Here is a 55832-nt window from a genome sequence, read left to right as displayed (position 1 = left end):
GGCCGATGCCGGCACCAAGGAGGCGGGCCTGGCCTGTTCGCGCGATGTACCCGATGCCAATCAGGGCTTCCTCGATGATTTGGTCGACGATGCCAGCCCGATGCAGATTGCCGCAGCCACGCGCGGCCACTTCCAGGCAGCGCAGGCGCAGGGTCTGGGCGATCTGCCGCTGGTCGAAATGCACGCACCCGGCAGCGACAAGCTGGTGGTGATGCTGTCCGGCGATGGCGGCTGGCGCGAGCTGGACAAGGGCATTGCCGCGCAATTGCAGCAGCAGGGCGTGTCGGTGGTGGGCTGGAACAGCCTGCGCTACTTCTGGGCCAGCCGCACGCCGCAACAGGTGGGCGCCGATCTTGACCGGGTGATCGCCGCCTATCGGCAACGTTGGCATATCCATCACGTGGCGCTGGTCGGTTACTCGTTCGGCGCCGATGTGCTGCCGTTCGCCTACCCGGAAGTCTCGCCGCAGCAGCGTGCCTCGGTGCAGTTCGTCAGCCTGCTCGGGCTTGCCCATCAGGCAGACTTCAAGGTACGCGTCGGTGGTTGGCTGGGTTGGCATAACGATGCCGAGCGCGATGTCGAACCTGCGATCCAGTCGCTGGATGCGCATCGTCTGCAGTGCATCTACGGCAGCGAGGAAAAAGACACCCTGTGCCCGGAGCTGCGCACGCGCGGGGTAGAGGTCGTGATGCGGCCCGGCGGGCATCACTTCGATCACGATCCGGTGGTGCTGGCCGGATTGCTGATGCAGGGCTGGCAGCATGCGGCGCAGATACCTGCCCACGGCTAGCGCGTGTTCATGCCTTTGCCATGAGTGCAACGCCTCATGGCGGTTTGCGATGTCGCCAGGCGGTTGTGGCCGCGCGGGCAAAGTACCCAACGCAGTGGCGGCGCACACGCGGGCATTGCTGCGAGCCTCCGCTGCTCATCATTGCCGCGACCACGCAGGATGTGGTCGCCAACGCGCTGTCGGTCATGTGGCACAAGTACCCGCATCCGCGCTACGACGAGCAGCCGCTGCACGTCATTCTCGCGACGACACCGCCTGCGGTCTGACAATGCGCCGTCGGTTATCCGGCGCAAGCACCCGCACCTGTGTTGTCGCCGTCAGTCGTCGCTTGGCTCGACCCGCACCGCGAGGCTGCCATCGGCCAGTTGCGCACGCAGGCGCTCGCCTGGCGCCACGTCGGCGGCGCTGCGCACCACGCTGCCGTCGGCGGGCCGGGTGACGATGGCGTAACCGCGCGCCACGGTGGCGAGCGGGCTGACCGCTTCCAGCGAGCGCACCAGGCCGCGCAAACGTAATTGATCGTGCTGCAGCCGCCGTTGCATGGCCGCCTGCGGGTGCAATGCACGCAGCCGCTGCTGCAAATTGACCAGATTGCGTTGCGGGTTGTGCGCCGCAAGGCGGGTCTGCCCGCGTTGCACGCGTGCCTGCAGACGTTCCAGCAGCTGGGTCATGCGCGCACGCAACTGCCGGCCGGCTTCTTCCTGGCGGCGCTGCAGCAGCTGCAATCGTGCCTGCGGGCTGTGCGCCCGCAAGCGCAGTGCCAGCCGGTCGGCGCGCTGCATCGCATTTCCCAGCGCGTGCTGTTGCAGCTGGGCGATGCGCGCGCGCGCGCGCCGCACCCGTGCCACCAGTTCGCGTTGATCGGGCACCAGCAATTCGGCCGCCACCGACGGGGTGGGGGCACGCACGTCGGCGACAAAATCGCTCAGGCTGAAGTCGGTCTCGTGGCCCACCGCCGACACCACCGGTGTCTGCGCAGCGGCAATCGCGCGTGCCAGGCGCTCGTCGTTGAACGCCCACAGATCTTCCAGCGAGCCGCCGCCCCGGGTGATCAGGATGACGTCATAGCGCCCGGACGCATCGGCGCGCTGCAGCAGCGAGGTGACTTGCGCCGCAGCACTGTCGCCTTGCACCAGCGACGGCAACAGGTCCACTTCCAGTAGCGGGAAGCGCCGTGCCAGCACGCTGAGTACGTCGCGCACCGCCGCACCGCTGGGCGAGGTGATCACCGCCAGTCGCCGCACGTGCGCAGGCAACGGCTGCTTGCGCTCGGCATCGAACAGGCCTTCTGCCGCAAGCCGCGCGCGCAGTTCATCGAAAGCCCGCCGCAGCGCGCCTTCGCCGGCTTCTTCCATGTGGTCGAGCACCAGCTGGTAGTCGCCGCGCGCTTCGTACAGGGTCAAGCGGCCGCGTGCGAGCACGCGCAGGCCTTCGCGTGGCTGAAACTTCAGCCAGGTGCTCTTGGGCTTGAACATCGCGCAGCGGATCTGCGCGCGTGCATCCTTGAGCGTGAAATACAGATGGCCGGAAGACGGGCGGGTGACGCTGCTCAGTTCGGCTTCCACCCACACTAGCGGGAAGCTGCCTTCCAGCAGGTCGCGCGCCAATGTGTTGAGCTGGCTGGGAGTGAGGATCTGTTGGTTGCGGTCTGCCATCGCTGCATTATCCCGCAGTGGCGATGCGCATGCGTGAGCGCAGCGGCTGGAAACTCAGATGCCGTGCTGCGCCAGTGCCCAGCCCACGTGTTCGCGGACCAGCTCCGACGCGTCGTGGCGACGGGCTTCCAACGCCGCCAGCACCTCCGGCGTGCCGGGCGCATTGCCCAGGCCGACGGCGATATTGCGCAACCAACGCTGATGGCCGCTGCGGCGGATCGGGCTGCCTTCGGTGCGTTGCAGGAACTCGGGTTCGTCCCAGGCGAACAGCTGCGGCAGCGTTGCCACATCCAACGCGTTGCGTGCGCGGAAGTCGGCCTCATCGGTGCGCTGGGCGAACTTGTTCCAGGGGCAGACCAGCTGGCAGTCGTCGCAGCCGAAGATGCGGTTGCCGATCGGCTTGCGCATTTCTTCGGGAATCGCACCATCGTGCTCGATGGTGAGATAGGCGATGCAGCGGCGCGCATCCAGCCGATACGGCGCAATGATGGCCTGGGTCGGGCAGATGTCGATGCAGCGCGTGCAGCTGCCGCAATGCGCAGTGGCGGGCGTGTCGACCGGCAGCGGCAGATCCAGGTAGATCTCGCCCAGAAAGAACCACGAGCCGCCGTTGCGGTCGATCAGGCAGGTGTGTTTGCCGATCCAGCCCAGCCCGGCGTTGCGGGCCAGCGCGCGCTCCAGCACCGGTGCGGAATCGACGAATACGCGGTAGCCGAGGGCGCCGATCTCGCCCTGGATGCGCTCGGCCAGTTTCTGCAGCCGGTTGCGCATCAGCTTGTGGTAATCGCGGCCCAATGCATAACGCGCCACGTATGCGCGGGTGCCATCGTGCAAGGTCGTCCAGGCCTCGGTGTCGTCCTTGCGGCCGTAATCCATGCCCACCGACAACACCCGCAAGGTGCCCGGTACCAGCTCCTGCGGACGCGAGCGCTTGTCGCCGTGCTGGGCCATCCAGTGCATCGTTCCGTACAGGCCTTCTTCCAGCCAGCTGCGCAGATGCGCCTCGTCTTCGCCCAGCTCGATACCGGTGATGCCGCAGCGTTGAAAGCCCGCTTCGCGCGCAAGCGCATGGATGCGCGCGGCAGCATGGTTGGGGTCGGGGTGGGCGAGGGCGGCAGACATGGCGACAAGTATAGAATTCCCGGCATGTACGCACCGCTCGCTCTTTACGACACCGCTGCCGCGCGCACGCTCGATGCGCAGGCCACCACGCTGCTGGGTGGCGATGGCTATACCTTGATGCAACGTGCCGGGCAGGCCGCCTGGCAATGGTTGCTGGAACGCTGGCCGCAGGCGCGCCGCATCGTGGTGGTGTGCGGCACCGGCAACAACGGCGGCGATGGCTACGTGCTGGCGCGACTGGCGCAGCGCGCCGGACGCCAGGTGTGCGTGGTGCATCTGCCCGAGCACGGCCCGGCCTCGGCGCTGGCCCAGCGCGCCTGCACCGATTACCTGGCGGTTGGAGGTGCGATCGAGTTGTTTCCAACTCCGCTGGCGCAGGCCGATGTCATCGTCGATGCGCTGTTCGGTATCGGCCTGAACCGCGCGCCCGATGCGCAGACCGCCGCCTTGATCGAGGCCATCAACGCGGCAGGTACCCCGGTGCTGGCGCTGGATGTGCCCAGCGGGATCGATGCCGACCACGGCGTCGCTTTCGAGACCGCGGTGCGCGCCGATATCACCTTGCAGTTCATCGTCCCGCATGTCGGCCTGTATACCGGCGACGCACTGGAATATGCAGGCGAACGCGGCATTGCGTCGCTGGACGTGCCGGCCTCCGCATTCGAGGGGCTGCACCCGGCTGCACACAGCTGGAACAGCGATGCCCTGGCGGCGCACTTGCGGCCGCGTCGTCGCAATACGCACAAGGGCGAATCGGGGCGTGTGCTGTGCGTAGGCGGCAATCTCGGCAGCGGAGGCGCGATCCTGCTGACCGCAGAAGCCGCATTGCGCAGCGGTGCCGGGCTGGTGCAGGTCGCCACCCGCGCCGAGCATGTCACCGCGCTGCTGGCCCGTTGCCCCGAAGCGATGGTGCGCGCCGTGCAGGCCGGCGACGACATCGCCGCACTGGCCGATGCCGCCGATGTCGTTGCGCTTGGGCCGGGACTGGGCCAGGACGACTGGGCGCGCGCGTTGTGGCAGGGCGTGCTGGGGTCGGACAGCGCGGTCGTCATCGATGCCGATGGCCTGAATCTGCTGGCGGCCACCGCCGCGCCACCGCGTGGCCCGCGCGTACTGACCCCGCATCCCGGCGAAGCAGGGCGGCTGCTGGGGATCTCCACCGCGCAGGTGCAGCGCGACCGGCTAACCGCCGCTGCCGCGTTGGCCCAGCGCTTCGATGCAGTGGTGGTGCTCAAAGGGGCCGGCACGGTGGTGGCTGCCCCACGTGCGGTGCCGCGCATCATCGACGCCGGCAACCCCGGCATGGCCGTCGGCGGCATGGGCGACCTGCTGACCGGGGTGATCGCCGCCTTGCTGGGGCAGGGCTGGTCGACCTTCGATGCCGCCAGCCTTGGCGCCTTGCTGCATGGCTGCGCCGGCGATGCGGCCGCACGCGATGGCGAGCGCGGCCTGTTGCCCACCGACCTGCTGCCGCAGCTGCGTCGTTTCGCCAATGCCGGAGCCGGCGCATGAATCAGCTCGATGCACATTTGATCGACACAGAAGCCACCGAAACACTTGGTCGCGCCCTGGCCGCGGTGCGACCCGCCACGGCGATGGTCCAGTTGCATGGCGATCTGGGCGCCGGCAAATCCACGCTGGCGCGCGCGCTGCTGCGGGCGCTTGGTGTCACCGGCCCCATCCGCAGCCCCACCTACACCCTGATCGAGCGTTATCCGCTGAGCAGCGGCGACGAAGCCTGGCATCTGGACCTGTACCGCATCGGCAATGCCGGCGAGCTGGATTTCCTCGGTCTGGACGAAGGTAGCGCCAGTTTGTGGCTGGTCGAATGGCCGGAGCGCGGCGCAGGCGCCTTGCCGCCTGTGGATCTGGACGTGGAACTGGCCGTGGAGGGCGACGGGCGCAGCGTACGGTTGCTGGGCCGCAGCCCAGCCGGGCGCGATTGGCTGCATGCGGTGGCCCAACAAGCCGAGTTGCAGCCTCTTTTTGTCAGTGGACAAGAAGAATGAACGCCAGGTTACGGATTATTAAGGGAAATCACCTTGCAATTCACCCGGTTGGATGATTGAATCCAGCGCCATGACACCGGGGATCCGACATTTCTGCGCTTCCGCCCTGACCGCCAGCCTCAGCCTGGCGGTTTTTGCTGCGTGGGCCGGCGAAATCAAGGGTGTTGGTGTCAGCACCGGCGCCACCGGCACGCGTGCAGAAATTCAGTTGGTCGGTAGCGGCGGTTTCAAGACGCTGTCGCTGGCCAATCCCAATCGTTTGGTCGTGGATTTTCCGGATTCGGCAGCCGCGCGTGGCTTGAAATTGCCGCCAGCGAGCGGCCTGGTCACTTCGGTGCGCACCGGGCAACCTGTACCGGGCACGTTCCGGGTGGTGTTCGAGCTGGCAAGTCCGGTCACCGCGCTCAAGCCGCAGATGCAGACGCTGGGCAGTGCCTCCACCCTGGTGATCGAATGGCCGGGCGATCCGGCGCCTGCCGCTGCCACACCCGTTGCGGCCGGCACGCCTGCCGCACTGCCGCCGCCGCGTCCCGTCAACGCGCAGGCCGAAGCCGCACGCGCAACCGCGGCCCTGGCTGCGTCCGCGCAGCGTGCCTCGTCTGTACCGCCAACACCTACGCCGCAGCCGCCCGCGCCGGTCGTCGTGCCTGCTTCGGCGATGCCCACTGTCACGACTGCAGCGGTGCCAACCACCGTTGCCACCGGTGTGCCGACGCCGCGTCCGGGAACGCCGGCCGCCACGCAGACGGCTCCGGTCGGCAATCCGGCGAATCGTGTCGCCGTGAATCCCGCCACTCCTGCGACCGGTGCAACGTCCGCAGGCAGCGCATCCGCTGCCGCAATCTTGAATGGCGGCAGCACGCCGATGGCGGCGGCCGGCGGCTCGGTCGTTTCTGGCACTGCGCCCGGCGCCAGTGCAGACGACGATCTCCCGCCGCGCCCGGTGCTGCCCAGCGAGGCCTCGCGGATCAAGATGGCGCCCGGCATGCGGCCGCTGATCGTCGCCATCGACCCCGGCCACGGCGGCCAGGATCCGGGCGCGATGGGCCCGACCGGCAAGCGCGAAAAAGACGTGACCCTGGCGGTCGGCCGCGAACTGGCGCGCCAGATCAACGCCACGCCCGGCATGAAGGCGTACCTGACCCGCGATAGCGACGTGTTCATTCCGTTGCCGATGCGTGCGCAAAAAGCGCGTGCCGCCAAGGCCGACATTTTCATTTCCATCCATGCCGACGCTGCAGAAAATCGCAGTGCAACTGGCTCGTCGGTGTATGTGCTGTCGACCAAGGGCGCCTCCTCGCAACGCGCGCGCTGGCTGGCCGACAAGGAAAACGCCGCCGATCTGGTCGGTGGCGTGCGTCTGCAACAGACCGAAAGCACGCTGGCCAATGTGCTGCTCGACCTGGCACAGAGCGGCCACATGAAGGCCTCCGAAGATGCCGCCGGGCACGTGTTGGGTGGCCTCAAGCGCATCGGCAACAATCACAAGCCGCAGCTGGAACGCGCCAACTTCGCGGTGCTGCGCACCTCCGACATGCCGGCCATGCTGGTGGAAACCGCCTTCATCTCCAACCCGGACGAAGAGCGCCGGCTGATCGACCCGGCCTACCAGCGCAAGATCGCCGCCGCCGTGCTGGATGGCATCGATACCTTCTTCACCCGTCAGCCGCCTCCGGGCACCTTGTTTGCCGCGCGCGCGCAGGCCGAAGCCGATGCCGTCGGCACCGTGGCCGGCGGCAGTCGCTGACCCGCTCGGCTATCATTCCGCACTGATTCCTTGAGCGACGGCGCCTGCGCGCCGCCGGATTGCCGTGCCGACGTTCGTCTTGCCTGCCACACCCGCGATGCACCCTGTTTTGCGCTGCCAGCGCCAAAGCGCGCGCTGATGGCGATCCGTCAGTTACCCGAGATCCTGATCAATCAGATCGCTGCCGGCGAAGTCGTCGAGCGGCCCGCATCGGTGGTCAAGGAGCTGGTCGAAAACGCCCTCGATGCCGGCGCCACTCGCGTGGATATCGATTTGGAAGAGGGCGGCGTGCGCCTGATCCGCATCCGCGATAACGGCGGCGGCATTCCGCCCGATGAACTGCCGTTGGCGGTGTCGCGGCATGCCACCAGCAAGATCGCCTCGCTGGACGATCTGGAAACCGTCGCCACGCTCGGCTTCCGCGGCGAAGCCTTGCCTTCGATCGCCTCGGTCAGCCGCTTTACGCTGATGTCGCGGCGTCACGATGCCGAACACGGCTCGGCCCTGCAGATCGAAGGCGGGCGGCTTGGCGAAGTAACGCCGCACGCGCATGCGCCCGGCACCACGGTGGAAGTGCGCGAGTTGTTCTTCAACGTGCCGGCGCGGCGCAAGTTTCTGCGTGCCGAACGCACCGAACTCGGGCACATCGAAGAGTGGCTGCGCTCGTTGGCGTTGGCGCGCCCGGATGTGGAATTGCGCGTCTCGCACAACGGCAAACCGTCGCGCCGCTACAAGCCGGGGGATCTGTACTCGGATGCGCGGCTGGGCGAAACCCTGGGCGAGGATTTCGCGCGCCAGGCCTTGCGGGTCGATCACAGCGCTGCCGGCCTGCGCCTGCATGGCTGGGTCGCGCAACCGCATTACTCGCGGGCCAGCACCGACCAGCAGTATCTCTACGTCAACGGCCGCTCGGTACGTGATCGCAGCGTGGCGCACGCGGTCAAGATGGCCTATGGCGATGTGTTGTTCCATGGCCGCCAACCGGCATATGTGCTGTTTCTGGAGCTGGACCCGGCGCGCGTGGACGTTAACGTGCACCCGGCCAAGCACGAGGTGCGCTTCCGCGAAGCGCGGCTGATTCACGACTTTGTCTATCGCACCCTGCAGGATGCGCTGGCGCAGACGCGCGCCGGCGCCACGCCCAACAGCATCGGCAGCGACGGTGCCGGCTACGCGCCTGCTGGTGAAATGAGCAGCACCGTCGGCGGCGGTGCCGCACCGTATGCCGGCGCACCTGGCAATGGTGGCGGCTCAGGTAGCTACGCCAACTGGACGCCCTCGCAGACGCCGTTGGGTCTGCGTGTGGACGAAGCGCGTGCAGCCTATAGCGCGTTGTATGCGCCGCCATCTGGCAGCGCGCAGCAGTCCGCCAGCCTGCTGCAGTTCTCCGGGACCGGCCTGCCAGCCACGGCCGAAGACAGCGGCGTGCCGCCGCTGGGCTACGCCGTGGCGCAATTGCACGGCATCTACATCCTGGCCGAAAACGCCGAAGGCCTGATCGTGGTGGACATGCACGCTGCGCACGAACGCATCGGCTACGAGCGGCTGAAGAACGCGCACGACAGCATCGGTCTGCATGCGCAGCCGTTGCTGGTGCCGATGACCTTGGCAGTGGGCGAGCGCGAAGCAGATACCGCCGAGCGCGAGGCCGAGACGCTGGCGACCCTGGGCTTCGAGATCACCCGCGCCGGCCCGCAATCGCTGCACGTTCGCAGCATTCCCGCCTTGCTGGCCAATGCCGAGCCGGAGGCGTTGCTGCGCGATGTGCTGGGCGACCTGCGCGAGCACGGTCAGAGCCGCCGCATCGCCAGCGCACGCGACGAACTGCTGTCGACCATGGCCTGCCACGGCGCGGTGCGCGCAAATCGACGTCTCACCGTGCCTGAAATGAACGCGCTGCTGCGCGATATGGAAGCCACCGAGCGCTCGGGTCAATGCAACCATGGCCGACCCACCTGGGCTCGGTTTACGCTGAGCGATATCGATCGTTGGTTTCTCAGGGGGCGATGATGGCAGTGCACACGGGGAAGGGCTGGCTGCTCGGCATGCTGGTGGCAGCGGCGCTGGTCGGATGTGGGCGCGATGCGCCGCCGCCTGCCGCGCCGGTGGCGTTGGACAAGACATTCCTGGCCGACAACGCCGCCTGGCGCGAAAGCCGGATCAACGAACTGCGTGCGCCCGATGGCTGGACCAGCCTGGTCGGGCTGCATTGGCTGTCGCTGAAAGCGCATTACATCGGCAGTAGCGCCGATAGCGGCATCCGGCTTGCGGTCGGGCCGCCGAAGATGGGCATGGTGTCCAGCGAGGGTGGGGCGGTGTGGTTCGTGCCCGAACGTGGCGCTGCGCTCAGCGTGGATGGCAAGCCGCTGACCGGCAAGATCCGCTTCCAGTCCGATCGCGATCCGCAGCCCACGTTCATCCACTTCGACGATGGCAAGGGCGTGCTCAGCCTGATTCATCGCGGCGACCGCGACGCGCTGCGGGTCAAGCACGCCGACGCGCCATCGCGCAGCAAATTCGCCGGGCTGGAATACTGGCCGGCAGATCCTTCCTGGCGCATCACCGCACGCTACGTGCCCAACGATGTCGGCAAGACCATCCCGATCGTAGACATCGTCGGCATCAGTAGCGAGCAGCCCAACGCCGGCGCCATCGTCTTCGAGCGCGATGGCAAGACATATCGGCTGGAAACGATCGGCGAACCTGGGCGGCCGGCCTTCGTCGTATTCGCCGACCGCACCAGTGGGCACGGCAGCTATCCGGCCGGGCGCTTCCTGGACGTGGACGTGCCGGATGCGTCCGGTCATGTGGTGGTGGACTTCAATCGCGCCTACAACCCGCCGTGCGCGTTCACTCCCTTCGCAACCTGCCCGTTGCCGCCGCCGGAAAACCGGATCGATCTGGCGGTCTCGGCCGGCGAGAAAACCTACAAGGTGCCGCACTGACGTGATGAGGTGGATACGGTGAACGTTGATGCGATGACGGTGCGCCTGCGTGCGCGCATTGCCGCCTGGTGCAGTGGCGCGCTGATCGGCCTGGCGCTATGGAGCGGGGCGGCCGCACCGGCCTGGGCGCGCGGTGCCAACGACGCACCTGCCGGCCCGCCGGTGCCGCTGTTGTGGAAAGTCGACGGCAAGGGCGGCACGCTCTATCTGCTGGGCTCGTTCCACGTGCTCAAGCCCAGCGATTACCCATTGTCGCCGGATGTGATGCAGGCATTCGCCAAGGCCGACCGTCTGCTGTTCGAGCTGCCGCCGTCGGATGCGCAATCGCCGCAGCTGGCCAGCCGCATGCTGCAAGTGGCACGACGCACCGATGGCCGCACCTTGCAGGACGTGCTGGACGCAAAGACCTGGCAGGCGCTCAGTGCCTACGCGCGCAAGTACGGCATGTCGATCGACGCCCTGCAGTCGCTCAAACCCTGGTTCGTCGCGCTATCGATCAGCCTGGCCGAGATGAGCCGGCAAGGCATGGACGCGAACGCGGGTCTGGATCATTACCTGATGGATCAGGCGCAGGCCAAGGGCAAGCCCACCGACGGCCTGGAGCGCGCCGAAGAACAGATCGCCCTGCTGGATGGCATGTCGCCCACCGAGCAGCATCAGCTGCTGGAAGAGGCGCTGGACGAAGCCGAGACCACCGATCAGCTGCGTCGGCTGCATGCGGCCTGGCGCGACGGCGACGTGCATACGCTATCCACGCAAATGGCCGAAGACATGCGCCGCCAGTACCCGGCGCTGTATCAGGACATCAATGTCGAACGCAATGCGCGTTGGGTGCCGCGGCTGGAAAAACAGCTGGGCAAGGGCAGCGGAACCACCTTGGTCGTGGTAGGCGCCCTGCATCTTTTGGGGGCTGACGGTGTGGTGGAGCGCCTGCGTGCGCGCGGCTACCACGTAGAGCGGATCTGCTCGGCCTGCGCGCAGCAGGCTGGCCACTGACCAGTCGCGCCTCCAGCCGCTCAGGCTGGAAGGCGCGAGCAGTGGCTTCATCCGCGGTTGCGGGCCTTGCCGGTGGTGCTGGTGTGGCTGTTGGACGCACCGTGCGTGCCGGTGCCCATCGGGCCGCTGCCCATGCTGCCGGCGCCAGGCGGGGTCGGCGGTGTGCCAGGGCCACCCGGACGACCGAAACCGGCGCCGAAGTTGCGCTGAAACTCCTGCCACAACTCCAGGTTGCGCTCTGTCAGCTGGTTCATCATCGCCCACGGGGTCTGCCCGAGCAGGTTGCCCATCTGCTGGCGGAACTGCTGCTGCTGGTCCAGGAACACCTGCATGCTGCGCTCCAGGTAGTTACCCATGAAGCCCTGCAGCGAATCTCCGTAGAAACGGATGATCTGGCTCAGCAACTGGGTGGAGAGCATCGGCTCGCCGTCCTGTTCCCGGTCGGCAATGATCTGCAACAAGACGGCACGACTTAAATCTTCGCCACTCTTGGCATCGCGGACTTCGAACTCCTCGCCGTCGATGATCAACTGGCGCACATCTTCGATGGTGATATAGCTGGAAATCTCGGTGTCGTAGAGACGGCGATTGGGATACTTCTTGATGATGCGAAGTCCGGCCATGGAACGTTCACTCACACTGATAGTGCGCGCAGGATGGCGCAGCGCAGCAGCGGTTGCAACAGCCAAAAGGCCTTATTTGCTGAAGCGGACACATTAAAAATGTTGCGCAACATGGTTTTTGGCTCGAATCCATGCTGCACCGCAAAGTTGCAGCAAACGTTACCAGCCCATGTGGTGCCCGCCGTTGATGTCCAGATTGGACCCGGTAATCCAGGCAGCCTCTTCCGCGACCAGAAACGCCACGGCGTAGGCGATCTCTTCCGGGCGTCCCAGCCGGCCCGTCGGGATGTCGGCCACGATCTTGGCGCGGACCTCTTCCGGCACTGCCATCACCATGTCGGTGGCGACGTAACCGGGCGAGACCGTGTTGACCGTGACCCCGAACGCGGCGTTCTCGCGCGCCAGCGAAATGGTGAAGCCATGCATGCCGGCCTTGGCGGCTGCGTAATTGGCCTGGCCGTACTGGCCCTTGAGCCCGTTGATGGAACTGATCTGGATCACCCGGCCCCAACCGCGCTTGCGCATGCCCTCGATCACCGGGCGGGTGACGTTGAACACCGAGTTGAGGTTGGTGTTGATCACGTCGTGCCATTGCTCGGCGGTCATGCGGTGGAAGGTGGTATCGCGGGTGATGCCGGCGTTGTTGACCAGAACCTCGATCGGCCCCAGCGATGCTTCCACTTCCTCGACCAGGGCGCGCGCATGCTCGGACGACGCCACATCGCCACGGAACAAGGCAAATGTGTAGCCCTGCGCCTGCATGCGCTGCTGCCAGTCGCGCGCCTTTTCGTCGTTGCGGAAGTTGCTGGCCACCTTGTGGCCCTGGTCGGCCAGACGCTTGCAGATGGCGGTACCGATACCGCCGGTGCCGCCGGTGACCAATGCGACGCGAGATGTCATGACGACTCCAATAAGCGGGTAAGGCCGGGGTGATCAGGGTGCCGGCGCAGGCGCCGCGCCCGGATGCCGGTGCTGGGTCGCAATTCTAGTCACGCCCGGGCTGCGATGCGCGCCCATCGCTGCCCTGGGTGGCCGTGCGCGTCAGCAGGTCGGGCGAAAAATGCTGCACGGCATGCTGCAGCAGCGTGTCGATGCCCGCATGCCGCGGCAGGGCGGACGCCAGCTGGCCCAGGGCCTGCCAGGCGGCACGCAGCGCCGGCAACGGGTCGGCGTCGTCCAGTGCGGGCGCACCATGCGATTTGGACAACTTGCGGCCATCGGCATCCAGGATCAGCGGCAGATGCAGATAGCGCGGCTGCGGCAGGTTCAGGGCGCGCTGCAGCAGGAGTTGGCGCGGGGTGGAGTCGAGCAGGTCGGCGCCGCGCACGACATCGGTGATGCCTTGCAGTGCATCGTCCACCACCACCGCCAACTGGTACGCCCAATAGCCATCGGCACGGCGCAGCACCACATCGCCAACGTCGGTGTAGACGTCCTGCAGCACATGCCCTTGTAAGGCATCGTCGAAGCCGACCGGCGCCTGTGGCGGCACCCGCAGGCGCACCGCGCGCCGGTCGCCCAGCGCCGCCACGCAGGCGTGGTGGATGCCGCCCATCTGCGCCAGATCGGCGCGGCTGCAGCTGCATTCGAACGCCAGCCCGGTCTCCAGCAGTGCGGTGATGGCGTCGCTGTAGTGCGCATCGCGGTCCGATTGCCGGATCACCGGCAGGTCCGAGACCAGCCCGAACGCGGCCAGGCTGCGCAGCTGGCGTTCGGACGCGCCCGCTTCAGCGCGTGGCGGGTCGATGTCCTCGATACGCACGCACCACTGCCCACCGGCATGACGGGCGAGCAACCAGCTGCCGAACGCCGCCAGCAGGGAGCCGAAGTGCAGGGGGCCGGTCGGGGAGGGCGCGAAGCGTCCGCGGTAGGGAGGCGATGGCATAGGCAGCTGAATCGTCGGTCAGGTGCTTGCTTGATTTCAAGCCGCGACGGCCGCAACTCCGCACCAGTTCACCCCGCATGAGTGGAGCAAGCGCGTCATGTTCAACCGCATTTTCCTGTTCCTGCTGACCAACCTGGCGGTGTTGTTCCTCGCCAGCATTGTGATGTCGGTCCTGGGCGTCAACTCTGCGCAGATGAGCGGCTTGCTGGTGATGGGCGCCATCTTCGGTTTCGGCGGCGCGTTCATTTCCCTGCTGCTGTCCAAATTCATGGCCAAGCGCAGCACCGGTGCGCAGGTGATCACCGAGCCGCGCACCCCGACCGAGCGGTGGTTGCTGGAGACGGTGCGGCGCCAGGCGCAGGCCGCCGGCATCGGCATGCCGGAAGTGGCGATCTACGAGGGCCCGGAAATCAATGCCTTCGCAACCGGCGCCAATCGCAACAATGCCCTGGTCGCGGTCTCCACCGGCCTGCTGCAGAACATGAGCCAGGACGAGGCCGAAGCAGTGCTGGGTCATGAAATCGCCCATGTCGCCAATGGCGACATGGTCACCATGGCGCTGTTGCAGGGCGTGTTGAACACTTTCGTGATCGTGTTGGCGCGTGTAGTCGGCGGCATCATCGACAGCACCTTGTCGGGCAACCGCGAGGGTGGCCGCGGCTTTGCGTACTACATCATCGTGTTCGCGCTGGAGATGGTGCTTGGCATGTTCGCGACCATGATCGCGATGTGGTTCTCGCGCCGTCGCGAGTTCCGTGCCGACGCCGGTGGCGCGCAGCTGGCCGGACGCAACAAGATGATCGCCGCGCTGGAGCGGCTGTCGCTCAACCATGGCCAGAGCACCTTGCCCTCGCAGGTACAGGCGTTCGGCATCTCCGGTGGGGTGGGCGACGGCTTGCGTCGGCTGTTCCTGAGCCACCCGCCGCTGACCGAGCGCATTACGGCGTTGCGTGCGGCCAATGGTGCGGCACTGTAAGCGGCCCCCGAGATCGCAGCGGCGCCGTGTGATGCGCAAGGCGCTGCCGTGATCAGCATCGATCGTTGGTGCAACGGCCACACGAGCGCGCCGCCCATGCTCAACGCAACAGTGCCCGCTGCATCGCCTGGTTGGAAACCGGTCGACTGCGTATCGGCTTGAAAGACAACAAAAAACCCGCGCATTGCGGGTTTTTGTTGTCCTGCGTTGCCGGCTTTCGGTTGGGTCAGCCGAATTCGTAGTTCATCAGCGGGCCGGTCGGTGCGACAAAATCGCCCTGCACATAATCCACTCCCGCACTGAAGAAGCTGCTCATCGACTGCGCATCGGCCACGAATTCGGCCACGGTCAAAATGCCGGCCGGCTGCGCGCGCGAGGTGATTTCGCGGATCTTTTCCTGGCTCTCGCGGGCCGAGGCGACGTCGCCGGTGATGCCTCGGTCCAGCTTGAGGAAGGCCGGCTGGAAATGCGCCAGCAGCTGGAACGAGTCCAGGCCCGAACCGAACTGCTCCAGCCCGACCTTGCAGCCCATCGCCGACACCGCCGCCAGAAATTGCTGCGCATTGCGCAGGTGCGTAAACACCTTCGATTCCGGCGTCTGCAACCACAAGCGCTCGCCGGGCACGCCGTAGACCGCCAACTGTTCGCGGATGGTGTCGATCATCTGCGGGTCGGAGAACGAGTTCGGCCCGATGCGCACCAGCAGGTGCGTCTTGTGCCCCGCACGTTGCCGCTCGCCGAGCTGACGGATGGCGCGCGCCACCACCCAGCGGTCGATTTCGGTGATCAGGTCGTGCTCTTCGGCAATGGCCATGAAGGCATTGGGCGACATCATCTCGCCATTGCGATCCAGGCGCAGGAACGCCTGATACAGCTCCAGCGGCTCGCCCTGCAGATTGAGCACCGGCTGGTAATGCAGCAGGAAGCCATCGCCAACCAGCGCCTCGCGCAGCTGCTCGACCCAGCGCTCGATGCGTTCTTCCTCGGCCCTGTCGGAGGCGGCCGGGTCGTAGATGCTCACCGCGTTGCCGCCGAGTTCGGCGGTGGTGCGCACCGCCTCGGTCCCGCGATTGAGTACCTGGCCGATGCTGGCGATCTTTTCGCCGATCTGCACGCCGCCGATGCTCACCGTGACCGTGGCCGAGCGCGAACCGACGCTGAAAACATGCTGCGCAAACGCATCGCGCACCGTTTCGGCCAGCGCGTGGGTGCGTGCGTAGTTGCCGTCCAGCAGCAAGGCAAAACTGTGCTCGCCGAAGCGTGCAGCCACCACGCTTTCATCGACGATACCGGCCACGTGCGCGGCCATGGCCGCGATCAAGGCGTCGGCCGAGTCCAGGCCGATCTCGGGAAGGATGCGCGCGTAGTGATCCGGCTCGATCAGCAGAAAGCCGGACTGGCCTTCGCTGCGGCCGGCGCGCGCCACCGCCTGTTCCAGCGCCACCATGAAGGTGGGCCGGTTGAGCAGGCCGGTGACCTGATCGCGCTGGCGCAGGTCTTCGACCTCGCGCGCCAGTTCCGGGTCGAATTCCTCGCGGCGGCGGAACACCACCTGGATCTTAGGTATCCCCACGTTTTTAAGGTACCAGGGTCATCTGCTCGCGCACTGCGTCGGGCAGTGAGCGCAAGCGTTCTAGCCAGCGTGAGACAGGTTCCATGGGCCAACGTCGGATCAACGCCTCGCGGCCGACACGCAGTGTCGAGTAGAGCTTGCGCTGACTGTTGCGGGGCGACAGCCAGTGCGCGATGCCGGTGGCTTCGCAGCCCAGTCCTGCCAGCCAGCTGGCGAAGGTGGCCAGCGTATTGAGCAACAACAGGATCTGCAAGCGCTCACCGCGACGGGTCAGGCTGTCTTCCATCGCCTGACCGTAGCGATGCGACTTCAGATCCCGAAATGCCAGCTCGATCTGCATCCTTCGTGCGTACAGGTTGACCAACTGCTTTGCGCTGGGCGCTTGCAGTTGTGGGGAGGCGACGATCAGCCACGGCTCGCGCTCACGCGCTGCTGCTTTCAAACTTGATGATGCGCGCGAGACCTTGGCAGGTGAGCGTCGATTGCGTTGCTGACGTCCCTGCGGTGTCTTGGCATAGAGCACCAGACGGCAATCGAGTGGATCGCTGCGATTGGCCTGCATCGGTGGCAATGCGTGTGCACGGTTGGACGCCAGCCCATGCAAGCGTCGGCTATCGATCCATTGCGCTGCATCATCGGGCACGTCTTGCGGCTTGACCTGCGTGCGTCCGCGCAGACGCCCGACCCAATCCCAGCCCATCGCCGAGACCGCGCGAAACCACGGCGTGCGGAATCCGGCATCCGTGACCAGGATTGGACGCACATCGTCTGGAATCAGTTCCTTGAGGTGTTGCAGAAAACGCTTCTCCGCACCAGGCGAGCCTTGCTGTTTCCCAGCAACCACCATGTCCAGCAACGTGAGCGTGCGCCCACCGATCGGCACGGCTGCGCGCAGCAGACACCATGACTTGTCCGGCTTTAGATCGCTCCAGTCGATGACGATCACCGGCTGCGCGCCGCGCAGCAGCCAATGCGCCATGTCCCGCTCGATCACGGATCGTTCGCCCTGCAACGTGCGATTGCGCAGCAGGCGGTCGCATGCCTTGAGGGGCGCACGTACCCGCCTCGCGCCTGGCCATGCGCGTGCAATGTCGATCAAGGTCAGCCGGCCTCCGTGCAACAGCGCCTCAACCGCGCCAAGCAAGGCGCGTCGACGTAATGCATGCATGCCAGAGAGTGAGTGAGACAGGCACTTCTGCAATACTTCGCTGGCGCGCATGGTCGGCACTCTTCTCTGGCTTAGTCACCTTGAAGCGTGCACCATGCGCGCACCTTCTTCCACATCCTGATCCAGCAAGTACTTGATCTCGCAGGAAGAAATGTGGGGAAACCTCAGCACCTGGATGCACGGCTCGCCTTCGTAAGTGGCGGTGGCAAATTCCATCGTCGCCGGGAAGGTGTCGCCTTCCAGTCGGCGCGCGTCGACCTTGTATTGCGCCGGCGGCGGCTCGCCCTTGGCCATGGCCTTGAGCAATTGCTTGAAGTCGTCGACGTACTGCGCGGCGATCATGTCCAGCAGCGACACGCCTTCGACATCGTCGAACGACTCGAAGCCGAACATTTCCAGATACGCCTCGTTGGCGCGGATATGCATGCCTTCGTGCACATAGGCGATGGGATCGCGCGAGGAGGCGATCAGGGCATCGCAGCGGCGCTCGGTTTCGCGCATCTGCGCTTCGATGCGACGCAGGCCGCGACGCGCCTGCAGGTCGGCCCATTCCGAACGCACCAGGGAGAGCAGGTGTTCGGGGCGGTGGCGCAGCACGATTGCGCGGATGCCGTGCGCAGCGGCCTCGACCAATGCGTTTTCTTCGATGCGCTCGGCCAGCAGGATGATCGGAATGTCCTTGCCGCTGCCGGCGATCTGCTGCTGCAGGGTGATCATCGGAATCTGCAGCGCCTGTCCATGCAGGGCCAGATCGATCTGCCCGGCAAGCATGCTGGCGAGCTCTTCCGGAGATTGCGGGCGCGAAGGCCGCACCGCGATGCCGCCGTTGCGCAGCGCTGTCACGATCGCCTCCGCACGCTCGACACTGTCGTCGACGATCATCAGGCGGAGGGTGAGATCTTTACCTCTTTGCATGCGCAACTCCCTGGCGACGGGCTTTAATACACGAAGGTCATCGACTGCGTCCATGTCTGTGGACAAGACCGCATCCGGTGTGAGACTTGGGCCACGCTTCCACGCGACGAAGAGGCATCAGGCCACGCTGCCGGCGGCATGTCCCGACGCCCAGGCCCATTGAAAGTTGTAGCCACCCAGCCAGCCGGTGACGTCCAGCACTTCGCCGACGAAGTACAGGCCGGCCACCAGCTTCGACTCCATGGTCGCACTGGAGAGTTGATCCGTGTCGATACCACCCAACGTGACTTCAGCCGTGCGGTAGCCCTCGGTGCCGCTGGCGATCAGCGGGAAGGCGGAAAGCAGCTCGGCCGCGCTCTGCAGCTGCGGCGGATCCAGCTGACGCACAGGTTTGTCCGGCAACCACACCTCGCACAGGCGCTGCGCAAAGCGTCGCGGCATCACATCGCCCAGCACATTGCGCAGCTCGGTGGCCCCGCGTTGCTGCTTCTGCTCGCGCAGCCATGCGCCCGCGTCGTGTCCCGGCAGCAGGTCGAGCCGCAAGTCGTCGCCAGGTTGCCAATAGGACGAGATCTGCAGGATCGCCGGCCCGCTGACGCCGCGGTGGGTGAGCAGCATGAAGTTGCGGAAGCTGGTCCCGTTGCAGTGCGCCTCCACCGGCAGGGCGACGCCGGACAACTCCTGCAGACGTTCCTGATGCTTGCCGCTCAGGGTGAGTGGCACCAGTCCGGCGCGCGTCGGCAGCAGCGCATGGCCGAATTGCTTGGCCAGGGTGTAGCCGAAGCCGCTGGCGCCCATGCTGGGAATCGACAGCCCGCCGGTGGCGACGATCAGCGATTGCGCCTGCACGCGTCCCAGGCTGGTGTCGAGCGTGAAGCCGTCGCTGTCGCGGCGGACCGAGCGCACCTCGCATTGGGTGTGGATCTGCACCCCGGCTGCCTCGCACTCGTCCAGCAGCAGCCGCACGATCTGCTTGGACGAGATGTCGCAGAACAACTGGCCCAGCTCTTTCTCGTGATAGGCGATGCCATGGCGCTCGACCAGCTCCACGAAATCGCCCGGGCTGTAGCGCGCCAGCGCGGACTTGCAGAAATGGCGATTGGCGGAAATGAAATTGCCCGGCGTGGTGCCGGTATTGGTGAAATTGCAGCGCCCACCGCCGGACATCAGGATTTTCTTGCCGACCTTGTTGGCGTGGTCCAGCACCAGCACCTGACGGCCGCGTCGGCCGGCGGTGAAGGCGCTCATCAGCCCGGGAGCCCCGGCACCGATGACCAGCACGTCGCAACGCATGTTCATTCGGCTGGCGCGTGCCGCACCATCGGGGTCAGGGTGACGCTGCCGTGGTCGGCCAGCATCTGCACTTCGCCGTCCTGGATGATCACGTCAAAGCGCATGCCGCGCTGGATCAGAGCCCCCAGGGCCTCGGTGGCCTGCGATTCGAGTTCGATCACGCGCAGGTTGCGGTGCCGGCCCATGGCATTGGCATGCTTCTTCCACCAGGTTTCGGTGGCCTGGCCGCCGTAACCGATCACCACCGCTTCGCGCGAACGGTTGCAGGCCTTGCGCACGCGACTCTCGTCGGGCTGGCCGAGGTCGATCCATAGATCCGGGTCGCCGGTGTAGTCGCGCCGCCACAGGTCGGGCTCGTCGTCGTTGCTGAGGCCGCGGCCAAATTCCAGGCGGTCGTCGGCGAACAAGGCGAACGCGAGCAGCCGCACCATCAGGCGCTCGTCGGTTTCGGAAGGATGTTGGGCCAGGGTCAGCGGATGGTTGGCGTAGTAGCCGCGGTCCATGTCGCTGATCTGAAGTTCCGCCCTACGGACGGTGGCGGTGAGAGCCATCAGGATGCCGATTGCAAAGGGCGCTCATGATACGCGCCCGTTCCAGCTGCGGCGCGTTAGGTCGGCGTGCGTGGTTGCGCGGCCAGCCAGCGGTCCAGCTGGGCAGCGAAGGCTTGGCGATCGCGTGCGTGCAGTGCCGGCGGCCCGCCGGTCGCGATGCCTGCACCGCGCAACTCCTCCATGAAGCCACGGACCGATAGGCGCTCCTTGATGGTGTTGCTGGTGAACGCTTCGCCGCGCAGGCCGACCGCCGTAGCACCGGCTTCCAGCGCGCGTGCGGCCAGCGGAATGTCCTGGGTCACCACCAGGTCGCCTGCGGCCACCCGTTCGGCGATCGCGTCGTCTGCCGCGTCCGGGCCGCCAGGCACCTGCAAGGCGCGGACATGGGGCAGGGACGGCGTACTGAGATAGTGATTGGCGACCAGGGTCACGGCAATGCCGGTGCGGGCGGCGGCGCGGAACAGGATGTCGCGGATCACCGCAGGGCAGGCGTCGGCATCGACCCAGATCTGCGCACGTGTGGGAACTTGAGGCGTATTCATCGGGTGATTGTGGATGGGGGTGGGCCTGACAGACAGTCGGATTTGGCCTGACTGCAAAAGATTTGACCCAAGGTGTCGCTTTTTGCCGAAAACACGAGTACTGTGCACGCACTGTGTTTGCAAGGGTCACCGTGAATCGTGGCCTGGTGCAGCCGGATCGTTACAGATCTCGCTTCATCGTTCCGCTTTACCAACGCCTGCAACTCAGTCTCAGCTCCGGCTTTTCGGACGCTGCGATTTATCCATCTATAGTTCAGGAGTTTGTAAATGTCAGATCGTCAGAGCGGTACCGTGAAGTGGTTCAACGATGCCAAGGGCTTCGGCTTCATCACCCCGGAAAGCGGCCCGGACCTGTTCGTGCACTTCCGTGCCATCCAGGGCACCGGCTTCAAGTCGCTGCAGGAAGGCCAGAAGGTCACCTTCGTCGCCGTGCAGGGCCAGAAGGGCATGCAGGCTGACCAGGTGCAGGCGGTCTAATCCGTCTGCAACCTTCGGGTTGCCAAAAACGCCGGTCGCGCAAGCGACTGGCGTTTTTTATTGTCGGCGCTTTTATTGTCCGGTAGTGATTCTGCGCCGGTGTGGTCGTGTGTGTCTCCACCCCACGGCTGGTCTGCATCCAGGTCATGCCTTTCCTGTGTTGGATCTGCCGAGTTTCCCGGTCTCCCTGCCGCTTCCAGTCGTCCAACCACGTGAGGTGGCCAGCCTGCCTCTGCGGCGATTGCTCACCGCGTGCGTTGTGTGGGGCGATACGCAAGAACGACCAAGCGACAGACCGACGATTGCTCGGCGGGCGGCAGTGCTTGCGCGCGGCAATGACGTCAAGGTGGGTAGGATGGCGTTTTCCGTGTGCGGCCGCTTGTCATGATCACTGTTCACCACCTCAACAACTCCCGTTCCCAGCGCGTGCTGTGGCTGCTCGAAGAGTTGGCGCTGCCCTATCAGATCGTGCGCCATGAGCGCGATCCCAAGACCATGTTGGCCCCGGCAGAGTTGCGCGCGATCCACCCGCTGGGCAAGTCGCCGGTCATTGTCGATGGCGGCCTGACCATTGCCGAGTCGGGCGCCATTCTCGAGTATCTGACCGAGCGCTACGACGCCGAATGCGCGCTGTCGCCGCCTGCGCGGCCGATCGACTCCCCGGAGCGTCAGCAGTTCCGTTACTGGATGCACTACGCCGAAGGCTCGGCGATGCCGCCGCTGCTGATGACGTTGATCTTCGCTCGCATCCGCAGCGCGCCGATGCCGTTCTTCGCCAAACCCATTGCGCGTGGCATCGTGGACAAGGCGATGTCCGGCTTTGTTGGCCCGCAGGTGAAGTTGCATCTGGACTGGATGGAGCAGTCGCTGCAGGCCACCGCCTGGTTTGCCGGCGAACGTTTTACCGCTGCCGATATTCAGATGAGTTTTCCGGTGCAGGCTGCGGCCGCACGTGGTGGCGGGCTGGAGAACTACCCGCACTTGCGCGCGTTTCTGCAACGGATCGAGGCGCGCCCCGCATACCAGGCTGCACTGAAGAAAGGCGGCCCCTACGCGCTGATGGGGCGCAACAACAACGACTGACCCCTGGCTTGGCAACGGCGTGTCGCTGGCAGCCATGTCGGTGCTGGATGCGTGGTGGCTTGTCGGGGTGGCAGCTGCTCAGTCAAGCATGACGGCCGCCAGCCCAGCCTCAGGGCGCCTTGCACTGCCGAAGGAACTGCAGGGTGTCGCGGAGTTGCGGCGAATCGGCCGGCGGCTTGCGGAAGGCGAGTACCAGACGCATATGGCCGACACCGGGATAGAACTTGACCTGCACGTTTTCTCCCTTGCTGCGCATGGCTGCGGCCAGCGCAACGCTGTTTTGTGGCTCGACGACGCGGTCGGCGTCGCCGTGCAACAACAGCATCGGCGGCTCATTGCCGTCGACATAGAGAATCGGTTGCGACCTGGCTTGATCGGCTGGCGAGGTGCCGAAGATCTCGACCAGTTCGGGGTCGGTCATCGGAAGAAAGTCATACGGGCCGGCCAGGCCGACAAAGCCGCACAGCTGCTGCGGCTGCAGGCCTTGCGCCTGCAGCCAGTTGCGGTCGGTTGCCAGCAGCCCGGCGATGTGGGCGCCTGCCGAGTGTCCCATCACCGCCAGCCGCTTGGGGTCGCCACCATACTCCTGCGCGTGCCGGTAGCTCCAGGCAGTTGCGCTGGCGGCGTCGGCCATGAAGCCTTGTAGTCCCACCTGCGGGTACTTGCGGTAGTCGGCCACCATCGCGACCACACCTTGACGGGCCAGCGCCTCACCCATCCAGCGATAGTTGGCGCGCTTGCCGCGTTTCCAGGTGCCGCCATAGAAGAACACCACTACTGGCGCATCGACCGCGCCGCGTGGCTGGTAGACATCCAGCGCCAGACCGTGTTCCGGATCGAACACCTGGTTGGGGTGTTCGACGACGCCATCGCGGCTGGAGACCGCATTGATACCGCTATAGAACACGCTGCTGCAGGCCGTCAGTGTGAGCGAGCCGAGCAGCAGGAGGGCGGGACGGATCCAGCGGAAGGTGCGAACAGGCATGGGAGATGTCGGTCAGGAAGGGGCGTGAGTCGGTCGGGTAGGAGCGAGTGGTGCGCGCTGGATCGCATGCACGTCCATCGGCAACGATGTCCGCCAATTGCGCATTGCATCGGCGGCCGTGTGGCGATTAGGACGCGTATTAGCGGTGATCTGTTGTCGCCAGCATGTGCAGGAGTAGCTCGTTTGGTATCGATATGCGAATTGAACCTACGGTGCGTACGCACGCCCGGATGCGGCCCCCCTGCCAAGTTCACCATCGGTGGCCTAGGCTTGGCGCATGACAGACCTGCACTTTGATAATCGCCTGCGCCAACAGTTGCCCGGCGACCCGGAACAGGGGCCGCGCCGTCGCGAGGTCAGCGCGGCCTGGTCGTCGGTGTTGCCGACCCCGGTCGCCGCACCGCGCGTGATCGCCTATTCGCCGGAGATGGCGCAGCTGCTTGGATTCGATGCGGCCGAGATGGCTAGTACGCGCTTTGCCGAGGTCTTTGGCGGGAATGCGCTGTATCCGGGCATGCAGCCATGGGCGGTCAACTACGGCGGCCACCAGTTCGGCCATTGGGCAGGTCAACTGGGCGATGGCCGGGCGATTTCGCTGGGCGAGGCGATCGGTGTGGATGGCGGGCGCTACGAGTTGCAGCTCAAGGGCGCCGGCCCAACGCCGTATTCGCGCGGCGCCGATGGCCGCGCCGTGTTGCGTTCGTCGATTCGCGAATTCCTGTGCAGCGAAGCGATGCACCACCTGGGCGTGCCGACCACGCGTGCGCTGAGCCTGGTGACCACCGGCGATGCAGTGGTGCGGGACATGTTCTACGACGGCCGGCCGCAGCGTGAGCCGGGGGCGATTGTGTGCCGGGTGGCGCCGTCGTTCATCCGTTTCGGCAATTTCGAATTGCCGAGCGTGCGCGGCGATGTTGCCCTGTTGCGGCAATGGGTGGAGTTCACCATCGCGCGCGATTTCCCCGAACTGGAAGGCGCGGGCGAGGCGATCTACGCGGCGTGGTTCGCGCAGGTCTGCGAACGCACTGCAGTGATGGTGGCGCACTGGATGCGGGTGGGCTTCGTGCACGGGGTGATGAATACCGACAACATGTCGATCCTGGGCCTGACCATCGATTACGGCCCGTATGGCTGGGTCGACGATTACGACCCGGACTGGACCCCGAACACCACCGATGCGCAGGGCCGCCGCTATCGCTTCGGCACCCAGCCGCAGGTGGCGTACTGGAACCTCGGCCGTCTGGCGCAGGCGCTGGCGCCGCTGTTCGCCGACCAGGCGCCGTTGCAACAGGGGCTGGACCGCTTTCGCGACACGTATCTGGCGTGCGACCGCAACGACACCGCTGCCAAGTTGGGGCTGGCCGACTGCCGCGACGAGGACCTGCAACTGATCGATGCGCTGCGCGCGCTGATGCGCGAGGCGGAAATGGACATGACCCTGACCTTCCGCGCGTTGGTCGACCTCACGCCTGAGCAGCCGGACCCACCGCTGCTGCGCGATGCGTTCTACGACGACGACAAGCGGCTAGCGACTGCGTCGCAGCTGCACGACTGGTTGCAGCGCTATGCGGCCCGGGTGCAGCAGGACAGCCTGTCGCCGGAGCAACGGCGCGAGCGGATGCGCTTGGCCAACCCGCGTTACGTGCTGCGCAATTACCTGGCGCAGCAGGCGATCGACAAAGCAGAGCAGGGCGACCCATCGGGCGTGCAGGAAGTGCTGGAGGTCATGCGCCGGCCCTACGACGACCAACCCGGCAATGCCGCGTTCGCAGCCCGCCGGCCGGAGTGGGCACGCGATCGCGCCGGGTGTTCGATGCTGTCGTGCAGTTCCTGACGCGCTCAGATGCATGGACGCCGTAAATGCCGCGTCAAGCCCTGCGCAGCCTAGAATAGGGCGGTCCCCACCGGCAACGACGCCATCCCACCATGACAGACTGCACCCGCTGCGCCGGCACCAACTCCTCCGGCCCCAATCACTGGTCGGAACGGATTCGCGACATTGGCGACTTCCCCAAGCCGGGGATCGTGTTCAAGGACATCACCCCGCTGTTGTCCGACGGCCCGGATTTCGCCTCCGCGCTGGATGAGATGGCGCAGCCCTGGCGCACCACACCGTTGGACGCGGTGCTGGGCATCGAGGCGCGCGGCTTCATCCTGGGGGCGGCCCTGGCGCGCGAACTGCGCACCGGGTTCGTGCCGGTGCGCAAGCCGGGCAAGCTGCCGGGCCGCACCCTGATCCAGGAATATGCCCTGGAATACGGTACCGATCGCATCGAAATGCACGAAGACGCACTGCCGCGCGGCGCGCGCGTGTTGATTGTCGACGACGTGCTGGCCACCGGCGGCACGCTGCGTGCTGCGCTGGGGCTGGCCGCACAGCTGGAACTGGAGATTGTCGGCGCGGCGGTGCTGGTCGAGCTGAAGGCACTGCAGGGCCGCGAAAAATGGGCCAACGATGTGCCGCTGCTGGCGACCTTGGCTTACTGAGCTCGACCGTCTGGCCTGGCGCGCTTGCCGGTAGGCAGGCGCGGGGGTGTTCGCAGTGCGCTTGCCAGCAGGCAGGCGCAATGGCCCTCGGGGTGCACAGCGAATGCGTCTGCATCGCAGCTCTCCGCCATGCTCCGGTGCCTGCCCAGAGCTGCGTGCTACGGGGTGTTGGCCGTGCCAATCGTGTATCGCGGCAGTCAATGCTACGAGCAAGTGCACGCATCGGCGTAACGCCAGCAAGGCCTCGCATGCGGCCGGCATTGCACCGGCCGCCTATCGATCGCGTCTATCGCGTGAGACCCGCTGGACGCGGCCGACGCCGCATCCAGCTGCATGCGCTCGCGCAGGCTGTGACTGTTGCCTAGAGCTTGCTGACCCGGAACCGGCGTCCCTTGATCTTGCCCGCGTGCAGATGCGCCAGCGCCTTGGCGACGTGCGCGCGGGCGATGGCGACGTAGGAGCGCGTGGGGTAGATGGCGATCTTGCCGATGGCCGCGCCCGACAGTCCGGCTTCACCGGTGAGCGCGCCCAGGATGTCGCCGGCACGCAGCTTGTCGGTCTTGCCGCCGTCGATCCGCAAGGTGGTCATCGCCGCCTGCGGCAGCTGCGCCGGGCGCGCGGTCGCCAACGGTGCACGCGACCACTTCAGCGGCTGGCCTTGTTCGGCTTCCAGCGCCTGTGCGCGCGCTGTTTCGCGTGAGGCCACCAGGCTGAGCGCAAGCCCACGCTTGCCGGCGCGGGCGGTGCGGCCGATGCGGTGGCGGTAGGTTTCGGTGTCGGTGGGCAGCTCGTAGTTGACCACGGCCGACAGGTCTTCCACGTCCAGCCCACGCGCGGCCACATCGCTGGCCACCAGCACGTTGCAGCTGCGGTTGACGAAACGCACCAGCACCTCGTCGCGGTCGCGCTGTTCCATGTCGCCATGCAGCGCGAGTGCGGAGAAACCGAACTCCTGCAGCGACCCGGCCACTTCATCCACTTCCTTGCGGGTATTGCAGAACACCACGCTGGATTCGGGATTGAAGCGCAGCAGCAGGCCGGCGACGGCCTTCTGCCGATAGGTCGGGTCGACCTCGAAGAACTGCTGATCGATTTCCGGCGCGTTGTCGGCGCCTTCGACGGTGATTTCGATCGGGTCCTTCAGGATCTCGCGCGCCAAGGTGCGGATGATGTCCGGGAAGGTGGCCGAAAACAGCAGGCTCTGACGGTGTTTGTCGCAGCGGCTGGCGATTTCGCGGATGGGTTCTTCGAAGCCCATGTCGAGCATGCGGTCGGCTTCGTCCAGCACCAGCGTACGCACGCCGCCCAGATGCAGGGCGCGCTTGCGGGCCAGTTCCTGGATGCGGCCGGGCGTGCCGACCACCACTTGCGGGTCGTGCGCTTCCAGCGAGGCCAGCTGCGGGCCCAGCGGCATGCCGCCGGTGAGCACCACCAGCTTCATGTTGGGGATGCCGGTGGCCAGCTTGCGCAGCTGCTTGCCGACCTGGTCGGCCAGTTCGCGGGTGGGGCAGAGCACCAGCGCCTGCGCACGGGTCAATGCAGGGTCGAGCTTCTGCAGCAGGCCCAGCCCGAACGCGGCGGTCTTGCCGCTACCGGTCGGCGCCTGGGCGATGACGTCCAGCCCCTGCAGGATCGGCGGCAGGCTCTGCGCCTGGATGGGAGTAAGGACGGTGTAGCCAAGGGCGTCGATGCCGGGGGCCAGGGCCGGCGACAGCGGCAGCGCGGAGAATTCGTTCATGGCGCATTTTAGCCGGGAATCGGGAGTGGGAATCGGGAATCGCAAAGGCAGTGGCTGCGGCTTTTTCCATTCCCGATTCACCATTCCCGATTCCCGTACAATTGGCACATGCCTTTAATCACTCTGCAAAGCGTCGACTACAGCGTCGGCGGCCCCTTGTTGCTGGAAAAAACCGACCTCACGATCGAGCCGGGCGAGCGTATCGCCCTGATCGGCCGCAACGGCGCCGGCAAATCGACCTTGATGAAACTGATCGCCGGCGAGCTCAAGCCCGACGACGGCGAAGTGCGCGTGCAGCAGGGCGTGCGCATTGCACGGCTGGAGCAGGAGGTGCCGCAAGGTACCGGCGGCAGCGTGTTCGACGTGGTGGCCGATGGCCTGGGCGAACTGGGCCACTGGCTGGCCGAGTTCCATCAGCTCAGCCATGCCGAGGTGTTCGATGCCGAGGCGTTCGGCAAGGTGCAGGCCAAGATCGACGCGGCCGACGGTTGGGCGCTGGATCAGCGCGTCACCGAGACCTTGACCAAGCTGGAACTGGACGGCGATGCGGAGTTTGCGCGGCTGTCCGGCGGCATGAAGCGACGTGTGCTGTTGGCGCGCTCGCTGGTGTCCTCGCCGGATGTGCTGCTGCTGGACGAGCCGACCAACCATCTGGATATCGAAGCGATCGATTGGCTGGAATCGTTCCTGAAAGGCTGGAGCGGCAGCGTGCTGTTCGTGACCCATGACCGGCGCTTTCTGCGTGCGTTGGCGACCCGCATCGTCGAAATCGATCGTGGCCAGGTCACCAGCTGGCCGGGCGACTGGGCCAATTACGAGCGCCGTCGCGAAGAACGGCTCAATGCGCAGGCGCAGGAAAATGCCCGCTTCGACAAGATGCTGGCGCAGGAAGAAGTCTGGATCCGGCAGGGCATCAAGGCGCGGCGTACCCGCGACGAAGGGCGTGTGCGGCGTCTGGAATCGATGCGCAACGAGCGCGTGCAGCGTCGCGACCTGACCGGCAATGTGCGCATGGAAGTCTCGCAGGGCGAGTCGTCCGGCAAGAAGGTGATCGAGGCCAAGGAGGTCGGCTTTGCGTTCGGTGCGCGCACAATGGTCAAGGACTTTTCGACCATCATCCAGCGCGGCGATCGCATCGGTCTGATCGGCCCCAACGGCAGCGGCAAGACCACCTTGCTCAAGTTGCTGCTGGGCGATCTGCAGGCGCAGGAAGGCGAAATCCGCATCGGCACCAATCTGCAGATTGCGTATTTCGACCAATACCGCTCAACCCTGCGCGAGGACTGGAGCGCGATCGAGAACGTGGCCGAAGGCCGCGATTTCCTCGAAATCAACGGCAAGCGCAAGCATGTGCATGCGTATCTGCAGGATTTCCTGTTCACGCCCGAGCGCGCACGCGCGCCGATCACGCGTCTGTCCGGTGGCGAGCGCAATCGCCTGCTGCTGGCGCGGTTGTTTGCGCAGCCGTCCAACCTGCTGGTGATGGACGAACCCACCAACGATCTGGACGTGGAAACGCTCGAGCTGCTGGAAGAGTTGCTTGGCGAATACACCGGCACCTTGCTGCTGGTCAGCCATGACCGCGACTTCCTCGACAACGTGGTGACCTCGACGCTGGTGATGGAAGGCGATGGCCTGATCGGCGATTACGTCGGCGGTTATAGCGATTCGTTGCGTCAGCGGCGTACGCCGGCGACCAATGCGATGGCCGTCGCCAAGGCCTCGGCGACGGCGGCTGCGACGACGCCAACGGTGTCCGCTGCCGCATCAGCGGAAGCTGCGCCCAAGCGCAAGCTCAGCTACAAGGATGCGCGCGAACTGGAGCAGTTGCCGGCCTTGATCGACAGCCTGGAGCAGCAGGTCGCAGCGCTCACCAATGCGATGAACGACCCGGCCTTCTATCAGCGCGACAGCGCAGCGATGGCCGCGCATACCGCCGCGCTGGGAGATGCGCAGGCGCAGCTGGATGCGGCGTTCGCGCGCTGGAGCGAGCTGGATAGTTGATTGCCGGACCGGCGCGCGACTGCGTGCCGGCCTTGTGGGTTGGTAGGCGCGGCAAACACGCATCGCGAGGTGGGCGCGGCCTGCTTCGTGGTCCTAATCAGGATTCGACCGCTCTAAGCTTTCAACCTAGGCTTCGACTCCATCTGAGCGCCTTTTTAAGTCGAAAACCCGGTTGTCTTGGAGTGATTGAACAGTGCTGATGGATCACTTGTGGAGCGGTTGATCTGCGGCCTGGTTGCGGCGTCCTTGCCCGCCTACGATCGCGGCGTGTCCCGCGGACGGGGAGGGCACCGCGCACTCGACTAACCAGGCTTTTGATTGCATCTAAATTTCGCTGCCATTCCCAACACTGCGTCATTTTTGGCCAAGACGTTGCCGCCATCGCAACGGCGTTCGAGAGGATGTGTTAGCCGCTCTCAGTCGCAAGCACTCGCAGGCGCCACAAACGCTGCAAATGTGAGCCCGCGAGCGGCCCAGGCAGTGGCGGCTTCATCGAGAATATCCAGCAAGGTATCGCGCTCGTTCGGCGCTGCCTGCGCCAATGCCTCGGCGCCGTCGATCAACAACGCATAGCCGTGCGGGGAGGGCAACCAGGCCAGATCGCGCAGCGCATCGCTCAATGCATCCCAGTTGCGGCCGAAGTTGGCGGGGAAATCCAGTTGGGTGGCCAGGCGCATCAACAGCATGCGTTTGTCGCTGCAGGTGGCCAGATCCACGCGCAGGATGCGCAAGCTGGCATCGCGCGCCAGCGCTGCCATGGTGTCCAGATCGGCGGTGTCGGCTTGATAGACGCCCGATTGCTGCGGGTCGGACAGGTCCAGCGCAAAGTCGCCCGCGCTCATGGCGCCTGCTCCGGTGTCGGGCCCTGGAACGATTTGAAGGTTTGGTAATGATCGTCGCTGTAGTACCAGGTCTGCGGCGGGGTGCCGCCAGTGACGATGCGGCGTGCGCCGCGATCGGCGCTGCCGGGTGTGTCGACGGTGTATTCGCGGTAATAGCCGCGCGGGCGCTCCGGTAGCCGGTGTTCGCGATTGCCGAACACGCTGCCATCCTGCGGATACGGAAACGGCCCGCCGCGCTGGATCAAGACGATGGTAGCCATGGCTTCGGTCGGCAGAAAGGCCGGCAAGTGCGGCACCCGACGGGCTGGCGATGCTGCGGCGATCGGTGCGTTGAGCTGCGGCGCAAACTGCGGCTTGGGCGTCTGCAGCGTCCGCATGCCCCATAAGCCGGCAATGAGCAGCACGATGGCGACGATCAGCAAAGCGGGCTTGCGCATGAAGACGATCCGGAAGCGAAGAATGTGCGGCAGAGCAAGTATGCCGCTACGCGACTGTGTCGACTTTGAACGCGGCCGTGTACCTGCGCGATTCACGCCCAAGTAACCGGGGCCTGGTGCAAGGTGTGCAGCCAACAGGGCGCGGCACCCGATGCAATGGGATGAAGTTTCCCTGCCGCTACCCTTGGTAAGCGCCGTCGGCGTCCTTACCATCTACCCCGCAACGCCCGGTCTTCGCCGGGCGGCAAGTCCAGGAGACACCCATGGCCTACACCCTTCCGCAGTTGCCCTACGCCTACGACGCGCTGGAACCGAACATCGATGCGCAGACGATGGAAATCCATCACACCAAGCATCACCAGACCTACATCAACAACGTCAACGCGGCGCTGGAAGGGACCGAGTACGCCGACCTGCCGATCGACGAGCTGGTGTCCAAGCTGAAGAGCCTGCCGGAAAACCTGCAAGGCCCTGTGCGCAACAACGGTGGTGGCCACGCCAACCATTCGCTGTTCTGGACCGTGTTGTCGCCCAACGGCGGCGGCGAGCCCAAGGGCGAAGTTGCCAAGGCGATCGACAAGGACATCGGTGGTTTCGAGAAGTTCAAGGAAGCCTTCACCAAGGCTGCCGTCAGCCGCTTCGGCTCGGGCTGGGCATGGCTGAGCGTGACCCCGGACAAGAAGCTGGTGGTGGAAAGCACCGCCAATCAGGACAGCCCGCTGTTCGAAGGCAACACCCCGATCCTGGGTCTGGACGTGTGGGAACACGCGTACTACCTGAAGTACCAGAACCGCCGCCCGGAATACATCGGCGCGTTCTACAACGCGGTCAACTGGGAAGAAGTCGAACGCCGCTATCACGCTGCGATTGCCTGAGTCTTGAGCTGACGCTGTAACGCAGAAGGCCGGGAGCGATCCCGGCCTTCTGCGTTTGCTGCGGTCTGTCATGTAGTAGCGCACCTGGGCGCGAGGGGCTTTCTGGTGCAAAGCTCGGTCGCGCCCGGGTGCGCTCCTACGATTGTTGGAGCGGCAATCAGAACTTGGCGTCCAACTTTCCTGGGTAGTCGGTGTTGCCGCCGTAACGCAAGAAGGCCGGGAGCGATCCCGGCCTTCTGCGTTTGCTGCGGTCTGTCATGTAGGAGCGCACCTGGGCGCGAGAGGCTTTCTGGTGGAAAGCTTCGGTCGCGCCCGGGTGCGCTCCTACTGGTGCCGGCGCACCGGTTAGAACTTGGCGTCGAACTCGCGGGCGTAGCCGGTGTTGACGATGACCTTCTGCAGCGCGTCGCTGATCTTGATGTTGCCGGCCACGATCTGCTGAGTTTCCGGGCCCATGTTGTCCATGCGCGGCGGGGTGGCGCCCTTGTAGTCGCAGACGCGGCCACCGGCTTCGCGCACCAGCAGCACGCCGGCGGCGATGTCCCAGGCTTTGACGCCTGCTTCGAAGTAGGCATCGGCGCGGCCGCAGGCCACGTAGGCCAGATCCAGCGCGGCCGAGCCTGTGCGGCGCACGTCCTCGGCCTGCACCAGCACCGCATCGACGCACTTCAGCTGCGCACTGATGCGTGCGCGCTCGCGCGGCGGGAAGCCGGTGTGGATCATTGCGCCTTCCAGATCCTTGCGCTCGGCAATGCGGATGCGGCGGTCGTTGAGCACTGCGCCGGCACCGCGGCTGGCTGTGAACAGCTCGTTGCGCAGCGGGTCGAAGATCACCGCATCGGTGGGTTCGCCGTTTTCCACCAGCGCGATCGACACGCAGTAATGCGGAAACCCGCGCAGATAGTTGCTGGTGCCGTCCAGCGGGTCGATGACCCAGGTGTAGCGACCACTCTTGCCGCCTTGCACGCCGCCTTCTTCGCCGAACACCGCGTACTCCGGATATCCGCGCTTGAGTTCCTTGATGATGACCTTCTCGGCATCGCCATCGACTTCGCTTGCGTAGTCCATGCGGCCCTTCTGCACCACGTTGAGTGCATCCAGCTTGTTGATACCGCGCAACAGCACATTGCCGGCGAGGCGGGCGGCTTTGACCATGACGGTGACGGCGGGTTTCTGCATGGTTAAAGCTCCCGTGAAGGCAGAATCGGAAATGGCGAAGGTAAAAGAGCGGTCCGGCGCGAAAGCCGGCCGCGCAGTTTACCATCTACGACCGAATAGCTCCCCAATCTCCGTTCATGTCCGTCAGCCAGCGCATCCGTTTTGTTCTTGTCGGTACCCAGCATCCGGGCAACATCGGTGCCGCCGCGCGCGCGATGAAGACCATGGGTATCTCGCGGCTGGTGTTGGTGGCGCCCGAGCGCGCACTCGACGAAGACGCGTATCGGCGCTCGGCCGGTGCCGAAGACGTGCTGGGCAATGCGCCGCTGTTCGCCACGCTGGGCGAGGCGGTGGCCGACTGCACGCTGGTGATCGGCTGCACGGCGCGGGCGCGCCGGGTGGCCCTGGAAGAATTGCTGCCGGACGCAGGCGCGCAGCGCGCGCTGGCCAAGGCGAGCGAACCGGCCGAGGTGGCGTTCGTGTTCGGCCGCGAGCGCACCGGCCTGACCAACGACGAACTGCAGCTCTGCCACGCGGCGGTGCATATCCCGTCCGACCCGCAGTTCAGTTCGCTCAATCTGGCGGCGGCGGTGCAGGTGCTCGCCTACGAAGTGCGGCGGGCGCAATTGGCCGCCGGCGATGGCGAGCCGGCGCCGACGGCTGCCTCCGGCCTGCGCGACGCGCCCGCCAGCCATGCGCAGCTGGAGGGGATGTTCGGCCAATTGGGCGAGACCCTGGACGAGATCGACTTCCACAAGGGGCGCGCGCCGGAGTCGGCGATGCGCAAGTTGCGGCGGCTGTTGTTGCGCGCGGAAATGACCGAGCAGGAGGTGCGGCTGATCCGCGGCATCCTGTCCGATGCGCAGCGCATGGCGATGCTGGCCAAGCGTGCCGGAAACTGACGTCTGTCACATCTTCACAGATTCGGCTAGGCTGTTGGCGGCTCTAGGGGAGTGTCCGTTTTGCGCGGTCTACAATGGTGTCTGATTGCCTGCTGGCTGTTGGCCGGGGCAGGTTTGGCCGCGACCGCTGCGGCAGCGCCCTCCTCGGTATTGGTACTTGGGCGGATTAGCGATGACCCGGCCACGCATTACGATCAACTCAAGCCGCTGCTGGACTATGTGGTGCCGCGCATGCGCGAGGTGGGCATCCGCCGTGGCGAAATCCTGATGGCGCCGGATGCGCGCCAGATGTCCAGCTATTTGCGGCGTGGCCGGGTCGACTGGGTCAGCGAGACCACTGGTGCGGCGATGTTGCTGGAGCGGCGCGGCGGCGCGCACCCGTTGCTGATGACCGAACGTGGCGGCGTGCGCGAGTTCCACACGGTGTTTTTCGTGCGCCGCGACAGCCCGATCCGGTCGCTCACGCAGCTGCGCGGGCATAGCCTGGCGTTGCAGAATGCATCGTCCACCAGCGGCTATCTGGTGCCGATGCTGGAGCTGGTCCGCAATGGCATCGCCTGCGATGTGCTGCTGTCGCCGGACGACCCGCAGGTGCCTGGCTCGGTGGGCTATCTGATGGTCGGCTCGAAATTGAACATCGCCGCCTTCGTGCACAAGCGCCTGATCGATGCGGGCGCTTTCAGCAATCTCGATTGGGACGACGAGCGGCACCTGCCGCCGGTGTTCAAGCGCGATTTCCGTATCGTGTACCGCAGCGCGCCGGTGCCGCGTGCGGTGGAAATGGTGCGCTCCGGCATGGACCCGGCAGTGGAGCGCCGCCTGCGCGCGGTGTTGCTGCAGGCCGCCTCCGACCCGAAGGCCGCACCGGCGCTCAAGCGTTTCTTCGGCACCACCGCGTTTCACCCGCTCGATAGCGAGGGCCGCAGGCGTCTGGATGCATTGAGCGCCGGCTTGCAGCACGTCAGGAATGAAATGGAATGAGCCAGGTGCGCTTCGGGTTGCAGGCACGTTTCCTGTTGGTCATGGCGCTGACCTTGCTGCTCGTCGGCGCAATCCTGGCGTCGCTGCTGCAACGCCAGAGCGCGATGCAGCGCGAGGTGCGCGTGCTGAGCGGGCAGATCCTGCACGAGCTGTTCGATCGCAGCCTGCGCACCCGCGGCGAGACGCTGGCCACCGAGCTGGCGTCCGGGCTGGCCAACCCGCTGTATTACTCCGACCTGGGCGCGGTGGGCGCGTTGGTGCGCAATGCCTCGCGCCAGCAGGTAGTGACGTATGTGCTGGTGTTCGACCGGCGCGGCCTGCTGGTGCACGACGGCACGCCCAATCTGCAGCGCTACGGCCAGCGCATGAACGACCCGCTCGCCGCCAAGGCGGTAGCGGCGCGGGCGATGTTGCTGCAATCCTCGCCCGAGGTGCTGGACGTGACGGTGCCGATCAAGATCGGCGATCAGCGCATCGGCGGTGTGCGCGTGGGCATGTCGCGCGAGCGCGTGCGCAAGATCGAATCCAGCGCCAACCTGACCCTGGTGCAGAACCTCAATGCGATCGGCAAGCGCGATCTGGGCTGGTTGCTGGTGCTGCTGGCCGCGTTGGTGGCGCTGGGCGTGCTGCTGGCGATCTATGTGCAGCGTACGCTGGTGGCGCCGGTGCGGCTGCTCGCGGCGGCGGCGCGGCAGATCGAGCGCGGCGACTACGCCGTGCAATTGCCGCCGCATCCGCGCAACGACGAAATCGGCGAGCTGATGTCCGCATTCGGCCGCATGAGCGAAAGCATTGCCCGGCACGACCGCGAAGTGCGTCATATGGCCTACACCGATGCGCTGACCGGGCTGACCAACCGCCTGGGTTTTCGCGAAGGTCTGGACTACCTGCTCAATACCGCGCGCAGCAGCGACAGCAAGCTGGCACTGCTGTTTGCCGATATCGACGACTTCAAACGCGTCAACGATACGCTGGGGCATGAAGCCGGCGACGAGGCCTTGTTGCAGTTCGCCAGCCGGATCAGTCGCGCGGTTTCCGCGCTGGGCGGCGACGATGCGATCCTGGCGCGCTTCGGTGGCGACGAGTTCGTGATCCTGCTGCAAAGCGGGGATGTCACCTTGCTCGCCGCGCAGCTGGCGGACCGCCTGGTGCATGAGTTGAGCCGCCCGTTGAACGTGCAGGGCCGCGAAGTGTTCCTGGGCACCTCGATCGGCATCACGCTGTTCCCGGACGATGCCAACGATGCCACCGCGCTGCTGAAGAACGGCGACATCGCGATGTACCAGGCCAAGGTCGCCGGCAAGAACTGCCACCGCTTCTACAGCCGCGCGGCCGACCATGCGGTGGAGCGTCGCGTGCATATGGAGCACGAGCTGCGCGGTGCCTGGGAGCGCGACGAGTTGCGGCTGGTGTATCAGCCGATCTACCGCACCAGCGACCGCCTGCTGGTGGGGGTGGAGGTGCTGCTGCGCTGGCAGCACCCGGCGCTGGGCACGATTGCGCCCTCCACCTTTATCGACATTGCCGAGCAGAGCGGGCTGATCGAGATGATCGGCCCCAAGGTGCTGCGCGCCGCCTGCCTGGAAGCGGCGCAGTGGCCGGAAGTTGGCGAGGGCCTGTTTATTTCGGTCAATGTGTCGCCGCGGCAGTTGCGCAGCGGCGACCTGATCGACACCGTGGCCGAGTGCCTGGCCGAGTCCGGATTGCCGGCCGCGCGCCTGCATCTGGAACTGACCGAGACCGCGGTGATCGGCGACGAGATGATGGCGGCCAGCCTGCTCGATCAGCTGCACCGCACCGGCGTGAAGGTGTGGTTGGACGATTTCGGCACCGGCTTCTCCGGCTTGAGCCATCTGCGCCAGGTGCCGGTGGATGGGGTCAAGATCGACAAGAGTTTCATCGCCGACCTGCAGCGCGACCCGGACGATCTGGCGCTGACCACCGCCATCATCAACATGGCCCACTCGCTGGGAATTACGGTAGTTGCCGAAGGCATCGAGCAAGAGGCGCAGTTCAACCTGCTGCGCGAGCGCGGCTGCGATCTGGGGCAGGGCTACTGGTTCAGCAGGCCGTTGAGCCCGGCAGATATGGTCAAGCTGATCGCGGCGGGCTGAGCACGGTAGGAGCGCACCTGGGCGCAATGTGGTGTTATCGGTAAGGCTTCGTCGCGCCCGGGTGCGCTCCTACGACGAGGAGTGTTTGGGTTTGCGCGGTTACAACGGCCATCGCTCGGCACTTCGCTCATTTGCCGCGTGACCCGATAGCACCGTAGGAGCGCACCTGGGCGCGATGTGGCGTTACCGGCAAGGCTCAGTCGCGCCCGGGTGCGCTCCTACGATCCATCGTGGTTGAGCTGGTTGGTTACAGCGGCCGTTTGCCGGTATCGCCGGGGAGTTCGCGTACCAGGCGCGGGACCAGATAGCCGGACAGGCGCGTGGCCAGTTCCGCATGCAGGGCGCGTGCGCGGGCGTCGTCCACTTCGAAATGCGCCACGCCGGCCACGCGATCGAGCTGATGCAGGTAGTAAGGCAGCACGCCGGCGGCAAAGCTGCGTTCGCTCAATGCGGCCAGCGCGTCCACGCTGTCGTTGACGCCACGCAGCAGCACCGCCTGATTGAGCAGTTGCACGCCGGCATCGCGCAAGGCGTGCATTGCGCTGTCCACGTCGGCATCGAATTCGTTGGCATGGTTGGCATGGATCACAAACGCCACCGGCCATGGCAGGCTGCGCAGCCAGGCCAGCAGGGGCGCGTCCACGCGTGCGGGCAACACCACCGGCAGGCGGCTGTGGATGCGCAGCCGCTTGAGGTGTGGGATGGCGGCCAGGGCGTCGGTGAGTTCGACCAGTTTGGGCGTGGCCAGCGACAACGGGTCGCCGCCGGACAGCAGCACTTCGTCGATGTCCGGGTCGGCAGCGATCGCCTCCACCGCCTCACGCCAGCCATCGCGCGCGGCGGTTTCTTCTGCGTACGGGAAGTGGCGACGGAAGCAGTAGCGGCAGTGCACCGCGCAACTGCCGGTGGCGATCAGCAGGGCGCGGCCTCGGTATTTCTGGATCACCCCGGCGGCCGTCTTGGCGGCGGCGTCGCCCACCGCATCCAGGCCGAAACCCGGCACCGGCTGCATTTCTGCATCCAGCGGCAGCACTTGGCGCAGCAGCGGGTCGTGCAGATCGCCGTGCCGCATCCGTGCCACGAAGGCCTGCGGCACCCGTAGCGGAAACTGCGCGGCCGCGTCTGCACTGATGCCGGCCGCTTGCGCGTCCAGACCCAGCAGTTCCAGCAACGCGCGCGGGTCGCGCACGGCATCGCGCCACTGCTGCTGCCAGCGCGGCGGCTGCAGGGTGGAGGGCGGGGATGGCTGTAAGGCGACGGGGGCTGCGGTTATCATGTGCGGTCACAAAACCAATGCCCGCCGGTTGCGGCAGGCGCCCCATTCTAATCCGACCGGCCACCGTGTGGCGGGTCGTGGTCTTATCGAGGAGCTGCACCATGGCCACTGTTGGCATGAACGACGTCAAGAACGGCATGAAGATCCTGGTCAACAACGAGCCGGCGGTCATCACCGAGACCGAATATGTCAAGCCGGGCAAGGGCCAGGCCTTCACCCGCATGAAGTACCGCTTCATCAAGTCTGGCCGCGTGGTCGAAATGACCATGAAGGCGACCGATGACGTGGAAGTGGCCGACGTGGTCGATACCGACATGCGTTACCTGTACAGCGATGGCGAGTACTGGCACTTCATGGACCCGGAATCCTTCGAGCAGGTGCAGGCCGACAAGGCCGGCATGGGCGGTGCGGAAAAGTGGCTCAAGGGCGAGGAAGACTGCATCGTGACGCTGTGGAATGGCGCGCCGATCTGGGTGCAGCCGCCGAACTTCGTCGAGCTGAAGATCACCGAGACCGACCCGGGCGTGCGCGGCGATACCTCCGGCGGCGGCGGCAAGCCGGCCACGCTGGAAACCGGCGCGGTGGTGCGCGTGCCGTTGTTCGTCAATCAGGACGAAGTGATCAAGGTCGATACGCGTTCGGGCGAATACTCGGCGCGCGTCAAGTAAGCCGGATGTATTCGGGACGCCTGTCTGTTCGAGCGGTCCGCAGGGCCGGTGTCCTGGCCGGGCTGTGGGCTACGCTCGCAGCGTGCCCGGCCTTTGCGCAATCGGCCGCCGCAACCTGCGACGCCGGTGACGTGGCCGCCGTTGCGGCCATTGCAACCTCCGGCGTCGTGGGCGGCGCTGCAGCCACGGTGCCGGTCGAGCGTGCGGTGGCGCAGACCTGCAAGCCGTGGCCGAACGATCCGGCGATCCGGCTGGCGGCAATCGCATTTGCGGGCGATGCGGAGACCGTGCCTGGCGAGCGCGACCTTGAGTTGCGCGTGGCCATGCTCGATGCTGCCAGCGGCAAGGTGCTGGCGTTTTACGCGCAGGAAATGGGCGAGGACGCCGCTTTCGAACTCGCTGCCGACAGCCTGCGCCTGGATACGGCGCGCTACGACCTGGCCAAGGGCGTGCGTGCGATCGGCCTGGTGGTGCATAGCGTTGCGCGTGGGCCCAGCTGCCTGGATTTTTACAGCAATCAGGCATTGACCTTGCTGGTACGCGAAGGGCGCAACTTGCGCCCGGTGCTGCAACGCGATCTGTATGCGTGGCAGCGTGTGAAAGGCGAGCCGTGCATGATGGGCAGGGGCGATGTCATCACCGAAGTCGCCAATCTGAGCCTGAGCATGGCGCCGCAGGCACATGCCGTCTATGCGGACATCGTGCTGACAGCCAACGTCGCTACCACGGAGAGCACTGCTGGCAGCGACACCGATACCGAACGCACCCGTCGCGTGCGTCAGGTGCTGCGCTACAACGGCCAGCGTTATGTGCCTGTGGCCGGTGGCGATCGCAGCTGGCCGTTCGACAACTAACCCTTTATGGATACGCTCATGACCAATGCCCCTCCCGAAGCGTGCGACCTGTTGATCGAAGCCGGTTACGTGGTGCCGATCGAACCGCATGCGGTGGTGCTCGAAGACCACGCGGTGGCGGTCAGCAACGGCGTCATCGTGGCGATCCTGCCGACTGCCGAAGCACGCACGCGCTTTGCGCCGAAGCAGACCGTCTCGCGCCCGGAGGCGGCGCTGATGCCGGGTCTGGTCAATGCGCATACGCACAACCCGATGACGCTGCTGCGCGGCATTGCCGACGATCTGCCGCTGATGGTGTGGCTGCAGCAGCACATCTGGCCGGTGGAAGCGGCGGTGATCGGCCCGGAGTTCGTGGCCGACGGCACCACGCTGGCCATCGCCGAGATGCTGCGCGGCGGCACCACCTGCGTCAACGAAAACTATTTCTTTGCCGATGTGCAGGCGGCGGTCTACAAACAACACGGTTTCCGTGCGCTGGTGGGCGCGGTGATCATCGATTTCCCCACCGCGTGGGCATCGTCGGACGACGAATACTTCGCGCGGGCCGGTGAGTTGCACGACCAATGGCGCGACGATTCGTTGATCGGCACCGCGTTCGCACCGCATGCGCCGTATACGGTGAATGATGCCAACTTCGAGCGCGTGCGCATGCTCGCCGATCAGCTGGACATGCCGGTGCATCTGCACACGCATGAAACCGCGCAGGAAGTGGCCGATTCGGTCAAGCAATATGGCCAGCGCCCGCTGGCGCGTCTGGATCGGTTGGGCCTGGTCAACGACCGCCTGATCGCCGTGCACATGACCCAGCTCACCGATGCGGAAATCCATCTGTGCGCCGAGCGCGGCGTCAGCGTGGTGCATTGCCCCGAGTCCAACCTCAAGCTGGCCTCGGGCTTCTGCCCGGCCTGCGCACTGCAACGCGCAGGGGTGAATCTGGCCATCGGCACCGACGGCTGCGCCAGCAACAACGATCTGGACATGTTCAGCGAAAACCGCACCGCCGCGATCCTGGCCAAGGCAGTCGCCAACGATGCCACCGCGCTGGATGCGGCCACCACGCTGCGCGCGGCCACGTTGGGCGGCGCGCGTGCGTTGGGCTTCGGCGACAAGATCGGGTCGATCGAAATCGGCAAGCAGGCCGATCTGGTCTGCGTGGATCTGTCTGCGCTGGAGACCCAGCCGCTGCATCATGTGCTGTCGCAATTGATCTATGCCGCCGGCCGTCATCAGGTCACCGATGTGTGGATCGCCGGCAAGCCCAAGCTGGTGCAGCGCGAGTTGATCGACATGGATACCGCTGCCCTGGTCGCCAATGCGCGGCAATGGCGCGAACGCATCCGCACCGTCCGCGCCTGACCGCGCGTTATCGCATCCCGGAGTTCCGCATGAATCCCACGACCCAATCCACCTCCAGCAATTTCCGTCAGGCCGAGCTGGACAAATTCGCCGCGCTGGCCAACCGCTGGTGGGACGCCGACGGCCCGCAGAAGCCGCTGCATGCGCTCAACCCGGTGCGCCTTGCGTACGTGTCCGCACGCCAGGAACTGGCCGGCGCCCGCGTGCTGGATGTCGGCTGCGGCGGTGGCTTGCTCAGCGAGTCGATGGCGCGCCTGGGTGCGCAGGTCACCGCAATCGATCTGGCACCGGAGCTGGTGAAAGTCGCCCGGCTGCACAGCCTGGAATCGGGCGTGCAGGTGGATTACCGCGTGCAGTCGGTGGAAGACCTGGCAGCCGAGCAGCCGGGCAGTTTCGATGCGGTGACCTGCATGGAAATGCTCGAACACGTGCCGGACCCGACCGCGATCATCCGTGCCTGCGCCAGCCTGCTCAAGCCGGGCGGCAAGCTGTTCCTGTCCACGCTCAATCGCACGCCGGCCGCATTCGCGCTGGCGGTGGTCGGTGCCGAATACATCGCACGGCTGCTGCCCAAGGGCACGCACCACTACAAGGACTTCATCAAGCCGGCAGAACTTGCGGCGTGGTTGCGCAGCGCCGAACTGCAGCTGCAAGACGTCAGCGGCATGCTGTACGAGCCGTGGCGCAATCGTGCGCGGTTGTCCTCGCGCACCGAGGTCAATTATCTGGCGTACGCGGTGAGGCCGTGACGGGCGGGAATTGGGGCGTGGGGATTCGGCATTCGCAACCGTGGTTGGCTGCGATCTTGATGTCTTTCGATTCCTGCCGCGCTGCTTGTCGTTGGTCGCGGTTGGTGGGCGCGTGAGTTTTCCGCGTGCGGCGTTGTTCGATCTGGATGGCACTTTGCTGGATAGCGCGCCGGATATGCTGGCCACGGTCAACGCGATGCTGGCGGCACGGGAGCGTGCGCCGATTGCGCTGGAGCAGCTGCGGCCTGTGGTGTCCAAAGGCGCGCGTGCGATGGTCGGCGTGGCCTTTGCCGAACTCGATGACGCTGCGCGCACCGCCTTGGTGCCGGAATTCCTGCGTCGCTACGAAGGCTTGATCGGGACCCACTCGCAGCTGTTCGATGGTGTCGAAGCGCTGCTGTCGCGGCTGGAAGCGGCCGGCTGCATCTGGGGCGTGGTCACCAACAAGCCCGAATCTCTCGCGCGCCTGATCCTGCCGCAGCTGGGCTGGCAGCAGCGCTGCGCCGTGTTGATCGGCGGCGATACCTTGCCCGAGCGCAAGCCGCATCCGCTGCCGTTGCTGACCGCCGCCGAACGCATCGGCGTTGCGCCTGCGCAGTGCGTCTACGTCGGCGACGACGAGCGCGACATTCTCGCGGCACGCGCGGCCAACATGCCGTCGGTGGCGGTGTTGTGGGGCTATCGCCTGCACGACGACGTTCCGGAACGCTGGCAGGCCGACGTGCTGGTGGACCAGCCGCAGCTGCTGTGGAACCCGGCCACGTGGCCGCAGACCTGATTCTTTTGAACTTATTTCTGGACCCGCCATGAGCCAATCCAGCGCTCTCGACAGTTTTCTCGACAAGTGGCGAACCCGCTGGCCGGAGTGGTCGGTTGCCGAGCCGTTCGTTCCCGCAGCGCAGCGCAACCTGACCGCGGCCTGGTTCGCCTTGCTGCAGGAATGGGAGGACATCATGAATATCCCCGGCGACCCGTTGCCGGCCGACGCCAAGCTGGCGTGGTGGCAGCAGGAGCTGCGCGATTGGTCCAGTCAACGCTCGCGGCATCCGTTGGGACGCGTGCTGGAGCCGGTGCGTGCGCCGTGGGCGCAGTTGGCTGAGACCTTGCCGGCGATGCAGGTGGCACGCGCGCAGCCTGCATCGCTGCAGCAGGCGCTGGATCAACTGCGTGGTTTTGCCGAGGCAGTGGTTGCAGTGGAAGCGGTGCTGTTTACGCGCACGGTGCCAAGCGATGCCACTGCGGTATCGGTGCAATGGCTGGACGCGCGGCAGCGCGTGGCCGGCGACAGCGCCGCGCCTGGCGGTGTCACCACGGTGGCCTGGCGCACGCAGCTGTTGCGTGCATGGCCACGCAAGCCGGCATTGGCGCGGCCGCATCGGGTGTGGTCGCGTCTGGCACGGCTACGCTTGCAACGCGAACTGGGCGGCAAGGCGGCCTATCCGCCGCCGGTGCAGCAGCTGTGGCATAGCTGGCGCGCAGCCAGCGGCGCGGACTGAGCGCAACTGCGTGGGCCGCAAGCCCGTACCGTGCAAGCGCACTGGTGCGCGCCGCCGGCTGGCCGGGTGCGCGCCCGTTGACGTGTTGGTTTTGGACCGGTGGCTTGCTGCGATCGGTTGATCGCAGCAAGCGATGCATCAGCGTGCAACTGGTGTGCTGCAGCTCAGAGCATTCGACTCAGATCGGCGAATCCGGCAGCACCGAGTGATAGGCAATAAAGGCGTCATTGCATTGCAGTGGCGCGCCCGGGCCAGGTTTTCCTTGTAGCTGCACATCGTTGGGCACCGACTCCGTCAGCTGATCGTAAAAGCTCACCGGGCCGCCCTTGAAAGTGAAGTGCGTCGCGCCCGGGTTGCTCGCAGGCCCGCCGAAATGCGGCTGTGCGAAGCTGACCTTGCCGCCTTCCAGCACGACATTGTCCAGCGAGATGGTGATCGGCAGGGTGGTGCTGGCATCGCGATACCCATAGAAACTCAGTTCGCCGGCGCCCAACGTGGTCGAACCCAGCGAATGCACGTTGCTGAGCGCAATGCCGTTGAACTGCGGGAGCTTGTCGCGGGTGGCCGGGTTGGCGTAGTTGGCGTCGAACACCAGCGGCCGCGCAACGCCGCGCATGCAGATGTTCTCGAAGCTGATGTCGTAGACCTGGCCGCCACGTGAGGCATCGGACTTGATGCGCAGGCCATTGGCCGAGTAGGGATCGCGCTGTACATCGTTGGCGTTGAAGCCATCGATGCTCAACCCGCGCACGGCGATATGGCGCATGCCCGAATCGGTTTCGCTGCCGAGCGAGAACCCGTGGGTGTAGTAGAACTGGTTGTAGGCGAACAGCATGTTTTCCGAGGAAATGCTGCGCTTGCTGTTGGCATGCGCCTTGATCGCCACGCCGTCATCGCCGGTGCCGATGTACGAGTACGCCAGTAGCACATTCTTCGACTGACCGGGGTCGAAACCGTCGGTGTTTTTGGCGGTTTCCGGCGTAAAGCAGGTAGCGTGCGGATTGACGTCCGGGGTGCTGCCTGCCGGGCATTGGTAGCCGAGACGCGAATAGACCAGGCTGGGTGCCAGGATCTTGATGCCCCACGCGGTCAGGCCCACCACGTTGTCGCTGATGACATGGAAATTGGGCGAGTTTTCCAGGGTGATGTCGTACAAGGTGACGTCGGTGCTGTTGTCGATCTGCAGCAGACGCGGCACATGCTGACTCAATCCTTGAGTAACGTTGAGGTACGCAAGATCCCACCAGCTGGCCTTGCCGGCATTGGGCCCGGCAGTGAGCGTGCTGCCGCCGCGGCCGTCGATCTTGCCCGCACCGACGATGGCGCTCTTGGCCGCATCGGAGATGTAGATCAGCGGATTGCACGACTTGGCCTTGTCGCTGGTGGCGGTGCCGCAGGTGCCCAGGCCGTTGTCGTAGTCCTGCGGATTACGCGAGCCGAATAGGGTGACGCCGCGGTCGATCCACAACGTGACTCCACTCTTGATGGTCAGAGGCCCGCTGAGCAGGCCGGACTCGCCGGCATCGCCGGGGATCAGATGCACGGCGCTGCCGGCAGGACAATCGTCGATGGCCGCCTGCAGGCGTGCGGTATCGCGCTTGGAGTGGGTGGGATCGGGATCCAGCGTGTCCAGCGAACCGGCCACAGGTACCAGCGCCGCCTTGAGCGTGGCGCAGATCTGCGTCGGCAAGCTCGGCTGCTGGACCACGCCCCAACCAGTGGAGATGCTGTGCGCGGTGTCGGGCACATCCTGTCCATGCGGTCGCGCCGCGCCGGCCTGGAAGGTCGTCATGCCGAACAAGGCGAGGGTGAGCGGCGCGATGGCTGGAAAGGGAAAGGTAGCTTGCATTGAAGTGCTCCGATGGGGCGCGGCGGCGATGTGATCTGCGCGCGGCATCGATACGTTGCATGACAACTGGATGACCGTGCGCGGAAGTCACAGTGCATGCAGTGCGGGTATCGATGTCGTTACGTCGATCGCTTAGGGGAGCCGCAAGCGTGGCGCCTCGTGTCGGCTGCCGACGTCAGAGGGGCGAACTCGGCACCGCGTCTCCGAAGCCAACCAACGCGTTGCCTCATCCAGCAAGGCGCCGCCATCAGTGGAGCGGAGACGTGCCAAACAACATCGCCTGCTGGCAGGCCGCATCACGCGGGTTGCCAACAGGCGACGAGTGCAGTGCTAAACGCAGGTTTTGCTGCGAGGCTGCTGGAGAGCGACGCAGCTGTCCTGGCTAACGCTCAGTCGGCGGCGCCCGCACCGCTATTGCCGTGCTCGTAAAAGCGGTTTGCCGAATTGGTGCAGCTGCTGCTGCAATAAGGGCGGCTTGCGGTGGAGGCATTCCAGGGTGTGGTCTTGCTGATATGGCTGCCCAGCGTGGAGTTGCGTACCGTCACCTGACCATTGGGCGAGGTGCCGTTGACATAAGCACCCAGATTGCTGATGCCTTCGTCCCAGGCGCGACCCAGATAGGTCTGGTTGTCGGGCGAACCGGACAGGCTGACGAAGGTGCTGTTGATGGCAAGAAAGCCGTACGCGCTGCCGGGGCGCGTGCTGGGTGCAAAGATATAGCCGCCTCGGCTGGTTCCCAGGCGCGCGCCGGTGGAGCGGATGTTGGCATTGTCGAACACGCCGACGCCGGAGCCGAAGATGAAATCCACATCGCCATCGATGGTGCTGTTCTTGAAATACGCACGAATGACATTGGCTGCATTTGTCGCACTGATCAGCAAGGTGTCCTGGTTGCCGGTCACCAGCACATCTTCGAAGCTCGCCTTGTCGCCGCGCACTGCCAGCGCGACAGCCGCCTGGTTGTTGTCCGCGTAGGTGCCTTCGACGTAATTGTTGTCCACACGCAGATGGCGTGCCTGGAAGTCGGCCGCGCGTACCGTCAGCGTGGCGCTGTTGGACGTCCCCACCGTGGCGGCCGAGGCATTGCTGGCACACGCATGGCTCGCCGTCCCGGTGGGCTTGGGCGTGGGGTTGGCATTGTTGAAGCGGATGATGGTATCGGCCTTGGCCGCACCCAGTCCGAACAAGGTCAACGGCGGCGCATTGGTCGGCACGCACACCAGTTCGGTATAGGTGCCCGCCTTGATGCTGATGTAGCGACGCGTGGTGCCGCCTGCGGTCACTGCCGCATCGATCGCCGACTGCACGGTGCGGTAGCGCGTGGAGCCATCCGCGGCCACCGCATAGTCCGCGCTGAGCAAGGCAACGCCGGCAGTGGGATTCCAGTTGTCGGTGACCAATGCAGTGATCGGCCCGGCCTTGGCCAGCGCTTTGGCGATCGTGTACGTGCTTGCTTCGCTGCTGGTGAGCTGCGGACGTGAAGCGGTGCCGGTGAGTGCTGCCGCATCAACGCTGACAAGACTCAATAGTGCAGCGGCGATGCAGGTCGTGCGGATGTGCGAGACGGACATGGTGTGGCGCTCTTTTGGGAAGGGACGCATACAGACACGTGGGGGCGCCGCAGATGTTGTGCGCTGCGTGAGTCGTTGAGCGCGGTTGCCTGCGATGGAGCAGGCGTCGTGGTCGGGTCGGAGTTCACGTCGGTGCCGCCTGCGGTGCAGAGCGATGGTACTGCCGGGGTCGCTTGTTGGCGCCGGCGGCGCCAGGCAATGTGCAGGATGTGCGTTGTGGTCACGCTTTACACCAGCTGCAGGTCGCAGCGCGCCATTAGAGCGGCTCTCACAACGTAGCGAGCAGCCGTCAGGTGGATGCGGGCGGCGCGAATGAAATGGCGTGTACGCGTGATCCTTGCCTTACTTGGCACCGGTAGCACCCGTCTGGCGGCTGCGCAGTCATGTTGTTAGCCGCTCCTAGTCGTGTTGTCAGTCGAGCTTGGCCGCTGTCTCGATGCGGCTGCCTTGTGCCGATGCGTTGCCTGTGTGTCCTCACATGCCGTGGGCGTGCGGCCTTCCAGACTCAACGGCCCGCGTAAAAACGCGTATGTCAGGAATCGAAATGGCAGATCCCAAAGAACTGCAGGAAAAATTCTGGAAGGCCTTGAAGTCCGACCGCACCGTGATGCTGGGCCTGGATGGCGTCGAAGACGGCCATGCGCGGCCGATGACCGCGCAGATCGAGGGCGACAGTGGCGGCCCGATCTGGTTTTTCACGTCCAAGGACAATGCCTTGATTGCGATGCTGGGGCAGGGCCGTCGTGTCATCGGCGCCTTCAGCAGCAAGGGCCATGATCTATTCGCCAGCATCAGCGGGTCGCTGATCGAGGACACCGACCCGGCCGTGGTCGAGCGGTTGTGGAACCCATATGTCTCAGCATGGTACGAAGGCGGCAAGGACGATCCGAAGTTGGCGCTGTTGCGTCTGGACGCCGACCACGCACAAATCTGGCTCAACGGTTCCAGTCTGCTCGCCGGTATCAAGGTGCTGTTCGGTGTCGACCCGAAGAAGGATTATCACGACAAGGTAGCGGACGTCCCGCTGCGTTGATGTTCAAGCGCATCGGCGGCCGGCATGGCCGCGGACGCGCGCTGATTTCGCTGCATGATGGTCATCGGCACGCGCCGACAGTGCTGGCATCGCTCGCATGGCGTGACAGAATTGGAGCGCTTGGTGGTGCTGTCCGCTCGCTTGTCAGTCGATGCCATGGTGCGTGCACCTACGCGGCGCTGATCTGCGCTTCACCAGCGCAGAACACCGGGCGGCGCGATGATCGTCTACCAAGGCGCAGCGCGCTTGTGTCGCGGTGACCGACCAGGAGATTGACATGCAACAGATCGAAATCGGCCAGATGATATTCCTGCGCGACGGCGAAGTTGGCATTGGCGCGGTGCGCGAACTTCGCAACGACAGCGCCGAGCTGGTGATCAATATCGAGAACGGCGGCGATTTCGTCCTGCCGGCGTCGGTGGTGCGCGATGTGCATTCTGGCAAGGTGTTACTGGATGTGGATCGGTTGCCCGGGGAGGTGCGCACTGCGCTGCGTCATGTGCATGACAACGAGCTGCAGACTAGTACTTACGCAGCAAGCAATCCGCAGGATGGTGCGCTGAGGTAGACCTCCTGTAGACCCATGATTGCGTCACCGCGCGCTTGCGGCCTGGCGCTTGCCATGCGACGCGCTCGAGAAGGTGTACGTCACGCAGGCCGCATCGCGCACTTTTGAACGCCTCGCGCACCGTTCGGCCAAGCGAGCGACCGGTCGGCATGGTGACTTCCGGGCGTAACGGACCTTGCGCCGATCCGACATCGCGACTGCGACGCGCGCTGATCGATGAAAGCCTGGCGTTCCATCCACTCAAGGGTGGATATGCCATCTTGTCGGGCCGCCACCGTTTCTACGTGCAGCAGCGCAATCAGCCAGAACGCCTGGATGGGCAAGCCGATTTCAACACCGTGTGGAACTCGACGACGGGCACTGGCGCATGCATCGCGTGCTTAGCTATGCGCATGCGCCCGTGGCGTACGTGCCTCCATCTGTCACCGTAATGCTGCCGGCCGCGATCCTGTCGCGCTATGCCGGCCGTTACCATGCGAAGCGTGCCGGAAATATTGTGGTCAGCATCGATGGCAACCACCTGAAGCTGGTTGCGGGCAGCTTCGTGGCCACGCTCTATCCCGAATCGACCACGCGTTTCTTTGCGATCGAGCGCGATATCCGCTTCGACTTCGAAATAGACGATAACGGGCATCCAGCCGCGTTGGCCATTTACGAAAACGGCGTCGTCAGTGAGCGGGCGTTGCGCGAAAAATAGTTGACTGCAGGCGCCAGCCGCGCTCTCGCATTAAGCGGCCCGCAATGATCGCGTGTTGCATCTGGCAGGCGGCGGCAAGCGGGCTAGCAAGCACTCGTCGTTGATGAGTCGCCTTGTTGACGACTCCTCTCCGATCCATCGGCCAAAGCGTTATGCATCCGGTAACAGGAACGTGCGCGGCACCGCATCGGCAGGCGCCGCCGACGGCAATGCCGCTTGCTCCGCCTCATCCTTGAGTTGCACACCGGACAACTGACGGCGGAACGCTTCGCGCAACAGATACGCCAGCTTGTGCGTGGCGTCGGCGTAACTCAGTCCTTCTGCACGGATATTGGAGATGCAATTGCGTGCGGCATCGGTCAAGCCGACGCGTGGCGTGTAGGTGAGATACAGACCGAGACTGTCGGGCGAACTCAGGCCCGGCCGTTCGCCGATCAAGACGATCACCACGCGTGCCTTGAGCAGCTCGCCGACCTCGTCGCCAATCGCGACGCGCCCTTGTGCAACCAACACGACCGGCGCTAACGACCAGGCTTCATGCGCGGCCAAGGCATCGATCTGTTCGAGCATGTGCGCCGCATGCCGATGCACGGCCAGCGCCGAGAGCCCGTCGGCAACCACCACCGCGACATCATGCCCGCCGCCATGCACAGCGGTGAGCCCGCGCAGGTGCGTGGCAGCGTCGTCGGCCAGCCGGCGGCCCAGATCCGGGCGTTGCAGATAGGCATGCCGGTCCAGCGCAGCGCTGTGCAACAGAATGCTGCTGCGCCCACGTTGTTCCAGTGCGGCCTGCAATGGTGCCGGGTCGAATGCCAGATGCACCGCATCGCGCGCCTGCGCATGCGCGAGCTGGAAATCCAGATGCGCGGCAGTGGGCAGACTGGTGCCGACCCGCCCGAGTGCGATGCGCGCAGGGGTGAGCCGACGCAGTTGCGCCCAGGCATCGTGCGGGGGTGTCGTCGGGTCGCTCATTGCGGCGACCCACTGGGGAAGTGCTGCAGCGCACGGCGAAACGCCGCGGGCACCTCGCTACCCAATGCAAACCGCCCATCCTGCTGTAGCCGCAAGATGCCTTGTTGTTCCAGCCATTGCTCGAACTCGGGCGCTGCACGCAGGCCAAGTGCCTGACGCGCATACAACGCATCGTGGAATGAGGTTGTCTGGTAATTCAGCATCACATCGTCCGAGCCGGGAATCCCCATGATGAAGTTGATGCCGGCGGTGCCGAGCAGAGTCAGCAACATATCCATATCGTCCTGGTCGGCTTCGGCATGGTTGGTGTAGCAGATATCGCAGCCCATCGGCACGCCGAGCAATTTGCCGCAGAAATGATCCTCCAGCCCCGCACGAATGATCTGCTTGCCGTCGTAGAGATACTCCGGGCCGATGAAGCCGACCACGGTGTTCACCAGCAGCGGCTTGAACTGTCGTGCCACCGCGTAGGCGCGTACTTCGCAGGTCTGTTGATCCACGCCATGATGTGCGTTGGCCGACAGCGCGCTGCCCTGGCCGGTTTCGAAATACATCACGTTGTCGCCGACGCTGCCGCGCCGCAAGGACAGCCCCGCCTCGTAGCCCTCCTGCAGTACCGCCAGGTTGATGCCGAAGCTGGCATTCGCAGCCTCCGTGCCTGCGATGGACTGGAACACCAGATCCACCGGTACGCCGCGATTGATGGCCTCGATGGTGGTGGTGATATGCGCCAGCACGCACGACTGCGTGGGGATCTGGTAGCCGGTGATCACCGCATCGAGCATGCGCAACAGCGCGGTGGTGGCCGCCAGGCTATCGCTTGCCGGATTGATGCCGATCACCGCATCGCCATTGCCGTACAACAGCCCGTCGAGCACGCTGGCGGCAATGCCGGTGGCATCGTCGGTGGGATGATTGGGTTGCAGGCGGGTGGATAGCCGCCCACGCAGCCCCAAGGTATTACGAAAGCGCGTGACCACGCGGATCTTTTGCGCGACCAGGATCAGGTCCTGCACGCGCATCAATTTGGACACCGCGGCCACCATTTCCGGGGTCAGGCCGGGGGCCAGCGCGGCCAGTGCGGCTTCATCGGCCTGCGCGCTCAGCAACCAATCGCGAAACCCGCCGACGGTGAGGTGCGCCACTGCAGCGAATGCATGCGCGTCGTGCTGGTCGACGATCAGCCGGGTGACTTCATCGGTGTCATATGGCACCACGGCTTCATCGAGGAAATGCCGCAACGGCAGGTCTGCCAGCGCCATCTGCGCCGCGACGCGCTGCAGCTCGGAATCGGCCGCAAGCCCGGCCAGTTGATCGCCCGAACGTGCCGGCGTCGCCTTGGCCAGCAACGTTTTGAGATCGGCAAACCGGAACCGCTCGCCGCCGGCCGTAAACGTAAAGCCGCTCATCTGCCGCCGGCCACGGTTGACGTCTGGCTGCGCAGGCTCAGCACGCAACACAGCGCGCCAAACAGCAGCAGGCCGACAAAGATCAACGCCACGATCGGGTTGAACCACACCATCGCCACCAGACAGACCAACGCGAGCAACAGCGCAATCGCCGGCACCACCGGATACCCGGGTGCGCGGAAGCTGCGCTCCAGCCCAGGTTCAGAGCGTCGCAGCTTGAACAAACTGAGCATGCTCATGACATACATCACGATGGCGCCGAACACCGACATGGTGATCATTGCCGCCGTCAGCGACATGCCCTGAATCTTCACCACGCTGTCGCTGCAGATTGCGGCAATGCCGATCGCGCCGCCGGCCAGGATCGCGCGATGCGGCGTGCGAAAGCGCGACAACTTGGCCAGCCCGTTCGGCAAAAAGCCGGCACGCGCCAGCGCGAAAAATTGCCGCGAATAACCCAGGATGATGCCGTGGAAGCTCGCCACCAGCCCGAACAAACCGATCCACACCAGCATGTGCAACCAGGTCGAACTAGTGCCGACCACGGCCTTCATCGCCTGCGGCAGCGGGTCGTTGATGTTGGACAGCTGGCGCCAGTCGCCCACGCCGCCGGCAAACACCATCACGCCCAGCGCCAACACCACCAAGGTGAGAATGCCGGCGATGTAGGCACGCGGGATCGTGCGCTTGGGGTCCTTGGCTTCCTCGGCCGCCATCGCTGCGCCTTCGATCGCCAGAAAAAACCAGATCGCAAACGGAATTGCCGCAAAGATGCCGGAGATGGCCGCCGGGCCGAACACGTCGCTGCCGGCCCAACCATTGGCGGCGAAGCGCGCCACGCTGAAACCCGGTGCCACCACGCCCATGAACACCAACAGTTCGATCACTGCCAGCAAGGTGACGATCAGCTCGAAGGCCGCCGCAATCGCCACGCCGACAATGTTCAAGCTCATGAAGATCACATACGCGCCGATGGCGGCGATGCGCGGGTCCAGCGTGGGGAACTGCACATTCAGATACGCACCGATCGCCATCGCGATGGCCGGTGGCGCGAACACGAATTCGATCAACGTGGCCAGACCCGCCAGCATCCCGCCATAGGTGCCGAACGCGCGCAGGCTGTAGGCGAATGGCCCGCCTGCGTTTGGAATGGCCGTGGTCAGCTCGGTAAAGCTGAAGATGAAGCAGGTGTACATCACAGCGACCAACACGGTGGTGACCAGAAATCCCAGCGTGCCGGCGGTGCCCCAGCCGTAACTCCAACCGAAGTATTCGCCGGAGATCACCAGACCCACCGCAATGCCCCACAGCTGCCAGGTGCCGAGGGTGGGCTTGAGTTGCTCGTTGCGCATGTCGCACATCTCCTGCAGTCGGGGGAGGGGAGACCAAGCACGTCGGTTGCAAGGGCGTGATCGCCAGCGCGGAGTGACCGTCGCTGGCCGATCCGCCGCTGTCATCGGCAAGGATCGACGCTGTCCCGGTTATACCCCAAAGCCTGGCGACGGACACAAGCGCAACGGGTAGGTGTGTCAGAACGTGGTGGCGCTCCAATCTTTATTAACTTTCCCGATGCCTCCTGGTGATCGACGTACTTGCCGACCACCGCGATGGTGACCTGCGGTTCCGCAGAGACAAGCCCGCTCCCGGTTCCTGGTCTGGTCTGGTCTGGTTTGGTCTGCGAGTTCAGCATGTCTGCCCTGTGCTCGCGCAGTGGTACTGGCGTGTCATCGGCTCACGCTTTTAATGCCGCATAGCCTCGCATGCGCAGCAAGGCCATCCGATCAATCGACAAGTGGGTGGAATCGCCGACAGGCCGCTGGGTGGCTGCAATCGCTGAAAGTCCCTCTCCCTGCGGGAGAGGGTTGGGGTGAGGGTATACGGTTACTCAGTTAACCAGCCGCCGCCGCACCCTCATCCGGCGCTACGCGCACCTTTTCCCGAGGCGAGAAGGGAAAAGCCGCCCACCTGGAATTACTTCCCGCGCTCAAGCACCAGTAGTGGATCGATACGCACATCGAACCAATTCATCCCCCAATGCAGATGCGGCCCGGTCGCACGCCCGGTCGCTCCCACTGCAGCAATCACCTGGCCTTGTTCCACGCGGTCACCCACTTTGACGTCGATCCGCGACAGATGCAGGAAATTGGAGCTGATACCGAAGCCATGATCGAGCAGCACCGTGCCACCGGTCAGATACAGATCCGGCGCGGCAAACGTGACCACGCCCGCAGCCGGGGCCTTGACCGGCGTGCCGGTCGGCACGGCGATGTCCATGCCAGAGTGGCCGGCGCCGGGCTGGCCGTTGTACACGCGCGCATTGCCAAAGCGCCCACTGATACGGCCCTGCACCGGCCAGATAAAGGACTGCGCAAAATCCGTGCGTGCATCGTCGCGATCGCGCGCGGCGGTGACCTGCGCCTGCTCGCGCTTGATGCGCTCGGCAATGGCCGCAGGCGGGTTCACGGTCTTGGGCGGCACGCCGTTGACGCGTTCGGTGGGCCAATCGCGGGGCGTCACTGCGATGCTGCTGCTGCGCTGGGTGCCATCTGGCAAGGTGATGTGCACCTGCAGCGGGCCGGTCGCGTCGCGGCCGATGCCGAACACCACACTGCCGTAGCCACTGACGCGCAAGGTGCGCCCCGCATATTGCACGGTGCTGCCGGCAGGCACCTTGCCGATCACCATCGCCCCTTGCGAGGCGTTGGCCGGGAACACTACGCCAGCTTCGCTTGTGGCCTGCGCCTGCACTGCACCCGCACTCAGCATGGCCGGCGCCAACGCCAGCCATGCACCAACCAGTGCTGCGCGCATCAGCGGTCGAAGGTCAGGCGCTGGCCAGCGGCACTGCCGACCAACTGCTCGCCGTCCCACACCTGCTGCCCGTTGACCCAGGTTGCGGCAATGCGCGAGCGGAACGTAGTGCCCTCGAACGGCGACCAGCCGCATTTGGACAGCACCTGCTCGCGCTTCACGGTGAACGGGGTGTTGTCGATCATCACCAGATCGGCAAAATAGCCTTCGCGCAGGAAGCCGCGCTCTTCCACATCGAACAACTGCGCCGGCGCGTGCGCGAACTTCTGCACGATACGGGTGATCGGCAGCTTGCCTTCATGCACCAGCTCCAGCGCGGCGACCAGTGCGTACTGCACCAGCGGCAAGCCGGACGGCGCCTGCGCGTAGGGCTTCTGCTTCTCTTCCCAGGTATGCGGGGCGTGGTCGGTGGCGAGCACGTCGATGACGTCTTCGGCCAGCGCTTGAATCAGGGCCAGGCGGTCGTCGGCGTCCTTGATCGCGGGGTTGCACTTGATCAGGTTGCCCAGCCGTGCGTAATCGCTGCGGTCGAAGCGCAAAAAGTGGATGCAGGTCTCGGCGGTGATGCGCTTGCGCAGTTTGCCGTCGGCGTCCACCAGCGGGCCGGCTTCGAACAGCCCCAGCTCGTCGGCGGTGGAGATATGCAGCACGTGCAGACGGGTGTTGTGCTTGCGCGCCAGCGACACGGCCAGCTGCGAGGACTTCAGGCAGGCCTGCCGCGAGCGGATGTCCGGGTGCATGTCCGGGGTCAGCGCATCGCCGTACTTTTCCTTGTACTTCGCCATCGTCGCGTCGATGGTCGGAGTGTCTTCGCAATGGGTGATGATCGGCGTCGGCGCGTCGCGGAAGATCGCGTCCAGCGTCTGCGGGTTGTCGACCAGCATGTTGCCGGTGGAGGCGCCCATGAACACCTTGATGCCCGGCGCGGTCTTGGGGTCCAGCGACTGGATCGCGGCCAGGTTGTCGTTGCTGGCGCCCATGTAGAAGCCGTAGTTGGCCCAGGCGCGCCCGGCGGCGGCATCGTACTTGGACTGCAGCGCGGCCGCGTTCAGCGTGGGTGGGTTGGTGTTGGGCATGTCCATGAAGCTGGTCAGGCCGCCAGCCACGGCCGCGCCGGATTCGCTGGCGATGTCGCCCTTGTGGGTCAGGCCCGGCTCGCGGAAGTGCACCTGGTCGTCGATCATGCCCGGCAGCACCCAGCGCCCGGCCGCGTCCACCACGGTGTCGCTGGCGGCGGGCGTGATCTTGCTGTCGATCTTGGCGATGCGGCCGCCCTCGATCAGGAGATCGGCGTCGAACTCCTTGCCTTCGTTGACCAGGCGGGCGTTGATGATGACGGTTCGGCTCATGGATGAGGTCCTTTGCAACTGCAGGAAGAAGAGGGGGAAGGGGCGGCGGACGCGGATGCGTCGGGCACCGGATCGAAGCCGCCCGGATGGAAGGGATGACAGCGGCCGAGCCGGCACGCGGCCAGCCAGCTCCCGCGTAGCGGGCCGAAGCGGCCGATGGCGGTCATCGCATACTCCGAGCAACTGGGCGCAAAACGGCAGCGCGGCCCGAGCAGCGGGCTGATGAACAGCTTGTAGAAGCGCAACAGCGCGATGAGCAGGCGTCCGATCACTTGCCAATCATATGCCACTTGCATTAATA

At 65.4% G+C, this 55832-nt stretch carries 49 protein-coding genes, 1 other RNA gene and 2 pseudogenes (1 of these 52 cut by a window edge); 26 read left to right on the top strand and 26 right to left on the bottom strand.

The window, feature by feature from the left end; translation table 11 throughout:
- Positions 1-790: the 3' portion of an AcvB/VirJ family lysyl-phosphatidylglycerol hydrolase gene (locus tag ACCQ06_RS13090; protein WP_104614700.1), read on the top strand. Its footprint begins 458 nt before the window's first position; 790 of the gene's 1248 nt are visible here — the last part of the coding sequence; its start codon lies off the left edge, out of view; its stop codon occupies positions 788-790.
- Between the two features lie 317 nt (positions 791-1107).
- Here ACCQ06_RS13090 and xseA read toward each other — a convergent pair whose 3' ends face one another.
- Together xseA and queG are read right to left on the bottom strand one after the other, a co-directional pair.
- On the bottom strand, positions 1108-2445 hold the full coding sequence (xseA, locus tag ACCQ06_RS13085) for an exodeoxyribonuclease VII large subunit (protein ID WP_316686200.1): 1338 nt from the start codon (positions 2443-2445) through the stop codon (positions 1108-1110).
- A 54-nt stretch (positions 2446-2499) separates the two neighbouring features.
- Positions 2500-3567: a tRNA epoxyqueuosine(34) reductase QueG gene (gene queG / locus ACCQ06_RS13080; RefSeq protein ID WP_316686199.1), complete on the bottom strand. Its 1068-nt coding sequence runs from the start codon at positions 3565-3567 to the stop codon at positions 2500-2502.
- A 24-nt stretch (positions 3568-3591) separates the two neighbouring features.
- Between queG and ACCQ06_RS13075 the strand changes: the two genes are divergently transcribed.
- The 6 genes from ACCQ06_RS13075 (at position 3592) to ACCQ06_RS13050 (ending at position 11264) form a co-directional block, all read left to right on the top strand.
- Positions 3592-5079: an NAD(P)H-hydrate dehydratase gene (locus ACCQ06_RS13075; RefSeq protein ID WP_316686196.1), complete on the top strand. Its 1488-nt coding sequence runs from the start codon at positions 3592-3594 to the stop codon at positions 5077-5079.
- Positions 5076-5576, top strand: coding sequence for a tRNA (adenosine(37)-N6)-threonylcarbamoyltransferase complex ATPase subunit type 1 TsaE (gene tsaE, locus ACCQ06_RS13070; protein ID WP_316686193.1), 501 nt, complete (start codon positions 5076-5078; stop codon positions 5574-5576). The genes ACCQ06_RS13075 and tsaE overlap by 4 nt, the downstream gene beginning before the upstream one ends.
- Positions 5577-5646: 70 nt before the next feature.
- On the top strand, positions 5647-7323 hold the full coding sequence (locus ACCQ06_RS13065) for an N-acetylmuramoyl-L-alanine amidase (protein ID WP_316686191.1): 1677 nt from the start codon (positions 5647-5649) through the stop codon (positions 7321-7323).
- Between the two features lie 138 nt (positions 7324-7461).
- Complete coding sequence (gene mutL, locus ACCQ06_RS13060) at positions 7462-9333, top strand: DNA mismatch repair endonuclease MutL (protein WP_104614736.1); 1872 nt, start codon at positions 7462-7464, stop codon at positions 9331-9333.
- The gene (locus ACCQ06_RS13055) at positions 9333-10268 is read left to right on the top strand and encodes a DUF1684 domain-containing protein (RefSeq protein WP_228323827.1); all 936 of its coding nucleotides are present in this window, start codon (positions 9333-9335) and stop codon (positions 10266-10268) included. The genes mutL and ACCQ06_RS13055 overlap by 1 nt, the downstream gene beginning before the upstream one ends.
- 33 nt (positions 10269-10301) lie before the next feature.
- The gene (locus ACCQ06_RS13050) at positions 10302-11264 is read left to right on the top strand and encodes a TraB/GumN family protein (RefSeq protein ID WP_316692595.1); all 963 of its coding nucleotides are present in this window, start codon (positions 10302-10304) and stop codon (positions 11262-11264) included.
- 47 nt (positions 11265-11311) lie between these two features.
- Here the strand turns inward: ACCQ06_RS13050 and phaR are convergent, their stop codons facing one another.
- The 3 genes from phaR to gluQRS form a co-directional block, all read right to left on the bottom strand.
- Entirely contained in the window at positions 11312-11887 is a 576-nt protein-coding gene (gene phaR, locus ACCQ06_RS13045) for a polyhydroxyalkanoate synthesis repressor PhaR (protein WP_316686187.1), read from the bottom strand.
- A gap of 159 nt (positions 11888-12046) precedes the next feature.
- Positions 12047-12787 (bottom strand): beta-ketoacyl-ACP reductase, encoded by a 741-nt coding sequence (locus tag ACCQ06_RS13040; protein WP_104614692.1) that lies wholly within the window; start codon positions 12785-12787, stop codon positions 12047-12049.
- A gap of 85 nt (positions 12788-12872) precedes the next feature.
- Positions 12873-13772: a tRNA glutamyl-Q(34) synthetase GluQRS gene (gluQRS, locus tag ACCQ06_RS13035; RefSeq protein ID WP_316686184.1), complete on the bottom strand. Its 900-nt coding sequence runs from the start codon at positions 13770-13772 to the stop codon at positions 12873-12875.
- Positions 13773-13869: 97 nt separating this feature from the next.
- On the opposite strand from gluQRS, the gene htpX reads away from it, so the two are divergent.
- Positions 13870-14748 carry a protease HtpX gene (gene htpX / locus ACCQ06_RS13030; RefSeq protein ID WP_228323829.1) on the top strand — a complete coding sequence of 293 codons (879 nt, stop codon included), beginning with the start codon at positions 13870-13872 and terminating at the stop codon, positions 14746-14748.
- Positions 14749-14974: 226 nt separating this feature from the next.
- Here htpX and ACCQ06_RS13025 read toward each other — a convergent pair.
- The 6 genes and pseudogenes from ACCQ06_RS13025 to ACCQ06_RS13000 form a co-directional block, all read right to left on the bottom strand.
- Positions 14975-16318 (bottom strand): annotated as a pseudogene (locus ACCQ06_RS13025) (EAL domain-containing protein); the annotation flags it as partial.
- 7 nt (positions 16319-16325) lie between these two features.
- Positions 16326-17540, bottom strand: a complete 1215-nt coding sequence (locus tag ACCQ06_RS13020; protein WP_316686182.1) for an IS4 family transposase — start codon at positions 17538-17540, stop codon at positions 16326-16328.
- A 114-nt stretch (positions 17541-17654) separates the two neighbouring features.
- A pseudogene (locus ACCQ06_RS13015) lies at positions 17655-18404 on the bottom strand (PAS domain S-box protein); the annotation flags it as partial.
- Between the two features lie 117 nt (positions 18405-18521).
- Entirely contained in the window at positions 18522-19703 is a 1182-nt protein-coding gene (locus ACCQ06_RS13010) for a BaiN/RdsA family NAD(P)/FAD-dependent oxidoreductase (protein ID WP_316686177.1), read from the bottom strand.
- Complete coding sequence (locus ACCQ06_RS13005) at positions 19700-20248, bottom strand: YaeQ family protein (RefSeq protein WP_228323831.1); 549 nt, start codon at positions 20246-20248, stop codon at positions 19700-19702. The genes ACCQ06_RS13010 and ACCQ06_RS13005 overlap by 4 nt, the downstream gene beginning before the upstream one ends.
- A gap of 56 nt (positions 20249-20304) precedes the next feature.
- Positions 20305-20790 (bottom strand): YaiI/YqxD family protein, encoded by a 486-nt coding sequence (locus ACCQ06_RS13000; protein WP_228323832.1) that lies wholly within the window; start codon positions 20788-20790, stop codon positions 20305-20307.
- 267 nt (positions 20791-21057) lie between these two features.
- Here ACCQ06_RS13000 and ACCQ06_RS12995 point away from each other — a divergent pair, with 267 nt between their 5' ends.
- Positions 21058-21267 carry a cold-shock protein gene (locus ACCQ06_RS12995; protein ID WP_006451993.1) on the top strand — a complete coding sequence of 70 codons (210 nt, stop codon included), beginning with the start codon at positions 21058-21060 and terminating at the stop codon, positions 21265-21267.
- A gap of 384 nt (positions 21268-21651) precedes the next feature.
- Complete coding sequence (locus ACCQ06_RS12990) at positions 21652-22350, top strand: glutathione S-transferase family protein (protein ID WP_316686173.1); 699 nt, start codon at positions 21652-21654, stop codon at positions 22348-22350.
- Positions 22351-22459: 109 nt separating this feature from the next.
- On the opposite strand, the gene ACCQ06_RS12985 is transcribed toward ACCQ06_RS12990, so the two are convergent.
- Positions 22460-23335 carry an alpha/beta hydrolase gene (locus ACCQ06_RS12985; RefSeq protein WP_228323834.1) on the bottom strand — a complete coding sequence of 292 codons (876 nt, stop codon included), beginning with the start codon at positions 23333-23335 and terminating at the stop codon, positions 22460-22462.
- Positions 23336-23612: 277 nt separating this feature from the next.
- Here ACCQ06_RS12985 and ACCQ06_RS12980 point away from each other — a divergent pair, with 277 nt between their 5' ends.
- Both ACCQ06_RS12980 and ACCQ06_RS12975 read left to right on the top strand, forming a co-directional pair.
- Entirely contained in the window at positions 23613-25169 is a 1557-nt protein-coding gene (locus ACCQ06_RS12980) for a protein adenylyltransferase SelO (protein WP_228323835.1), read from the top strand.
- 92 nt (positions 25170-25261) lie between these two features.
- A complete protein-coding gene (locus ACCQ06_RS12975; protein WP_104614683.1) occupies positions 25262-25822 on the top strand; it encodes an adenine phosphoribosyltransferase in 561 nt (186 codons plus the stop codon).
- Positions 25823-26183: 361 nt separating this feature from the next.
- On the opposite strand, the gene dbpA is transcribed toward ACCQ06_RS12975, so the two are convergent.
- Positions 26184-27560 carry an ATP-dependent RNA helicase DbpA gene (gene dbpA / locus ACCQ06_RS12970; RefSeq protein ID WP_316686167.1) on the bottom strand — a complete coding sequence of 459 codons (1377 nt, stop codon included), beginning with the start codon at positions 27558-27560 and terminating at the stop codon, positions 26184-26186.
- A gap of 108 nt (positions 27561-27668) precedes the next feature.
- Between dbpA and ACCQ06_RS12965 the strand changes: the two genes are divergently transcribed.
- Positions 27669-29564, top strand: a complete 1896-nt coding sequence (locus tag ACCQ06_RS12965; protein WP_316686165.1) for an ATP-binding cassette domain-containing protein — start codon at positions 27669-27671, stop codon at positions 29562-29564.
- A gap of 416 nt (positions 29565-29980) precedes the next feature.
- On the opposite strand, the gene ACCQ06_RS12960 is transcribed toward ACCQ06_RS12965, so the two are convergent.
- Together ACCQ06_RS12960 and ACCQ06_RS12955 are read right to left on the bottom strand one after the other, a co-directional pair.
- A complete protein-coding gene (locus ACCQ06_RS12960) occupies positions 29981-30406 on the bottom strand; it encodes a barstar family protein (RefSeq protein WP_104614680.1) in 426 nt (141 codons plus the stop codon).
- The gene (locus ACCQ06_RS12955; RefSeq protein ID WP_104614679.1) at positions 30403-30843 is read right to left on the bottom strand and encodes a ribonuclease; all 441 of its coding nucleotides are present in this window, start codon (positions 30841-30843) and stop codon (positions 30403-30405) included. The genes ACCQ06_RS12960 and ACCQ06_RS12955 overlap by 4 nt, the downstream gene beginning before the upstream one ends.
- Positions 30844-31106: 263 nt before the next feature.
- Here ACCQ06_RS12955 and ACCQ06_RS12950 point away from each other — a divergent pair, with 263 nt between their 5' ends.
- Positions 31107-31718, top strand: a complete 612-nt coding sequence (locus ACCQ06_RS12950; protein ID WP_039434654.1) for a superoxide dismutase — start codon at positions 31107-31109, stop codon at positions 31716-31718.
- A 345-nt stretch (positions 31719-32063) separates the two neighbouring features.
- On the opposite strand, the gene ACCQ06_RS12945 is transcribed toward ACCQ06_RS12950, so the two are convergent.
- Entirely contained in the window at positions 32064-32897 is an 834-nt protein-coding gene (locus ACCQ06_RS12945; RefSeq protein ID WP_228323838.1) for an inositol monophosphatase family protein, read from the bottom strand.
- Positions 32898-33013: 116 nt separating this feature from the next.
- Between ACCQ06_RS12945 and ACCQ06_RS12940 the strand changes: the two genes are divergently transcribed.
- The 3 genes from ACCQ06_RS12940 to ACCQ06_RS12930 are packed head-to-tail and all read left to right on the top strand — an operon-like array spanning position 33014 to position 36873.
- On the top strand, positions 33014-33778 hold the full coding sequence (locus tag ACCQ06_RS12940; RefSeq protein ID WP_104614678.1) for an RNA methyltransferase: 765 nt from the start codon (positions 33014-33016) through the stop codon (positions 33776-33778).
- A 51-nt stretch (positions 33779-33829) separates the two neighbouring features.
- On the top strand, positions 33830-34759 hold the full coding sequence (locus ACCQ06_RS12935) for a phosphate/phosphite/phosphonate ABC transporter substrate-binding protein (protein WP_316686150.1): 930 nt from the start codon (positions 33830-33832) through the stop codon (positions 34757-34759).
- Complete coding sequence (locus ACCQ06_RS12930; RefSeq protein WP_228323841.1) at positions 34756-36873, top strand: putative bifunctional diguanylate cyclase/phosphodiesterase; 2118 nt, start codon at positions 34756-34758, stop codon at positions 36871-36873. The genes ACCQ06_RS12935 and ACCQ06_RS12930 overlap by 4 nt, the downstream gene beginning before the upstream one ends.
- Positions 36874-37120: 247 nt before the next feature.
- On the opposite strand, the gene epmB is transcribed toward ACCQ06_RS12930, so the two are convergent.
- On the bottom strand, positions 37121-38149 hold the full coding sequence (gene epmB / locus ACCQ06_RS12925) for an EF-P beta-lysylation protein EpmB (RefSeq protein ID WP_316686145.1): 1029 nt from the start codon (positions 38147-38149) through the stop codon (positions 37121-37123).
- Between the two features lie 101 nt (positions 38150-38250).
- Between epmB and efp the strand changes: the two genes are divergently transcribed.
- From efp to ACCQ06_RS12895, 6 genes are all read left to right on the top strand, one after another.
- Positions 38251-38817: an elongation factor P gene (gene efp, locus ACCQ06_RS12920; RefSeq protein WP_039407624.1), complete on the top strand. Its 567-nt coding sequence runs from the start codon at positions 38251-38253 to the stop codon at positions 38815-38817.
- Between the two features lie 131 nt (positions 38818-38948).
- A complete protein-coding gene (locus ACCQ06_RS12915; protein ID WP_481103658.1) occupies positions 38949-39671 on the top strand; it encodes a PA3715 family protein in 723 nt (240 codons plus the stop codon).
- An 18-nt stretch (positions 39672-39689) separates the two neighbouring features.
- Positions 39690-41027 (top strand): TRZ/ATZ family hydrolase, encoded by a 1338-nt coding sequence (locus tag ACCQ06_RS12910; protein ID WP_170068524.1) that lies wholly within the window; start codon positions 39690-39692, stop codon positions 41025-41027.
- Between the two features lie 29 nt (positions 41028-41056).
- Positions 41057-41776, top strand: coding sequence for a bifunctional 2-polyprenyl-6-hydroxyphenol methylase/3-demethylubiquinol 3-O-methyltransferase UbiG (gene ubiG, locus ACCQ06_RS12905; RefSeq protein WP_104614734.1), 720 nt, complete (start codon positions 41057-41059; stop codon positions 41774-41776).
- Between the two features lie 112 nt (positions 41777-41888).
- On the top strand, positions 41889-42554 hold the full coding sequence (locus ACCQ06_RS12900) for a phosphoglycolate phosphatase (protein WP_228323844.1): 666 nt from the start codon (positions 41889-41891) through the stop codon (positions 42552-42554).
- 28 nt (positions 42555-42582) lie between these two features.
- Positions 42583-43272, top strand: coding sequence for an isoprenoid biosynthesis enzyme family protein (locus tag ACCQ06_RS12895; RefSeq protein ID WP_316686130.1), 690 nt, complete (start codon positions 42583-42585; stop codon positions 43270-43272).
- 178 nt (positions 43273-43450) lie between these two features.
- Here ACCQ06_RS12895 and ACCQ06_RS12890 read toward each other — a convergent pair whose 3' ends face one another.
- From ACCQ06_RS12890 to ACCQ06_RS12880, 3 genes are all read right to left on the bottom strand, one after another.
- Positions 43451-45121: a glycoside hydrolase family 28 protein gene (locus tag ACCQ06_RS12890; protein ID WP_316686129.1), complete on the bottom strand. Its 1671-nt coding sequence runs from the start codon at positions 45119-45121 to the stop codon at positions 43451-43453.
- A 389-nt stretch (positions 45122-45510) separates the two neighbouring features.
- Positions 45511-46692, bottom strand: coding sequence for a putative acyl-CoA thioester hydrolase (locus tag ACCQ06_RS12885; protein WP_316686126.1), 1182 nt, complete (start codon positions 46690-46692; stop codon positions 45511-45513).
- A gap of 263 nt (positions 46693-46955) precedes the next feature.
- Positions 46956-47031, bottom strand: a non-coding RNA gene (locus ACCQ06_RS12880) — sX9 sRNA.
- A 190-nt stretch (positions 47032-47221) separates the two neighbouring features.
- On the opposite strand from ACCQ06_RS12880, the gene ACCQ06_RS12875 reads away from it, so the two are divergent.
- The 3 genes from ACCQ06_RS12875 to ACCQ06_RS12865 all read left to right on the top strand — a co-directional run bounded on the left by ACCQ06_RS12875 (position 47222) and on the right by ACCQ06_RS12865 (position 48990).
- A complete protein-coding gene (locus ACCQ06_RS12875; protein ID WP_316686124.1) occupies positions 47222-47725 on the top strand; it encodes a pyridoxamine 5'-phosphate oxidase family protein in 504 nt (167 codons plus the stop codon).
- Positions 47726-48002: 277 nt separating this feature from the next.
- Positions 48003-48293, top strand: coding sequence for a hypothetical protein (locus ACCQ06_RS12870; RefSeq protein ID WP_316692594.1), 291 nt, complete (start codon positions 48003-48005; stop codon positions 48291-48293).
- Between the two features lie 340 nt (positions 48294-48633).
- Complete coding sequence (locus tag ACCQ06_RS12865; RefSeq protein WP_228323850.1) at positions 48634-48990, top strand: DUF3471 domain-containing protein; 357 nt, start codon at positions 48634-48636, stop codon at positions 48988-48990.
- Between the two features lie 150 nt (positions 48991-49140).
- Here ACCQ06_RS12865 and eutC read toward each other — a convergent pair whose 3' ends face one another.
- The 6 genes from eutC to yidD all read right to left on the bottom strand — a co-directional run bounded on the left by eutC (position 49141) and on the right by yidD (position 55827).
- Positions 49141-49962 (bottom strand): ethanolamine ammonia-lyase subunit EutC, encoded by an 822-nt coding sequence (eutC, locus tag ACCQ06_RS12860; protein WP_228323851.1) that lies wholly within the window; start codon positions 49960-49962, stop codon positions 49141-49143.
- Positions 49959-51371, bottom strand: coding sequence for an ethanolamine ammonia-lyase subunit EutB (locus ACCQ06_RS12855; RefSeq protein ID WP_316686120.1), 1413 nt, complete (start codon positions 51369-51371; stop codon positions 49959-49961). Before ACCQ06_RS12855 ends, eutC begins: the two co-directional genes overlap by 4 nt.
- Positions 51368-52732, bottom strand: coding sequence for an ethanolamine permease (eat, locus tag ACCQ06_RS12850; RefSeq protein ID WP_316686118.1), 1365 nt, complete (start codon positions 52730-52732; stop codon positions 51368-51370). Before eat ends, ACCQ06_RS12855 begins: the two co-directional genes overlap by 4 nt.
- 610 nt (positions 52733-53342) lie before the next feature.
- Entirely contained in the window at positions 53343-54182 is an 840-nt protein-coding gene (locus tag ACCQ06_RS12845) for a peptidoglycan DD-metalloendopeptidase family protein (protein WP_316686116.1), read from the bottom strand.
- Complete coding sequence (locus tag ACCQ06_RS12840) at positions 54182-55531, bottom strand: dihydroorotase (protein ID WP_316686114.1); 1350 nt, start codon at positions 55529-55531, stop codon at positions 54182-54184. Before ACCQ06_RS12840 ends, ACCQ06_RS12845 begins: the two co-directional genes overlap by 1 nt.
- Positions 55528-55827: a membrane protein insertion efficiency factor YidD gene (yidD, locus tag ACCQ06_RS12835; RefSeq protein ID WP_228323856.1), complete on the bottom strand. Its 300-nt coding sequence runs from the start codon at positions 55825-55827 to the stop codon at positions 55528-55530. The genes ACCQ06_RS12840 and yidD overlap by 4 nt, the downstream gene beginning before the upstream one ends.
- Between the last annotated feature and the right edge of the window lie 5 nt (positions 55828-55832).

The sequence above is a fragment of the Xanthomonas sp. NCPPB 4467 genome (assembly GCF_041475665.2).
Lineage (GTDB): Bacteria > Pseudomonadota > Gammaproteobacteria > Xanthomonadales > Xanthomonadaceae > Xanthomonas > Xanthomonas dyei.
The sequence above is the reverse complement of the archived record's forward strand: the minus strand, read 5'-3'. Positions and strand labels throughout refer to the sequence as shown.

Excerpts from the sequence above, each read along its gene's own strand:
- ACCQ06_RS12950 (WP_039434654.1), top strand. The coding sequence starts at position 31,107 with ATGGCCTACACCCTTCCGCAGTTGCCCTACGCCTACGACGCGCTGGAA.
- yidD (WP_228323856.1), bottom strand. The coding sequence starts at position 55,827 with ATGCAAGTGGCATATGATTGGCAAGTGATCGGACGCCTGCTCATCGCG.
- dbpA (WP_316686167.1), bottom strand. The coding sequence starts at position 27,560 with ATGAACGAATTCTCCGCGCTGCCGCTGTCGCCGGCCCTGGCCCCCGGC.
- ACCQ06_RS12885 (WP_316686126.1), bottom strand. The coding sequence starts at position 46,692 with ATGTCCGTCTCGCACATCCGCACGACCTGCATCGCCGCTGCACTATTG.
- ACCQ06_RS12930 (WP_228323841.1), top strand. The coding sequence starts at position 34,756 with ATGAGCCAGGTGCGCTTCGGGTTGCAGGCACGTTTCCTGTTGGTCATG.
- ACCQ06_RS13050 (WP_316692595.1), top strand. The coding sequence starts at position 10,302 with ATGACGGTGCGCCTGCGTGCGCGCATTGCCGCCTGGTGCAGTGGCGCG.
- ACCQ06_RS12990 (WP_316686173.1), top strand. The coding sequence starts at position 21,652 with ATGATCACTGTTCACCACCTCAACAACTCCCGTTCCCAGCGCGTGCTG.
- ACCQ06_RS13075 (WP_316686196.1), top strand. The coding sequence starts at position 3,592 with ATGTACGCACCGCTCGCTCTTTACGACACCGCTGCCGCGCGCACGCTC.
- ACCQ06_RS12840 (WP_316686114.1), bottom strand. The coding sequence starts at position 55,531 with ATGAGCCGAACCGTCATCATCAACGCCCGCCTGGTCAACGAAGGCAAG.
- ACCQ06_RS12995 (WP_006451993.1), top strand. The coding sequence starts at position 21,058 with ATGTCAGATCGTCAGAGCGGTACCGTGAAGTGGTTCAACGATGCCAAG.
- ACCQ06_RS12980 (WP_228323835.1), top strand. The coding sequence starts at position 23,613 with ATGACAGACCTGCACTTTGATAATCGCCTGCGCCAACAGTTGCCCGGC.
- ACCQ06_RS13055 (WP_228323827.1), top strand. The coding sequence starts at position 9,333 with ATGGCAGTGCACACGGGGAAGGGCTGGCTGCTCGGCATGCTGGTGGCA.
- htpX (WP_228323829.1), top strand. The coding sequence starts at position 13,870 with ATGTTCAACCGCATTTTCCTGTTCCTGCTGACCAACCTGGCGGTGTTG.
- ACCQ06_RS12965 (WP_316686165.1), top strand. The coding sequence starts at position 27,669 with ATGCCTTTAATCACTCTGCAAAGCGTCGACTACAGCGTCGGCGGCCCC.
- ACCQ06_RS13020 (WP_316686182.1), bottom strand. The coding sequence starts at position 17,540 with ATGCGCGCCAGCGAAGTATTGCAGAAGTGCCTGTCTCACTCACTCTCT.
- ACCQ06_RS13065 (WP_316686191.1), top strand. The coding sequence starts at position 5,647 with ATGACACCGGGGATCCGACATTTCTGCGCTTCCGCCCTGACCGCCAGC.
- ACCQ06_RS12870 (WP_316692594.1), top strand. The coding sequence starts at position 48,003 with ATGCAACAGATCGAAATCGGCCAGATGATATTCCTGCGCGACGGCGAA.
- eutC (WP_228323851.1), bottom strand. The coding sequence starts at position 49,962 with ATGAGCGACCCGACGACACCCCCGCACGATGCCTGGGCGCAACTGCGT.
- ACCQ06_RS13000 (WP_228323832.1), bottom strand. The coding sequence starts at position 20,790 with ATGAATACGCCTCAAGTTCCCACACGTGCGCAGATCTGGGTCGATGCC.
- gluQRS (WP_316686184.1), bottom strand. The coding sequence starts at position 13,772 with ATGCCATCGCCTCCCTACCGCGGACGCTTCGCGCCCTCCCCGACCGGC.
- ACCQ06_RS12845 (WP_316686116.1), bottom strand. The coding sequence starts at position 54,182 with ATGCGCGCAGCACTGGTTGGTGCATGGCTGGCGTTGGCGCCGGCCATG.
- eat (WP_316686118.1), bottom strand. The coding sequence starts at position 52,732 with ATGTGCGACATGCGCAACGAGCAACTCAAGCCCACCCTCGGCACCTGG.
- ACCQ06_RS12855 (WP_316686120.1), bottom strand. The coding sequence starts at position 51,371 with ATGAGCGGCTTTACGTTTACGGCCGGCGGCGAGCGGTTCCGGTTTGCC.
- phaR (WP_316686187.1), bottom strand. The coding sequence starts at position 11,887 with ATGGCCGGACTTCGCATCATCAAGAAGTATCCCAATCGCCGTCTCTAC.
- efp (WP_039407624.1), top strand. The coding sequence starts at position 38,251 with ATGGCCACTGTTGGCATGAACGACGTCAAGAACGGCATGAAGATCCTG.
- ACCQ06_RS12955 (WP_104614679.1), bottom strand. The coding sequence starts at position 30,843 with ATGCGCAAGCCCGCTTTGCTGATCGTCGCCATCGTGCTGCTCATTGCC.
- ACCQ06_RS12960 (WP_104614680.1), bottom strand. The coding sequence starts at position 30,406 with ATGAGCGCGGGCGACTTTGCGCTGGACCTGTCCGACCCGCAGCAATCG.
- ACCQ06_RS12875 (WP_316686124.1), top strand. The coding sequence starts at position 47,222 with ATGTCAGGAATCGAAATGGCAGATCCCAAAGAACTGCAGGAAAAATTC.
- ACCQ06_RS12890 (WP_316686129.1), bottom strand. The coding sequence starts at position 45,121 with ATGCAAGCTACCTTTCCCTTTCCAGCCATCGCGCCGCTCACCCTCGCC.
- ACCQ06_RS12945 (WP_228323838.1), bottom strand. The coding sequence starts at position 32,897 with ATGCAGAAACCCGCCGTCACCGTCATGGTCAAAGCCGCCCGCCTCGCC.
- ACCQ06_RS13005 (WP_228323831.1), bottom strand. The coding sequence starts at position 20,248 with ATGGCTCTCACCGCCACCGTCCGTAGGGCGGAACTTCAGATCAGCGAC.
- queG (WP_316686199.1), bottom strand. The coding sequence starts at position 3,567 with ATGTCTGCCGCCCTCGCCCACCCCGACCCCAACCATGCTGCCGCGCGC.
- xseA (WP_316686200.1), bottom strand. The coding sequence starts at position 2,445 with ATGGCAGACCGCAACCAACAGATCCTCACTCCCAGCCAGCTCAACACA.
- epmB (WP_316686145.1), bottom strand. The coding sequence starts at position 38,149 with ATGATAACCGCAGCCCCCGTCGCCTTACAGCCATCCCCGCCCTCCACC.
- ACCQ06_RS12910 (WP_170068524.1), top strand. The coding sequence starts at position 39,690 with ATGACCAATGCCCCTCCCGAAGCGTGCGACCTGTTGATCGAAGCCGGT.
- ACCQ06_RS13010 (WP_316686177.1), bottom strand. The coding sequence starts at position 19,703 with ATGAACATGCGTTGCGACGTGCTGGTCATCGGTGCCGGGGCTCCCGGG.
- ACCQ06_RS12985 (WP_228323834.1), bottom strand. The coding sequence starts at position 23,335 with ATGCCTGTTCGCACCTTCCGCTGGATCCGTCCCGCCCTCCTGCTGCTC.
- mutL (WP_104614736.1), top strand. The coding sequence starts at position 7,462 with ATGGCGATCCGTCAGTTACCCGAGATCCTGATCAATCAGATCGCTGCC.
- ubiG (WP_104614734.1), top strand. The coding sequence starts at position 41,057 with ATGAATCCCACGACCCAATCCACCTCCAGCAATTTCCGTCAGGCCGAG.
- ACCQ06_RS12975 (WP_104614683.1), top strand. The coding sequence starts at position 25,262 with ATGACAGACTGCACCCGCTGCGCCGGCACCAACTCCTCCGGCCCCAAT.
- ACCQ06_RS13040 (WP_104614692.1), bottom strand. The coding sequence starts at position 12,787 with ATGACATCTCGCGTCGCATTGGTCACCGGCGGCACCGGCGGTATCGGT.
- ACCQ06_RS12895 (WP_316686130.1), top strand. The coding sequence starts at position 42,583 with ATGAGCCAATCCAGCGCTCTCGACAGTTTTCTCGACAAGTGGCGAACC.
- tsaE (WP_316686193.1), top strand. The coding sequence starts at position 5,076 with ATGAATCAGCTCGATGCACATTTGATCGACACAGAAGCCACCGAAACA.
- ACCQ06_RS12940 (WP_104614678.1), top strand. The coding sequence starts at position 33,014 with ATGTCCGTCAGCCAGCGCATCCGTTTTGTTCTTGTCGGTACCCAGCAT.